Below are 57243 nucleotides of genomic sequence, written 5' to 3'. Positions count from 1 at the left end.
ACCATGCCGGCATGCCGCGCGGCCACCACGAGACCATCCATATTGGATAGGCCTGGAACGTCGGCGGTCGCATCCTGGCCGTCGACTGGCGCCGCGTCGTCGACGGCGCGTAGCACGGTCAGCAGTCGACGCAGCTCCGCCATCGCCTGTCGGCCTTGCTCGTCGATGGCTGACAGCGCCCCGGCAGCCCGCTCGGGGTCACTGGCCAAAATGCTCTTCGCGCCGGCCGCATGCAGAATCATCACGGTCACCGCGTGCGCGACGATGTCGTGCAACTCCCGGGCGATCCGGGTGCGCTCGGCGTTCACCGCCTCGCGCGCCTCAACCTGCCGCCGGTACTCCAGGTACTCCATCTGCTGCCGGCTGGCGTAGACCCAGCGGCCCGCGGTCCAGACGCCGAGGTTGACGACCAGAAAGAACAAACCCACCGCCACCGCGGTCGCCTCGCGCAGCGGCTCCGCCGCGTTGGCCACGTCGTTGGCAACCGGGCCGAAACTGGCGATCAGTCCGCCGGCCAGTGCTGCGGGCACCACTCGGCCGTTTCGCTGGGCCGCGACCGTGTAGAGCGCAACCAGGAGTCCCACGGTCGGCCGGTAATCCGGCAGCACCACCGCAGCCAGGCTGTGCAGCAGCATGATCGTGAAGACCGCCACCGGGGCGCGCCGGCGCCAGCACAGAACGGCATAACCCGCCATGGCGTAGGCCACCACCAGCGACAGGGCGAGCGGACTGAGTGCTTCGTCCGGCTGATTCGGATTCTTGAGCACGTGCGAGAAGAGCACCAGATCCAGCAGACAGGCACCCGCCGCGAGCAGCGCATCGCGCCGTACCCGCCGCCAGGAGCCCAGCACGTGCGCCATCGTCAGCCCTTGCCTGAATCACACACGCAGAAGACGGCGCACAGCCACGAGGCGACCTCGCCGGGAGCGCGCAGGTGATGCTCGCGGATCCGATACTGGCGCTGGAGGCGCTCGATATCCGGCAGCGCGCGCAGCAACTCCTCACGCGGTCCCTCGCGCACTTCCGGCGGGATGATTGCCAGTGACTCAAGGGCCGACCACAGGTCACCGCCGTTCTCTTCGACGGTGCGGCCCAACTCGTCGGCGCGGAAGCCGGCCAGCATCGTGCCATACCTCGACGGCAGGGCCAGGGTGAGCAGCGCGGCGATCGCGCCGCCGCCCGAGCCGATGCGGACCGCCTTCAGGCACCACCCATTGTGCCGCTCGATAATGTCCTCGGCGTGCAGCGGCGTGGGGATCACCACCGCCTGAAATTCCCGTCTTGGGTCGAAGAGTTCCTCGGGCGGATGCGGAATAAGCACCGTGTGCGGATCGCCGAGCAACCCGATGGCGCGGTGCCCGGCAACCGGATCGTTCTCGAACCCCCTCTCCTGGATGGAAACCAGCAGCGAGGTTTCGGCAGGTATGCACACTTTTCACATCTCCAGGGGGTGCGTGCCAGGAACTACAGACTGGTCACTGTAGCTACCTAAGATCACGTTGGAGGCAACCGTAGTTGATCGTGGTTGCTACCCAGAAGAGCAGGGCCGTTGCGTGATCAACGTGCCGGGCGCTAGATCCTTCTAGAGGCTGCCGGGAAGCCCGGGGGCGAGCGCGGCGGAGTCCAGCCAGCGCGGTCCGGCGAGGCGGAGATTCCTTCGTGTGCCCGGGGCGGGGGTCGAACCCGCACGCCTTGCGGCAGCCGCTTTTAAGGCGGCCGTGTCTGCCGTTCCACCACCCGGGCGCGTACCCCGACGCGCCGAGACGCGCGGGTGCAGTGCCACGGTAGCGGTTTCGCGGCCGCCGCGGCGTCCCGCGTCGCCAGCCGCCCCTACGTCGCCGGCGGCCGGCAGATCGACGGGTGCGTTAATAGGGGGCCCCTCCTCTACCGCAGGCGTTAAGAAGGGGCCCTTCCTTACTTCCGGGAGGCTTCGGCGAAGTCTTCGCGGGGGTCGTGCAGCTGGCCGAGGGCGACGACCTCGCGCTTGAGGAAGAACGCCAGCGTCCAGTCGACCACCACCCGGACCTTGCGGTTGAACGAGGGGATCCGGCTCATGTGGTACGTCCGGTGCATGAACCACGCCGGCCAGCCGGTCATCTTGATGCCGTAGACCTGGGCCACGCCCTTGTGCAGGCCGAGGCTGGCCACGCTGCCCGCGTGCTTGTGCTTGTAGTCGATCGGCTCCCGGCCCCGGATCACGGCGACGATGTTGTCGGCCATCCGCTGGGCCTGGCGCACCGCGTGCTGGGCGCTCGGCGAGCAGTAGTTGCCCGGCGGCTTGGTCAGGTCCGGCACGGCTGCGCAGTCACCGGCGCTCCACGCGCCCTCGATCACCCGGTCGCCGTCGACCACCTGAAGGGTGGGCAGGCAGGTGACCCGACGCCGGTCGTCGCGGGGGAAGTCCGTCGCGTCCAGCATCGGCGAGGGCTTCACGCCCGCAGTCCAGACGATGGTGTCGGAGCTGAAGGTGCCCCCGTCGGAGAGCTTGACCACCCCGTCGACGCAGGACTCGAGCCGGGTGTCCAGCCGGACGTCCATGTCCCGCTTCAGCAACTGCTGCACCGTGTAGGCGCCCATGTCCCGGTCGACCTCGGGCAGCACCCGCTGGGTGGCCTCGACCAGCACCCACCGCATGTCCGACGCTTTCAGCTCCGGGTAGTACTTCAGGGCGTGCCGGGCCATGTCCTCCATCTCGGCGAGCGCCTCGATGCCGGCGTACCCGCCACCGACGAAGACGAAGGTCAGCGCTCGGCGACGCACCTCGGGGTCGGTCGTCGCCGCCGCCACGTCGAGCAGTTCCAGCACATGGTTGCGCAGGTAGATGGCCTCACCGATGGTCTTGAACCCGATGCCCTGCTCGTGCAGGCCCGGAATCGGCAGGGTCCGGGAGACCGAACCGGGGGCGACCACGACGTGGTCGTACGCGATCTCCCGGGTCGGACCGACGATCGGCTGGATGGTGGCGGTCCTGCGCTCGTGGTCGATCCGCGTCACCGCGCCGGCCACCACCGTGCACCGGCGCAACTCCCGGCGCAGCGGCACCACGGCGTGCCGCGGGGAGATGTTTCCCCCGGAGGCCTCGGGCAGGAACGGCTGGTACGTCATGTGCGGCTGGGGATCGACGACGATGACCTCGGCCTCACGGGAACTCAGCTTCTTCGACAGGCGCAGCGCCGCGTAGAGACCAACGTGCCCGGCACCCACCACAAGGATCCGCTTCGGATTCACGCCTACCATCTTTCCCCCACCGGCTGCGCTAATCCCGATCCCGGTTCCCCTTCTGTGACCGAGCACAACCACGCTGTGACCCGGACAACTCTCGATGCTCAGGGGCACAGCCGGCAGTGGGGCACGGGCCCGGCACCCGCCCCCGGTGCCCCACCCGTCACCGACGATGCAGCAGCCAGGCCAGCAGCGCGGTCACCGCGACCGCGACCAGCAGGCCGGCGACGGTGACGGCCTGCCAGCCGTCCGCGTTTGCTCCCGCGCGGGCCAGTTCGAGCAGCAGCACCCCGAGCACCGAGGTGGCGAACAACACGCCCGCGGCCTGGGTGAGCCAACGCACGATCAGGTCCGGGTCCACGACCGCGTCGTACGGCAACAGCGCGACCAGCGCGCAGAGCGTGTGCGTCAGGTAGAGCGCCACCGCCACGGCCATCAGCCGCCACAGCGCGATCGGCCGGTCGTACATGTCGGTGGCGAGCAGCCACCCGGCGACGGTGACCAGCGCCGCGAAGGTCGGCCAGAACCGGCGCGGTGCCAGCGCGGGAAGCACCGCGACCACGACCAGGGCGCCGAGCGCCTGCCCCGCGAGCACCTCGGCGGGGTACGCCAGCAGCAACCCGACCAGTGCCGTGAGGAAGATCCCGAGACGGACCAGTACCGGCGCCAGGGTGATCCGGCCGGCCGCCGTGCGCAGCGCCCGGACCCGGCCGGTCAGCGAGGCGATCATCGACGTCGCCCTTCGTCCGTGCTCACGGTGGCTCGCCGCGCCACGTCGCCCGCGATCATCGGTTGCCCACCCGAGGCGCGGTGGCCAGCCGGGCCACGTCCCGCAACACCTGGTCGAGGCTGCCCGCGCCGACCCACGGCACCACCGGCACGCCGTGTTCCCGCAGCTGCATGATCATTGTGTCCCGGTCCAGCCGCCACAGTCGGTACGCCACCTCGCCCCACCCCTGGTCCTTCGGCGGCGGCAGATCGCCCGGCAGGGTGTCCACGGCCACCACGAACCGCCCCGAGCGGGCCAACCGGGCCAGCATCTGCGCCGATCGCTCCTCCAGCAGCGGGGTGAGCACCACCACCAGCGCGTCGGCGGAGAGCAGTTGCGGGCCGAAGGCGTGCTCGTCCAGCGCGTGCGGGGAGGGCTGGGCCTTGACGTCCAACAGCCACTCCAGGACGGTCAGATACTGTCGCCGTCCGGTGGCCGGCCGCAGCCGGCGGGCGCTCAGGCCGTATTCCAGCAACGCCACCCGGTCACCCCGGTGCAGGTAGTGCTCGGCGATGGCGGCGGCGGCCCGGACCGTGGTGTCCAGCACCGACGCCGGGCCGCCGATCCCACCGGAGCGGCCCGCCTCGGCGAGCACGTCGAGCAGCACGACCACCTCGGCGTCCCGATCGGAGAGAGTGGCCGCCACGTGCAGCTGCCGGGTCCGCAGCGACACCCGCCAGTCGATCCGGCGCAGCCGGTCGCCGGGTGCGAAGATCCGGACCCCGGCCAGTTCGCCGCCCTCGCCGGGGCGGCGTGAGCGGTGGGCGCCGACCAGCCCGGCAGCCCGGGGCATCGCCTCGACCGCCTCGAACGGCTCGGTCTTCGGGTACACCTTCGACCGGACCGGCTCGGCGATCACCGCCCGCGAGATCAACAGCCCCTGTGCCGCGGCCACCCGGGCGCCGGCCGGGCCGAGGGGATGCCGCCCCCAGCGCAGCGCGGTGCCGCCCAACTCCAGGTCGATCGCGGTCTCCGGCGCGATCGAGGTGACGAACGGCCGGTCGACCAGCCCGGTGCGGTCGCCGGCCCGACCCCGCCCGGCGACCGCACCGCCGGCGAGCGTCGCGCGTTCGACCCGCAGCCAGGGCGAGACCCGGGTACGCAGCACCGCCACGTCGTACGGCACCGGGCCGGGGTTGCCGACGCTGACCGTGCCGGCCACCGGGCCGCTTTCCACCAGGTGCCCCTCGTCGGCTTCCACCTGCACCTCGGGCAGTTCGGTGGGCCGGCGGCGCAACGCGTACGCGGTGCCCAGCGCGAACGGGGCGGCCAGCAGGACCAGGTCCACCCGGCCCAGCAGCACCGCGGCGATCAGGAGCAGGCCGGTGAGCAGCACGGCCCGGCCGAGCGCCCAGGTGGGCGTCCAGTGCTGCGGTGCGGTTCGGTCCTGACGGGTCACGACGGGTTCAGTGCCCCTGCCGGGCGGCGGCGTAGCTGGGCAGCGCTCCGCTAGCCGGCGCCGGTGTCCCGTCGAGGACCTCGCCGACCACGAACGCCGGGTCGACCCGGCGCAGCCACATCTCCGGCCGCAGCGTGATCCGGTGTGCCAGCGCCGGCGCCGCCACCTCCTTCACGTCCTCCGGCACCACGTAGTCGCGGCCGGAGAACACGGCCCGCACCCGAGCCAGCAGCAGCAGCGCCAGCGAGCCGCGCGGCGAGGCACCGACCAGCACCGACGGATGTTCCCGGGTGGCGGCGGTCAGCGCCACGATGTAGCGGCCGACCGAGTCCTCCACCGTCACGTCCTCCAGCGCCGCCTGCATGGCGCGCAGCGTGCCGGCGTCGACGACCGGCTTGATCTCGGCCTCCTCGCGTCGGCGGGCCATCCGCCGGCGCAGCACCTCCCACTCCTCCTCCTGCTCCGGGTACCCGAACGACACCCGCAGCAGGAACCGGTCCAGCTGCGCCTCCGGCAGCGGGTAGGTGCCCTCGTACTCGACGGGGTTGGCGGTGGCCAGCACGTGGAACGGCTCGTCCAGCCGGTAGGTCACGCCCTCCACCGAGACCTGCTTCTCCTGCATCGCCTCCAGCAGGGCCGACTGGGTCTTCGGCGGGGTTCGGTTGATCTCGTCGGCCAGCAGCAGGTTGGTGAAGACCGGCCCGGCCCGGAAGGCGAATTCGCCGCTGCGCTGGTCGTAGAGGAAGGAGCCGGTGACATCGGCGGGCAGCAGGTCGGGGGTGAACTGAAGGCGGCGGAAGTCCAGCCCGAGGGCCTGGGCGAAGGACCGGGCGGTGAGCGTCTTGCCCAGCCCGGGCAGGTCCTCCAGCAGCACGTGTCCGCCGGCGAGGATGCCGGCGAGGACGAGTTCGAGGGCATCCCGCTTGCCGACCACGACCTGGCCCACCGCGTCCAGCACCGTCCGGGCGAGGTGACCGACCTCGGTGGGGGGCATTTTCCGGCCGGCGTCGTTCATCAGATCTTCTCCAGTTCGGCGACGATCGCCGCGAGGTCGCGCGGCGAGGGGGTGCGGCGGGGCGGGGTCTGCAGGAACGTCGACAGCCGGTCGCCCAGCAGGACCTGCGCCCGGCCCGGGTCCGACTCGCGGGTCACGCCGTGCTTCAGGCGTAACCGCTCGTCAGCCAGCTCGGCGAGGCGGGGCAGGATGATCTTGGTGAACCGCTCGGGTCGGTTCCTGGACCAGTCCAGCGGAGTTTCCCAACCGTTGACCGCGGTGCGCAGCGCGTCCCGGGCCGTCCAGTTGTACATGCCGTCCTCCTCGCCGCCCCGGGACGCGTCCGCGAGGCGGCGGGACTTCGGCGGCGGGGCCAGCACAGCCACGATCCGGCGTACCAGCAGCAGCGTGAGCACCGCGGCGACCAGCACCAGCAGCGACACCTGCAACCCGACCGCCCGCAGCCCGGCGACCAGCACGACGGTCGCGGCCACGGTCACACCGAGGAGGCTGAGCACGGTCCGTAGCCGCCCGCCCTCGCGCCGTCCGGGTCGAGCTGGCCGCTCCTCCTCGAAGCTGAGCAGGTCGTCGATGCTGGTCCGGCTCATGCCGTCTCCTGCTCGACCGTGGCGGCGAGTTCACCGCGCAGCCGGCGCAGCGCCGCCCGGGCCTGGTCGCGGGTGCGTTCGTCGACCGGGCGGGTGGCGTACCGGGCCTCCCGGTAGACGTGCGCGAACTCGGCCAGCACGTCGGCGCTGACGATCGCCGGCACGCCGGTGGACGGATCGCCGCGCAACAGCCGGGTGACCAGGTCGGTGGCGGTGTCGCCGGTCAGCCGGGGCACGCCGGCGCCCGCGGCGGCCTCTTCGAGCCGGACCCAGCAGGCGATCACCGCGGTCCGCGGGTCGGTGGACCGGTCGTCCAGTTCGACCAGACCGGCATCGACGGCGGCGACCACCTCACGCGCCGTACCCTCGGCGTTGCGCCGGGCCGGCCGCGCGGGCAGCCTGCGGGTCACCCGGCGGGCCGCCGCCCGCAGCAGCGTCCAGACCAGATAGCCGAGGGCGGCGGCCAGCGCCGCGCCGAACACCGCCAGCGCCGCCGTGCCGAGCCAGGACGGGATCTGCGTACGGGTCTGCTCGGCGGCCTCCCGCGGCTCGACCGGGATCGACGGGCGAGGATCCTCGCTCGGGTACTCCAGGACGAACGGGGCGTCCTTGGCGACGGGCGGGACCCGGCTGGCGCCGATCGACGAGTTCGCGGCCGCCAGGGTGACCGCAGCGAGCAGGCCGGCCACCACCGCGAGCGGCCACCACCTGCGCAGAGCCTCCATCCGGCTACCTCCGGGCCACCGGGGCGGACGGCGGACCACCGCGCTCACTGTCCGTCATCGCCACCGCCCCGCAGCCTCAGTCCACTCCGGCCAACCGTTTCGCCCGGGCGAACACATCGTCCAGCATCCCTGGTGTCAGCCGTCCCGTGAAAGTGTTCTGCTGGCTGACGTGGTAACAACCGAGCAGTTCCGGTACGGCTGTGCCGAACCAGTGTGCCCCATGGCCGAACGCCGGTCGCGGGCTGGGCGGAGGCATGCCGTACACCTGCCGCAACGTCGGCCACCACGCGGCCCAGGCGAACGCCCCCAGCGCGACCACGACCCGTAGGGTGGGCCTGACCAGCGCGACCTCCCGGTGCAGCCAGGGCGCGCAGGTGTCCCGCTCGGTCGGCGTGGGCTTGTTGTCCGGCGGCGCGCAGCGCACGGCGGAGAAGATTCTCGTCTGCCGCAGCGCCAGCCCGTCGTCGATTGCGACGCTGGTCGGCTGGTTGGCCAACCCGGCGCGGTGCAGCGCGGCGAAGAGCACGTCACCGGAGCGGTCACCGGTGAAGATCCGCCCCGTGCGGTTGCCGCCGTGCGCGGCCGGGGCCAGGCCGAGGATGGCGATCCGGGCCGCCGGATCACCGAACCCGGGCACCGGTCGGCCCCAGTACTCCTGGTCGCGGAAGGCGGCCCGTCGGGTGCGCGCGACCTCCGTACGCCAGTCGACCAGGCGCGGACAGGCGAAACAGTTGCCGATCGCCGCGTCGAGGTCGGCCAGGTCGGTCGCCCGCGTTGCGCGGACGACCACCTCTGCGGGGGTACGCGGCTCAGCCAAGCTTGGCCCGGAAGAGTTCGAGGGTACGGGCCCAGGCGCTGGTGGCGGCGCGCTGGTCGAATTTCTCCGGCCGGTCCTCGTTGAAGAAGGCGTGTTCGGTGCCCGGGTAGTCGTGCAGCTGGCAACTACCGCCGGCGTGCTCGATGGCCCGGCGTACGGCCTGCACGCCCGGCTCGCTGGAGGTGCCGTCCGCCTCCGAACAGTGGATCAGCGCCGCCTTGCCCGCGTAGTCCGGCCACTCGGTGTGCATCCCCGCCCAGGGCAGCCGAGGATAGAACGCGGCGGTGGCGACGATCCGCTCGGTGAAACTCGCCGCCCACAACGCCAGGCTGGCTCCCGCGCAGAAACCCGCACAGCCGGCCTTTCCGGTGGTCTCGGCACGCCCGGCGAGGTAATCGGTGGCGGCGGCGATGTCGGCGGCCGCCTCGTCCATCTGCGTGCTGTTCAGCATCTGCCGCGGTTCACTCGGCTTGCTCGCCGGCCCACCGTGCCGGAAGTCGGGTGCCAGGGCGACGAAGCCCGCCTCGGCGAAGCGGTCCACGACGGCCCGCACGTGGGGCGCCAGACCCCACCAATCCTGGATGACAATGACCGCTGGGCTGGCCGCACCGGTCGAGGGTATCGCGAGGTACCCCGCTCCGTTCCCCCCGTTGACGCGGTAGGTCACCATTTCGCCCATCGGCCCGTCCTCCTAGCGGTCAGTCATCGTTGGCTGGTCGCCCAGTGGGTGCTGTGTGCCGGTAGCCTGCCACGCCGTGACCGCCACCGGGAAGACGAGGGAAGAGTGGCGTTCACCTCCCGTTCTTCTCTGGTGACATGGACAACACATCGACGGCGGCGCCGCGTGCGCCGCCGTCGACCATGGTGGGGATGACGCTGGGGTCCGCTCAGGACCGCTTGGTCAGGCAGAGCAGGTAGCCGGTGCTCCCCGGCTTGATGGAGGAGAAGACGTAGCCGTCGTCGCCCTCCTTGAAGTACTGGTCGCATGCCTCGCCGGAGCTGGCCTGCGCCTCGGTCTGCCCGTCGACCCGACCGACGACGTTGTACACCGCCTTGCTGTCGGTGCAGGCGACCACCTCCGCCCCGTCGACCTTGGTCTCCTTCTCGCCGAGGTTGGTCGCCGACAGCTCGGCGATGCAGTCGCCGACCTTCGCCTCGGCCGCCTCGTCGGAGTTGCGCAGGCTGCCGAGACCGAACTTCAGACCTGCGACGACCGCGAAGGCGGCGATCGCGCCGACGACGCTGAGGAGCTTCTTCTTACCCCCACCGGAGCGCTGCTCCGACTCGGCCGGCGGGGGCGGCTGCACGCCCGCCGCGGGCGGTGCCGGCGCGCCCGGCGGGGTCGGCGGGGCGTCTGAAGACGGCGGGACTGCCTGCTCTGACACGAATTTTCCTTCCGAGGGACGAATGAGCAGACGACACCGTAGCGATCATCGACGTCGCCTGGTGTCCCGCAGACCTCATCCGTTCAGCTATTTCCCAGGCTTCCCGGACCGTCAGGCTCTCGGCGCGAGGCTCCAGGCGATGCCGTCGAGGATGTCGTGCTCCGAGGCGACCACCGAGTCCGCGCCCACCCGTTCCATGCTCACCTGGAGCACGAGCGCCCCCGCCCCGATCACGTCGGCCCGGCCGGGGTGCATCACCGGTATCGCCAGGCGCTGCTCGCGGCTCTTCGCCAGCAGCTCCGTGGTCACCTCCGCCACCCGGTCGTACGACACCCGGGCGTGGTGGATCCGGCTCGGGTCGTACCCGGTGAGTCGCTCGGCGATCGCGACCACGGTGGTGACCGACCCGGCGAGCCCGACCAGGGTGGCCGCCTCGCGGCCCGGTACGACCTCCAGCGCCCGGTCCACCGCCACCGCGATGTCGGCCCGCGCGGCGGCGATCTCGTCCGGGCCGGGCGGGTCGCCGCGCAGGTGCCGCTCGGTCATCCGGACGCAGCCGATGTCCATCGAGACGGCCGCCCGCACGCCCGCGTCGCGGTCACCAACGACGAACTCGGTCGAGCCACCGCCGATGTCCACCACGAGGTACGGCGACCGGGCATCGGCGGGCAGCCCGCGCACCGCACCGGTGAACGAGAGCCGGGCCTCCTCGTCGCCGCTGACCACCTCGGGCGCGACGCCCAGCGTCCGCTCCACCATGGCCCGGAAGTCGGCCGCGTTCCGCGCGTCACGGCTGGCCGAGGTGGCGCACATCCGCACCCGCTCGACGCCCAGCTTCGCGATGTCGGCGGCGTAGTCGGCCAGCGCCACCCGGGTCCGCTCGATGGCCTCCGGTGCCAACCGTCCGGTCTGGTCGACCCCCTGCCCCAGCCGGACGATCTCCATCCGCCGGCACACGTCGACCAGCGGCGCGACCGGTCCGGCGGACGGGTCGGGCAGATCGGCGACCAGCAACCGGATCGAGTTGGTGCCACAGTCGATGGCCGCCACGCGCGTCGTCACGCGGGCCACCCTACAGCGACCGCACGGCCCGTCAGAGCCGCAGCAACATCCGGGTGTTGCCCAGGGTGTTCGGCTTGACCCGCTCCAGGTCGAGGAACTCGGCGACACCCTCGTCGTACGAGCGCAGCAGTTGCTCGTAGACCGATTGCGGCACCGGCGCGCCGTCGATCTCGGTGAAGCCGAACGAGGCGAAGAAACGGGTCTCGAAGGTCAGCACGAAGATCCGCGACACACCCAACTCCCGCGCCGCCTCGATCAGCTCGGCGACGATCCGGTGCCCGAGCCGCCGTCCCTGGCAGGCCGGGTCGACGGCGACGGTGCGGATCTCGGCCAGGTCCTCCCACATCACGTGCAGCGCGCCGCAGCCCACCACCGTGCCGTCGGCGACCCGGCTGGCCACCCGGAACTCCTGCACGTCCTCGTAGAGCGTCACGGTCGCCTTGCTGAGCAACCGGCGGTCGTCGGTGTAGGTGTCGACCAGTCGTCGGATCGCCCGCACGTCAGCCGTCCGGGCCCGCCGGATCACGAAGTCGTCGGGCAGGGCTCCGGTCGGTGCCGCGTCGACGCTCACTCGGCTTCCGGCACGTCGACGCAGCGGCCGGCCGCCCACCAGGGCTCCACCAGTGCCAGGGCCTCGTCGCCGAACGGGTTCGTCCCCGGCCCGGCGGCGAGCGCGTGGCCGATCTGGACGTGCAGGCACTTGACCCGTCCGGGCATGCCGCCCGCCGAGATGCCGGCGATCTCGGGCACCTCGGCGATCGCCTCCCGGCGGGTCAGGTAGTCCTCGTGCGCGGCGCGGTACCGGGCGGCCAGTTCCGGGTCGGTGGCCAGCCGGTCCGCCATCTCGCGCATCAACCCGGCCGACTCCAGCCGGCTGCACGCCGCGGTCGCCCGGGGACAGGTCAGGTAGAACAGCGTCGGGAACGGGGTGCCGTCGGCCAGCCGAGGGGTCGTCTCCACCACGTCGGGCAGGCCACACGGGCATCGGTGGGCCACCGCACGGGTCCCCCGTGGCGGGCGTCCGAGCTGCGCGGCCACCGCGGCCAGGTCGGCGTCGGTGGCCGGCTCCCGCTTCGGTGGGGGTACGGAAGCCGCCGCCGGCTCCTGCGGTGGTACGACGGTCACGCTGTGATGTCCCCGTTCACTCGTCGGCCTGGTTGGCGTCGGCGGCCCGCACGCTCGACCAGAGGGTGTCGTACCACGCGTCTGGCGGGGCCTGCGCCGCCGGGTCACCGGTTTCGCCCGCGTCCCGGGCGGCACCCGCCGGGTCCTGGAGCAGGATGACCATTTTCTCGCCAGGGCGGCGCATGAAGAACCGTTCCCGGGCCTTGGTCTCGATGTACGCCTTGTCGTCCCACTTCGCTGCCTGCTCGGTCAGCTCGGCGATCAGCTTGCGCTGGGCCGCCTGCGCGGCCTCCATCCGCTCGATGTCGGCCTGCTGGTCGAGGTAGACCCGGACCGGATAGGTGTAGGCGAGGGCGAGCGCGATCAGCACCGCGAAGAGCACGGTGGCCCGCCCGGTGAGACCTCGGGATGAGGATGCGGTGCGTCGGATGGCCCCACCGCCGGCCGTGGCACGCCGGGCAGCGGCGGGCCGCTTGGCGGAGCGTACGCCTTCGGCACCGCGAGCGGCCGAGGGCGTACGGCCGGCGGCGGCGCGCGGCGTGGCGCGGACCCCACCGTCCCGGACGGCACCCCGGCCAGCGCCGGACCGGCCGGTGACACCCGGCCGGCGGGCCGGGCGCGGACCGCCCGGCGTGCGGCGCTGCTGCATCACATCCCTCCCCCGAGGTCTCGCACTCGTCAGGCGGAACGGTAGCGCGGGAAGGCGCCCGCGCCGGCGTACCGCGCCGCGTCGGCCAGTTCCTCCTCGATGCGCAGGAGCTGGTTGTACTTCGCGACCCGGTCCGACCGGGCCGGGGCACCGGTCTTGATCTGGCCGCAGCCGGTGGCCACCGCCAGGTCGGCGATGGTGGTGTCCTCGGTTTCGCCGGAGCGGTGGCTCATCATGCACTTGAAACCGGCCCGGTGGGCCAGGTCGACCGCGTCCAGGGTCTCGGTCAGCGAACCGATCTGGTTGACCTTGACCAGCACCGCGTTCGCCGTCTTCTCGGCGATGCCCCGGGCGATACGCTGCGGGTTGGTGACGAACAGGTCGTCACCGACGATCTGAATCCGGTCGCCGATCGCGGCGGTCAACGTCTGCCAGCCGGTCCAGTCGTCCTCGGCCAGCGGGTCCTCGATCGACACGATCGGGTACGCGTCGGCGAGCTTGGTGTAGTACTCGCTCATCTCCTCGGCGGTCTTGGCGACCCCCTCGAAGGTGTAGGTGCCGTCGGCGAAGAACTCGGTGGCCGCCACGTCCAGCGCGAAGACGATGTCGGTGCCGAGCCGGTAGCCGGCCTTCTCCACCGCCTCGGCGATCAGATCCAGGGCGGCGGCGTTGGTGGGCAGGTTCGGCGCGAAGCCACCCTCGTCACCGAGCCCGGTCGACAGGTCCTTCTTCTTCAGCACCGACTTCAGCGCGTGGTACACCTCGGCGCCGGAGCGCAGCGCCTCCCGGAAGCTCGGCGCGCCGATCGGCGCGATCATGAACTCCTGGATGTCGACGTTGCTGTCGGCGTGCGCCCCGCCGTTGAGGATGTTCATCATCGGCACCGGCAGCAGGTGCGCGTTCGGCCCGCCCAGGTAGCGGAAGAGGCTCAGGTCGGCGCTGCCGGCGGCGGCCTTGGCCACCGCCAACGAGACCCCGAGGATGGCGTTGGCGCCCAGCTCGGCCTTGTTGTCGGTGCCGTCGATGTCGAGCATCTTCTGATCGATGACCCGCTGCTCGCTGGCCTCGTAGCCAATGAGCTGGTCGACGATCCGGTCCTCGATGTTGGCGACCGCCTTCTCCACTCCCTTGCCCAGGTAGCGGCCCTTGTCACCGTCGCGCAGCTCGACGGCCTCGAAGGCGCCGGTGGAGGCGCCCGAGGGCACCGCCGCCCGGGAGATCGTGCCGTCGTCGAGCCCGACCTCGACCTCGACCGTCGGGTTGCCCCGCGAGTCCAGGATTTCTCGAGCCTCGATTACCTCGATGGTTGCCACTGAGTCGCTCCTCGTTCGTGTGCTCTCGTCCGATCCGGGCCGCGACGGTGCGGCTGAGGCGGGTGTTCAACGCAGCGTATCGGTCCCCGCCCGCCGGCACCGCGACCGGGCGGACCGTGGCCCCCGGTCCGGCCGCCGCCAGGTCGGACATTCCCGCATTTTCGTGCGTCAACCGGCAACGAGTTTGCACGAGTGGGATCCGATCGATCAGGCTGGTCGCCATGCCCGCCGCCTCGACCACCTTCCGTACGCTCGCTGTGTCGGCCATCACGTTGCTCACCGTCACCGGCTGTCAGGCCCTGAACGACGCCGGACGGGCGATGGGACGGGCCGACATCGTCAACGACCTGGCCGCCCGGATGGACCGGGCATTGGAGTCGACCTACTCGGCGGAGTACCAACTCCCCGGCGGGAAGACCGCGACAATTAGCCAGGCACAGGACCCGGCCCGGTCCGCGTACGCGTGGCCGGGCGGCAAGTTCACGGCCACCGAGGAGGCGACCACCCGCTGCGGCGTCAAGGGCGAGCGGACGACCTGCGTCCTCGATACGCCTCCCGCCCCGAACGCCAAGCCCTCCGTCGCGGTCTTCGCCGCGGCCGAGCGGGAAGGGCTGGTCACCCCGCCGATGGTGATGGGGTTGCTGACCACCGCGGCGCTGGACCCGAGCGCGGTGATCACCCAGAGCGACACCACGGTCGCCGGGCTCCACGCCACCTGCGTCGACATCCGCCAGAACGCCGACGCCTTCGCCGCCTGCGTGACCGGGGAGGGCACGCTGGGCAGCTTCACCGGTCGGATCGACGGCGAGCCGGTGGAACTGGCGCTGAGCCGCTACCACGAGCAGGTCGACGGGGCGGCCTTCGATTTGCCGCCGGGCGCCGACGTGGTGGACCGCCGCCCCGCCACCTCCTGACCGGCCGGCGCCGCTCACCGGTCGAGCAGGGTGCGTAGGTGGCGCGGGGGTGGGCAGTCGTGGGCCAGCATCTCGTCGTGCCAGTCCCGCAGCGGCACGTCGGACGGGCGGGCCGCGGCGATCTCGGCGACCTCCTGATAGCCGACGAAATACGTCGACAGCTGGGTGGAGGTGAGCAGGGCCCGCCGCCACTTGCCGGCGGCCTCGCCCTCCTCCTGGAAACCCCGGCCGGTCAGCAGCGCCATCGCCTCCGCCTCCGGCAGCTGCTCGGCGTGCACCAGCTGGTCGAGCAACGCGTTGAGGGTCATCCGCAGCTGCATCTTCAGCTGCTGCAACCGCACCGGCAGGCCGCCGAAGCCGTACCGGGCCATCAGCTCCTCGGCGTAGACCGCCCATCCCTCGATGAACGGGCCGGATCGGGTCAGTGCCCGGACCCGGGTGGAGCCCAGGTAGCGCCGGGCGTGGGCGAGTTGGAGGAAGTGGCCGGGCATCGCCTCGTGCACGGTCAGGTTCCGGACCATGTGGTCGTTGTACTCGCGGTAGAACGAGTCCACCCGATGCGCCGGCCAGTCGGCCGGGGTGGGCGCGATGCAGTAGAACGTGGGCAGGTCGGCGGTCTCCAACGCGCCGGGCGCGTCGCAGTAGGCCACCGCCACACCGCGGGCGAACTCCGGCATCACCTGGATCACGCACGGGTCGTCCGGCACAGTGACCAGGTCATGGGCCCGGACGAAGTCACTCGCCTCGTCGAGGGTGACCGAGGCGAGATCGACGATCGTGTGGTCGTCCGGGTGCTCGGCGGCGAGCAGGTCCAGCGCCCGGCGTACCGTCTCGTCGTCGGCCGGGCCGCCGACCAGCTCGACCGCCGCCGCACGGATCTCCTCGGTGACCCGCTCGAGGTTCGCCCAGGCCCGGCGTTGGATCTCGGCGGCGCCCAGCTCGGTGTCGAGCGCGTACCACAGCCGGGCCTCCCAGCGTCGCCGGCCCAGCCGCGGGTCGCGATCCCCGGGGCCGGCGGCCAGGCCGGCGCGCAGCCAGGCGACGAACTCCTCCAGCGCCGCGATCGCCCGGGTGGCCGCCGGTTCGACCCGGTCGAGCAACGCGGGTGCCTGGGCGAGCAGCGCCGGCACCTCGTCGCGGATCAGCGCCGCCGTCCCGGTGAACTGCCCGACCGCGGTCTCGGCGTGGACCCGGGGTATGTCGCGCAACGCCGTGCGCGCGGTGGCCAGCGCGTCCGGTACGGCGTCGAGCCGGCCGGCGAGGGCGGTCAACCGTTCCTCGACCGGCGCGTACGGACGGGCGACGAGAGCGTGCAGCAGCGGCCCGGGATTGTGCACCAGCGGGTCCCACTCGTGCGCCCGGATCTCGGTCAGCTCGAACAGGTGTCGGTCGACCAGGGTGGCGAGCAGCGCGTGGTCCACCCGCTCCTCGATCTCCAGCGAATCCGGGTCGATCTCGCACAGCGCGCTCGCGGCGTCCACCAGCATCGCCCGGTCACTGCCCAGCGCATCGGCCGAGAAATCCGGCAACCGGTCGTCGAACCGGTGGTCCCCCACCGACGTGGCCGCCCCCGGCCGGCTGGCCAGCAGCGCCTCGACAATCCGCTCCCCTACCACCCCGAACCGTTCCACCCCCCGACCCTAACCACCCCCCGGCGCCTCCGCGCGCCCTGGTGATCAAGAAATTTGCGTCGCCGCCGGGGCGGTTTCCGACGGAAACTTCTTGATCAACTAGGGTTCGGCGGCGCGGACGGTCTCCGCGTAGCGCAGGGCCGTGCGGCGGAGGGCGGACTCGGGGTCCAGACCGGACGCGCCGGCCTGGGCGACTGCCGCCAGCAGGTTGGCGCCGAGGGTGCTTTCGGGGTCGGGCTGGGCCTCCGGCGGCGGGAGCGGCACGGTGAGACCGGCCCGTGCGGAGCGCTCCAGGATCTTGGCTGCCAGGGCGAGCGCGGGCTGGCTCAGCGCGATGCCGTCGAGCACCGAACCGCGGGGCTTCTCGGCCTGCTTGATCCGCTCCCAGTTGGCGGTGATCTCCTCCAGGCTGCCCGCCTCGGCACCGGCGAAGACGTGCGGGTTGCGCCGGATCATCTTGTCGACCAGCCCACCGGCCACGTCGTCCACGTTCCACCGCTCGCCCTCGGGCAGCTCCTCGGCGAGCCGGGCATGCAGCACCACCTGGAGCAGCACGTCACCCAGTTCCTCGCGCAGCGCGTCGGTGTCCCCGGCGCTGATCGCGTCGTACGCCTCGTAACACTCCTCCAGCAGGAACCCGGCCAGGCTGCGGTGGGTCTGCGCCCGCTTCCACGGGTCACCGTCGGGCGAGAGCAGCCGGTCCAGCACGGCGACCGCGTCGAGCAACCGGGCACCCGGCGGATCCCACGAGCCGTACATCAGCTCCAGCTCCGCCAGGCCCGGCTCGCGGGCCAGCCGCAGGCCCAGTTCGCGGGCCAGCGTCTCGTCCCCGGCCGGGCCGGCCAGCCAGACCACCGTCCCGTGCGTCGCCGCCGCGTCCAGCAACGCCGGCACCGCCGGGCCGTCGAGCATCCGCACCTCGCCGCCCGCCACCCGGATCGCCGTGGTCAGCTCGCTCTCCGTCGCGGCCAGCACCGGAGCGGCGCGTACGACGTCCCAGGCGGCCGCTGTCAGCAGACCGGCCGGCAACCGGGGCGAGGTGACCAGCAGGACGATCCGGGGCATGTTCAGCCGTCGGTCGGGCCGGCCGACGGCTGCGGCTTCGGGGTGGAGACGTCGGTGACCGCGCCGGAGGCCGGCTCACCCAGCGGCACGCCGACCGCGACGATCGGCGCCTCCCCGCTGAAGCTCAACACGGGAAAGACCAACGGCCGGTAGCGGGGGTTGACCGTCACGTCGTACGCCTCGACCGCCTGGGCCAGGGAGTTGCGGTTGGCCAGCGCGAAGCGGAGCTGCTCGCCGTCGAGCTGGGTGGCGGCCTGCTCGACGGTCACCTCGGCCGGCACCGCGCCGGCCCGCTTGCCCGCGGCCACCAGGTCGGCCAGTTCCTGCTCGCTGGGGGCCACCGGAGCCCCGACCGGAATGCCGGACAGGCACGCGTACAGCTCGGCGGTGCGGCGCACGTACCCGGTCTCGGGGTTCAGCCCGGCCCCCTGGGCGATCTGGGCCGGATCGACCTCCCGCTGCGGCCGGTAGCCCTCGGCGGCGGAGACCCGGTCGCAAACCTCGCCGAGCACCAGGACGCTCACCACCTCGCTGCGCCCGGGCAGCCGAGGCTCCGGCCCGGCCGGCATCTCGGTCGGGCCGGCCGTCTCGGTCGGCGCCGGGTTCTTCGCCCGCGCGTCGTCGATGATCTCGGTGACGGCGTCCTCGGTGATTCGATGGTCACCGACGTACGCGGCGACGCCGGGCTCGGAACGGCAACCGGAGAGGGCAACGAGGCCGACCGCCACGCTGGCGACGGCGATCAGACGGCGAGCACGCATGCCGGTCACTCTCTCATGCCCTCTGCCCACCCTGCGTAGGAGGGTTACGCCGGTCACGCCGCGGCGGCGACCGGGGCGCCGAGGACGTCGGTGAGGAGTTGGGCGCACCACTCCAGCAGGGCCTGGTCGCGCAGCGGCTCGCCGCCCACCCGGCGGGTGCTCGGCCGGGGCACGCTGATCTGCTCGAGTGCCGACTTGTAGACCGAGTCGGGGTGGTAGCGCTTGAGCCGCAACTGCTTGGAGTCCGGCAGCGGCAGCGGGCCGAAGCGGAGGTGCTTGCCCTGCATGCTGACGTCGGTCAGTCCGTAGCGGCGGGCCAGCAGCCGGAACTTCGCCACCGCGATCAGGTTCTGCACCGGGGCCGGCGGATCGCCGTACCGGTCGGTCATCTCGGCGGCCACCTCGCGCAGCCGTTCCTCGTCGCGGGCCTCGGCCAGCTTGCGGTACATCTCCAGGCGCAGCCGTTCCACGCCGACGTAGTCGTGCGGCAGGTGCGCGTCCACCGGCAGGTCGACCTTGACGTCCACCTCATCCTCGGGGCGTTCGCCCTTGAACGCCTGCACGGCCTCGCCGACCATCCGCACGTAGAGGTCGAACCCGACGCCCTCGATGTGCCCGGACTGCTCGCCGCCGAGCAGGTTGCCGGCACCGCGGATCTCCAGGTCCTTCATCGCCACGTACATGCCGGCGCCCAGCTCGGTGTGCTGGGCGATGGTGGCCAGCCGCTCGTGGGCGTGCTCGGTGAGCGGCTTGTCCGGCGGGTAGAGGAAGTACGCGTACGCCCGCTCCCGCCCCCGGCCCACCCGGCCCCGGATCTGGTGCAGCTGGGCCAGGCCGAGCAGGTCGGCCCGCTCCACGATCAGGGTGTTGGCGTTCGGGATGTCGATGCCGGACTCCACGATCGTGGTGCAGACCAGGACGTCGTACTCCTTCTCCCAGAAGCCGACCATGACCCGTTCCAGGGCGTCCTCGCCCAGCTGGCCGTGCGCCACCGCGACCCGCGCCTCGGGCATCAGCTCACGCAGCCGCCGCGCCGCCCGCTCGATCGACTCGACCCGGTTGTGCAGGTAGAAGACCTGGCCGTCGCGGAGCAGCTCGCGGTGGATCGCGGCGGCCACCTGCCGCTCGTCGTACGCCCCGACGGCGGTGAGCACCGGGTGCCGCTCCTCCGGCGGGGTGGCGATGGTGGACATCTCCCGGATGCCGGTGATCGCCATCTCCAGCGTGCGCGGGATCGGGGTGGCCGACATGCTCAGCACGTCGACCGCGGCCCGCATCGACTTGAGGTGCTCCTTGTGCTCGACGCCGAAGCGCTGCTCCTCGTCGACGATGACCAGCCCCAGCGACTTGAACCGGGTGGCCGCCGCCAGCAGTCGGTGGGTGCCGATGACGATGTCGGCGGTGCCGTCCGCGGCCATCTCCAGGGTCCGCTCGGCCTCCTTCGGCGTCTGGAACCGGGACAGCTGCCGGATCGTCACCGGGAACTGGCTCATCCGTTCGGCGAAGGTGTTGTAGTGCTGCTGGGCCAGCAGGGTGGTGGGCACCAGCACGGCCACCTGCTTGCCGTCCTGCACCGCCTTGAACGCCGCCCGCACCCCGATCTCGGTCTTGCCGTAGCCGACGTCGCCGCAGATCAGCCGGTCCATCGGGACGCTCTGCTCCATGTCCCGCTTGACCTCTTCGATGGCGGCGAGCTGATCGGGCGTCTCCTGCCAGGGGAAGGCGTCCTCCAACTCGCGCTGCCACGGGCTGTCCGGAGCGAAGTTGTGCCCCTTGGACGCCTTGCGGGCGGCGTAGAGCTGGATCAGCTGGGCGGCGATCTCGCGGACCGCCTTACGGGCTCGCGCCTTGGACTTCTGCCAGTCCGAGCCACCCATCTTGTGCAGGGTGGGCTGCTCCCCGCCGACGTAGCGGCTCAGCTGGTCGAGCTGGTCGGTGGGGACGAAGAGCCGGTCGCCGGGCTGGCCGCGCTTGCTCGGGGCGTACTCGATGACCAGGTACTCCCGGGACGCGCCGTTGACCGTACGCTGCACCAGCTCCACGTACCGGCCGATGCCGTGCTGCTCGTGCACCACGTGGTCGCCGGCGCGCAGCTCCAGCGGGTCGATGGTGTTGCGCCGCCGGCTCGGCATCTTGCGCATGTCCCGGGTCGAGGCGCCCCGGCCACCGGTGACGTCGCTGCCGGTGAGCAGCACGAACCGGGCCGCCTCGTCGACGAAACCACTGGTCAGGCTGCCGCAGGTGACCAACGGCTCACCCGGGGCGGGTGCCGCCGGCACCGCCTCGACCATCCGGGCCCCGAGGCCGCCGTCGCGGAGCACCTCCACCGCCCGCTGGGCGGGACCGTGCCCCTCGAAGACCAGCGCGATCGACCAGCCCTCGCCGGCCCACCGCTTCAGGTCGTCGACCACCCGGGCGGTCTCGCCGTGGTAGAGCGGCGCGGGCTGGGCGGTCAGCGCCACCGTGATCGCGTCGTCGGGGGTGACGTCGACCGCCTCCGGCTCGTCCTCCCAGGGTTGTCGCGCCACGGTGCCCGGCTCCGCCAGCCCGAACGGGGACAGCGTCCACCAGGGCTGGCGCAGCGCCGCGGCCGCCACGCGTACGTCGGCCAGGGTGCGGAAGGCGGCGGCGCCGAGGTCGACCGGGGCCTGGCCACCGACGGCGGCCGCCGCCCAGCTCGCCGCCAGAAACTCCGCCGAGGTACGCACCAGGTCGTGCGCCCGGGTGCGGATCCGCTCCGGATCGCAGAGCAGTACGTGAGTGCCCTCGGGCATGCAGTCCAGCAGCAGCTCCATCGAGTCTCCGCCGATCAGCGCCGGCGCGAGGGACTCCATCCCCTCGACCGGTACGCCGCCGGCCAGCTTGTCCAGGATCTCGGCCAGCTCCGGGTGCTGCCCGGCCAGCGTGGCGGCCCGCTCGCGGACCGCCGGGGTGAGCAGCAGTTCCCGGCAGGGTGGCGCCCACATCTGCGCGACCTGCTCGATGGTGCGCTGGTCGGCGACGGCGAAGGTGCGGATCTCCTCCACCTCGTCGCCCCAGAACTCGACCCGGGACGGGTGCTCGTCGGTGGGCGGGAAGACGTCGAGGATGCCGCCGCGCACGGCGAACTCCCCCCGCTTGGTGACCAGGTCGACCCGCGCGTACGCCATGTCGGTCAACCGGCGGGCCACCTGCTCCAGGTCGGCCTCGTCCCCGGCGGCCAACCGCACCGGCTCCAGGTCACCGAGCCCCTTGAGCTGCGGTTGCAGCACCGAGCGGACCGGCGCAACGACCACCCGCAGCGGCCCGGTACGCCCGTGCGCGTCGGCCGAGTCCGGGTGCGCGAGCCGACGCAGCACCGCCAGCCGCCGGCCGACCGTGTCGGAGCGGGGCGAGAGCCGCTCGTGTGGCAACGTCTCCCAGCTCGGGAAGATCGCCACCTGCTCCGGCGGCAGCAGGCTGCCCAGCGCGGCGACGAGATCCTCCGCCTCGCGGCTGGTGGCCGTCACCGCAAGCACCGGCCGCCCCGCGCCCCCGGCGAACGCGCCGTCCCCGCCCTGCCCATCGGCCGGGCCGGCGGGATCGGCCGCGACGGCGGCGACCGCGAACGGGCGCAGCGCCGGCGGGGCGGTCAGGTCGAGGCCGTCGACCTGGGCCGCACCGGAGCGCGCCAGATCGCGGACGCGGGCCAGGCCCGGGTCGGCCAGGGCAGCGGCGAACAGTCCGGTGAGCGCAGTCATGATCACTTCCGAGACGGAGACACGACGATCACCCCGCGTCCGTCCGGACGGGGGGTCATACCGGTCGACACTATCTCTCCGGCGGGAAATTCTGGGACGCCGGCCAGAGAGAGCTGGTGGGGTGTGGTTCCTGTCGAGCTGACCACACAAACGGATCAGCGCGGCAACGATCCGCGTGACCGGACCTTGACGCCGGTTTGCGGCTGTGGTCGGCTGCCGAACCATGAGCGGGGATTTTCGGGCGCAGTTCGACGCAGAGGTCGCTTTCGCCAACGGCGGCGGCCTCAGTACCGAGGGGTTCCGGCTGGACATACCCGGCGACGCGATCCATGACGCCGACCTGGCAGCGCTCTTCGTTCGGCACCTCGGCCTGCTGATGGTGGCCGAGGTACGGATCACGAACAAGACGATCATCGAGGAAGCGCACAAGGGTGGGCGTGCCGTCGCCGCTTCCGCTGGTACGGCGAGCGGTACCGCCGGTCGGCGACTGATCGAGTTGAGCCATGTGATCAGTGACGGGATGACCACGCTGCCCGGCTGGCCGGCACCCCGGGTCACCGATTGGCTGACCCGCGAGGCGTCCCGGCAGCGCTACGCCCCGGGCACGGAGTTCCATGTGGCCCGAATCGACATGATCGCCAACACCGGCACGTACCTGGACACTCCCGCGCACCGGTACGCCGATGGCGCCGACCTGGCCGACACCGCGCTGGACCGCCTCGCCGACCTGCCCGGCATCGTGGTGCGGCTGCCCGCCGGGACCCGCGCCGTGGACCGTCTGCTGCTGGCCCCGTACGACGTCGCCGGGCGGGCGGTGTTGCTGCACACCGGCTGGGACATCCACTTCGGCACCGAGCGGTACGGCGCGCCGGAGGCGCCCTACCTGACCGGTGACGGCGCAGAGGCTCTCGTGGACGCGGGTGCCGCCCTGGTCGGCATCGACTCGATCAACATCGACGACATGAGCCCAGCGGCCGGGGGCGAGCGACCCGCGCACAGCGCCCTGCTGGCCGCCGGCATCCCGATCGTGGAACACCTCACCGGGCTGGCCGCGTTGCCGCCCGACGGTTTCCGCTTCACCGCCGCCCCGCCCCGGGTGGCCGGCATGGCCACCTTCCCCGTCCGCGCGTACGCCACCGTCGACTGAGAGCGAGACAGGTGACCACTCCGCCACCCGGATTCCCGCCGCACTCTCCCTACGGCGACCAACCGCCGGGAAACCCCCGCGGGTCGGCCGGCCCCTACCCACCGGGAAGCTTCCCCCCGCCGGGAGGTCACCCGCCGTCGGGGGGCCACCCGCCGTCGGCGCCCCTCGTCCGGCGCATCCCCGAGGACCAACCCTTCGTCGTACGCCCCAACATCACCAAGCGTGGCCTGACCTTCTTGGGCGTCGCGCTGCTGCTCATCGTGCCGATCGCCTGCTGCATCGGGGCCGGCGTCATGGGTTCGGCCGATAGCGGGAGCGGAGCGCTCCTCGGCTTCCTGGGCTTGCTCGGTTGCCTGCTGGCCGTGATCTGCCTGCCGCTGGGCATCCAGCTGTGGCTGATCGGCTCCGGCGGTCCGGTGCTGGCGCTGGGCCCGGCCGGGCTCTGGATCCGTACCCGGCCGACCCGGGGCCAGGCGATCTGGCTGCCCTGGGAGGGCATCGCACAGATTTCGCGCCGCCGGTGGAGCCTGGAGAAGATGCTGGTCGTCAAGCCGCGCGACACGCGCGCCCTGCAGAACCTCGGCGCGTACACGGCGCTGGACAGCGCGGGTTTGAGCGCCTTCTACGGTTCCGGGCTCGTCGCCACACTCAACTTCGCCGACAAGTCCGAGGCAGAGATCCTGGCGGCCGTCGCCCACTTCAGCGCCGGCCGTTGCCCCCTCGTCTGACCGTCGCGCGGGCCCCGTCCGGGCCACGTTCAAGGTCAACTCCAGATACGCGATGTTGCGGTATCCACCGGCAGCGGACACCGCAACATCGCGCAAGTGGAGTCGATCTTGGTCTCGGTGGGCCGTCAAGCGGCTCGGGTCGAGCCTGGACCGAGCCGGCGTACCAGCCGCTGGGACAGGTGGGCCAGCGAACGAGACTGGGCCAGGTCGATCGGCCAGCGTTCGGCGTCCGCGCCGGCGGACAGCTCGAGCAACAGGCCGGACGGCGGAGTCGGGCCGACGTCCATCCGCCACAGGCCGATCCTGACCTGGATCACCTCATCGCCTCGCACGGCCGTACCGATGAGACGGGACAAATGCAGGTCGTTGCGCCCGGCACAGTCCGAGCCGCGCAGGCACCACGGCGGGTGGGCAGCGTTCGATAGGTTGCGCATGGGCCGGGGCTCCTTCCCGGTCAAGGCCCGGGAGAACGGAGCGCCACCTCCGCCCCGGGCCGTCCTACGTCACAGGGTCATGCCCTCGACGCGTCCAAACACGCACCGAGGGCGGCGGTCACCTTTGCGACCATCGTGACCACATCAGTTTTACTTGCCACTTCGGCACCGTCAAGTAGGCAAGTGGCTAAGTGGCAACCCGTGGTCTGCCTACGGTCGCGGCGTGAGACTTGCCGCGCTGGCCGACGTAGCCGAGATGCTCGGCGGCGTGTCACGCACGCGCGCCACGGAGATCGTTCGCAGGCCGGGCTTTCCCGAGCCGATCGACGTGGTCGGCAACGGCCGGATGCGGATCTGGGACCGAGACGCGGTCGAGGCATGGATCAAGCAGAACCGCCCGCACCAGCACGCCGACTAGCGCCACCTGGTCAAGGCGATAGCGTGCGCCAGAGCAAACCGACACGCGGCAAGCATGTGGCGGAGGTCGAGCATCCGGCGGCAGTTGATGATCAACGTCAGTAGCGCACCGAGATGCGGCGTTCGGCCGCGTCGATGCGGACCTCGCCGCCGTACGGGATAATCAGTTGCGGGTCGGTGTGGCCCAGGTCGACGTCGAAGACCAGCACCGTGTCGGGTGCGTACTCGGCGAAGGCTCGGGTGACGGCGGCGCGCTGCTCCCGGGCGTACGCCCGCTTCTCGTCCGGGGTGAGTCGGCGGCCGAACTCCCAGGCCTTGGCGCGACCGACCAGCGCGGCGGGGAAGGTGGCGAGCAGGCCGCGCTCGCCGAGGTTACGCAGCATCCGGTAGACCTCGACGGCCGGCGGCAACTCCTCCGAGGTCTCCATCAGGAAGACCGAGCCGGCCAACGACGCCACCGGGGCGACCCGGTCGGCGGCGAGCAGCCAGTGCAGGACTTCCAGGTTGCCGCCCCAGGCAGGGCCCTCGACCACCGTTGCCGGGCCCTGCCACTGCCAGCCCGCACCGGGAAACATCGCCGGTTCTTCCGCCAGGCACCCGGGGTCGTTCCAGTCGTTCGGCTCGTCGCCCCACTCCGGCGCGGAAGTCAGGTCGTACCAGTCGGCGGTGAACAGGGCGGCGCGCAGCGAGTCTGCGGTCAGCGGGTGCAACGCGCCGGGCCGGCCGAGGTGCACCAGCACCGACCCGCCGTGGTAGCTCACGATGCCCAGCCGGTGCAGGTGATTGAGCACGTTGGTGTTGTCCGAGTAGCCGAAGTAGGGCTTCGGATTGGCCCGTAGCACCTCGTCGTCCAGGTGGGGTGTGACCGTGATCAGGTCGTCCCCGCCGACGGTGGCCAGGACGGCGGTGATTGTCGGATCGGCGAAGGCGTCGTTGAGGTCCCGGGCCCGGTCGCGTGGGTCGGCACCCATGATCCGAGTGGTCGGATACTCCACCGGCTCCAGGCCGTACTCTTCGCGCAGCCGGCGCAGCCCCAGCTCGTACACGTGCGGGAAGAGACCCGGCAGGCCGGCGGAGGGTGAGACGACCGCGACCCGGTCGCCGGGTCGCGGCTTCGGGGGATAGATCAACGATGTCATGCCGCAACGCTATCGACCGCCACCAGCGCTTTTGGGCGGCAGAAGGGCCGAAAGGCCACGCGGGCCGGCGACCGCGGTCAGCGACGCCGGCCAGCACGGTCGGCACCCGATTGGTGATCGGCATGGTGCCGGCATCGTGGGATTGATCACCGCGACGCGGGTACGCGGTCGGCGCGCCACCGCCCACCCGGCGCGCCACCGCCCGTCCCACCAGCGCTGACACCTCATCGACGGCGGGCACCCGGTGGCCGGGATGTTAAGAGGGGACCCCTCCTATACAAAAGGCGATAACAAGGGGCCCCTCCTTACATCCGGTCGGGCGTGGATACGATCAGGGCAGTCGGACAGCGCTGTCCTTCGTACTCACGTGAGGAGCGCATGGTGACCGACCAGCACGATCACGACGGCCCGGACGCCGCCCTTCGCGCCGACATCCGCCGCCTCGGCACCCTGCTCGGCCAGACGCTGGCCCGCCAGGAAGGGCGCCCTCTGCTCGACCTCGTCGAGGAGATCCGCGCCCAGGTCCGTACCGACGCGCCGGCCGCCGCCCGCCGGCTGGGTGGGCTGGACGTGACCACCGGCACCAAGCTGGCCCGCGCCTTCTCCACCTACTTCCACCTGGCCAACATCACCGAGCAGGTGCACCGGGCCCGCGACCTGCGCCGCCGCCGCGCGGTGCACGGTGGCTGGCTGGACCAGGCGGCCAAGATGATCTCCGAGCGCGGGGTGCCGGCGGAGGAGATCGCCGCGGTGGCCCGCCGGTTGGCGGTACGCCCGGTCTTCACCGCCCACCCGACCGAGGCGGCCCGCCGCTCGATCCTGTCCAAGCTGCGCGCGATCGCCGACGAGTTGGACGCCGAGACGGCCAACGCGATCCTCTACGGCGCCAGCGACGAGGGCCCGGCGAACCGACGGCTGGCCGAACTGCTCGACCTGATGTGGCAGACCGACGAGCTGCGGCTGGACCGGCCGGACCCGACCGACGAGGCCCGCAACGCCATCTACTATTTGCGCGATCTCTACGCCGAGGCCGCCCCGCAGGTGCTCGACGACCTGGCCGAGACGCTGCGCACCCTCGGCGTGGAGACCTCGCCGACGGCCCGGCCGCTGACCTTCGGCACCTGGATCGGCGGCGACCGGGACGGCAACCCGTTCGTCACCCCGACGGTCACCCGCGAGGTGCTGGTCATCCAGCACGAGCACGGGCTGTCCGCCACCGAGGCGGCGATGGAGGAGCTGATCAACGAGGTGTCGGTCTCCCGCCGGTTGCGCGGGGTGTCGCTGGACCTCTCCGCCAGCCTCGCCACCGACCTGGACGCGCTGCCCGAGGTGGCGCCCCGGTTCCGCCGGGTCAACGCCGAGGAGCCGTACCGCCTGAAGGCCCGCTGCGTACGCGCCAAGCTGGCCAACACCCGCGCCCGGCTGCGCCAGGGCACCCCGCACGTGCCGGGGCGCGACTACCGGGGCTCGGCCGAGCTGATCGCCGACCTGGAACTGCTGCGCGCCTCGCTGGCCCGCAACTCCGGTCAGCTCACCGCGGTCGGCCGGCTCGCCTCGACCATCCGTACCGTCTCCGCGTTCGGCCTGCACCTGGCGACAATGGACGTCCGCGAGCACGCCGAGAAGCACCACGAGGTGCTGGGCCAGCTGTACGCGGCGGTCGGTGAGGTCTCCGACTACCCGGCGCTGACCCGGCTGGAGCGCACCAAGCTGCTCGCCGACGAGCTGACCGGCCGTCGACCGCTGTCCACGGTGGACACCCCGTTGACCGAGAACGCCCGCAAGACGTTCGACGTGTTCGGCACCATCCGCGAGGCGCAGGACCGGTTCGGTGCCGAGGTCATCGAGTCGTACATCATCTCGATGACGCTCGGGGTGGACGACGTGCTGGCCGCAGTGGTGCTGGCCCGGGAGGCCGGGCTGGTCGACGCGCACAGCGGTCGAGCCCGGATCGGTTTCGTGCCGCTGCTGGAGACGCCGGCCGAGCTGAACTCCGGCGGTGAACTGCTCGACGAGTTGCTCTCCCTGCCCGCGTACCGCGCGCTGGTGGCCGCCCGGGGCGACGTGCAGGAGGTGATGCTCGGCTACTCCGACTCCAACAAGGAGGCCGGCATCACCACCAGCCAGTGGTCCATCCACCGGGCCCAGCGGGCGCTGCGGGACGTGGCCGCCCGACACGGGGTGCACCTGCGGCTGTTCCACGGCCGGGGCGGCACGGTGGGGCGCGGCGGCGGGCCGACGCACGACGCGATCCTGGCCCAGCCCTACGGCACGCTGGACGGCGCGATCAAGGTGACCGAGCAGGGTGAGGTCATCTCCGACAAGTACACGCTGCCCGCGCTGGCCCGGGAGAACCTGGAGCTGACCGTGGCCGCCGTGCTCCAGGCGACGCTGCTGCACACCGCGCCCCGGCAGCCGGCCGAGATGCTGGAACGCTGGGACGCGACGATGGACGTGGTGTCCGAGTCCGCGTTCCGGTCGTACCGGTCGCTGGTGGAGGATCCGGACCTGCCGGCGTACTTCTGGGCGTCCACGCCGACCGAGCTGCTCGGTGCGCTGAACATCGGCTCCCGGCCGGCGAAGCGGCCGAACACGGGTGCCGGGCTGGCCGGCCTGCGCGCCATCCCGTGGGTGTTCGGCTGGACCCAGACCCGGCAGATCGTGCCCGGCTGGTTCGGGGTCGGCTCCGGCCTAGCCGCCGCCCGCGAGGCGGGCCTGGCCGACGTGCTGGCCGAGATGAACCGCAACTGGCACTTCTTCCGCACGTTCCTGTCGAACGTCGAGATGATGCTGACCAAGACCGACCTCGGCATCGCCCGCCGCTACGTGGAGACCCTGGTCCCGAAGAAGCTGCACCCGATCTTCGCCAAGATCGAGGAGGAGTACGAACTGACCAAGCGGGAGGTGCTGGCGGTCACCGACTCGCCGGCGCTGCTGGAGAACTCCCCCGTGCTGCAACGCACCCTCGCCGTTCGCGACACCTACCTGGAGCCGCTGCACCACCTCCAGGTGGCGCTGCTGGGGCAGTACCGCGACTCCGGCGCCGCTGGCCGGGCAGTGTCCACCGCGCCCGGCGGCCGCCGCGCCCCCGGCGACGGCACCGCCCTGGAGCGCGCGCTGCTCACCACCGTCAACGGCATCGCCGCCGGCATGCGCAACACCGGCTGACGTGTAAGGAGGGGCCCCTTATTAACGCCTCGTGCATAGGAGGGGCCCCTTCTTAACACCTGCCGCTCGGACTGGGCGTCAGATGTCGAAGCCGCCGCCGAAATCGCCGCCGCCGAAATCACCACCGCCGAAATCACCACCGCCGAAGTCGCCGGCACCGGGGTCGCCGAAGTCACCGCCGCCGAAGTCGGCGCCGGTGGCGTCCATGCCGGCGGCCTCGGCACCATAGCCGGGGTCGCCGAACGACGGCGAGAAGAGCGCGTCGGCGATCAGCATGCCGCCGATGACGCCGGCACCGGCACCCAGTGCGGTCTTCCACCAAGGTGTCGAGTACCAGCCCGCCGGCACCGGCCGGCCCTGCATCCGCCCGCCGGGGTAGTAGTACGGCGTGTCCCGGCCCGGCTGCGGACCCGCCTTGAGCGTCTGGCCCTGCACATCGACCTGGCGCGGCACGGTCAGCTGCCCAGCACCGCTCGCTGCGGCCAGCGGCGGCAGGTCGGGCCCCGGATCGATGCCGAGCGCCACCCGGGCGGCCCGGATGTAGGTGAGGCCCTCGATCGCGGTCTCCCGGGCCAGCCGGTATTGCGTGACGCTGCGCGCCTGCTCCAGCTGCGAACCGGCGGCGTGGTAGCGCTCCGCGGCGTCGGCCAGCGCCTGGCGTACCGCCGGTTCCTCGCCGCTGAGGTTCATCACCTGTCCGCCGAGGCGCTCGTACCAGCGTCGCGCGTCGGCCTGCACGTCGGCGAGCTCACGCGCCGCACGCTGCCGCTGCCACCAGACCAGCCCGGCGACGAGCATCACCATCAGGAGTACGACCAGCAAAAGTTCCACATTTCAAACGTACCGACCCGATGCCACGGACCCACCTGCTCAGCCCATCGACAGTGTCACAAGATCGAAGGCAACGCGCCGTAGCCGAGCAGGAGCGCGATGACGGCGAGGCTCAGCCAGCTCAATCACCGCAGGTCCAGCTCAACCGAGTCCACCCGTCCGGCTTCCAGATCTGGACCACTCAACGCGTACGGCCTGTCGCGGCGTCACTCGGTGGTGTTTGGCAAGCTCGTGGCGTGGAGTTCACGACACTGGCAGTTGTCGTCGTCTGCCTCGGTGCCGGTGGCGCGGTGGGCTGGTTCGCCGGCCGAGCCCGCGCGGCGACCGAGATCGCCCGGCTGGACGCCACCCTGCGCGCCACCCGTGACGGCGAGGGCCGGCTGGAGCAGTCGATGCGGGCGCTCACCTACGAGGCGACGGCCCAGTCGCAGGAGGCGGTCGCCCGGGCGGTGGCCCCGCTGCACGACACGCTGCGCCGCTACGAGCAGCGGGTGGCCGAACTGGAGCGCGACCGGGTCGACGCGTACGCCGAGCTGCGTGAGCAGGTGCGCTCGATGAGCGCCGTCTCCGGCGAGCTGCGTACCGAGACCAAGCAGTTGGTGGCGGCGCTGCGCGCACCGCAGGTACGCGGCCGGTGGGGTGAGCACCAGCTGCGCCGGATCGTCGAGGCCGCCGGCATGCTGGAGCACTGCGACTTCTCCGAGCAGGTCACCGCCGCCACCGACCACCAGACCGTACGCCCCGACCTGGTGGTCCGCCTGCACGGCGGGCGGACAGTGGTGGTGGACGCGAAGGCGCCGTTCGACGCGTACCTCACCGCGATGGAGGCGCGCGACGAGCGCGGCCGAAACACCCACCTCGACGCGCACGCGAAGCACCTGCGGGCCCATGTGGACGCGCTGGCCGCCAAGTCGTACTGGGCGGCGTTCGAGTCCACCCCGGAGTTCGTGGTGCTCTTCGTGCCGGCCGATCCGTTCCTGGACGTGGCGTTGCAGCGCGACCCGACGTTGCTGGAGCACGCCTTCGCCCGCAACGTGGTGCTGGCCACCCCGGCCACCCTGGTCGCGATGCTGCGTACGGTGGCCTGGTCCTGGCGGCAGGAACAGCTGGCCCGTAACGCGGTCGCCGTGCACACGCTGGCCCGGGAGTTGTACGCCCGACTGTCGACGCTCGGCGAGCACGTCGGCAAGCTCGGCTCCTCGCTCGGCGCGGCGGTGACCGCGTACAACCGGGCGGTCGGGTCGCTGGAGGCGCGGGTGCTGGTCAGCGCGCGCAAGCTGGCCGAGCTGGGAGTGTCCGACCGGGAGCTGCCCACGCCGGGGCAGGTGGAGCTGGCCCCCCGACAGCCGCAGGCTCCCGAACTGGTCGATGATTCCACACCGGACGATCGAATGCGGTCAACCGAAACGGCGCTCTGACCGGCGGATATGTGACAGTACGCATCACGCATATCACGAGATGGTCACAACGTACCGGTCGGTAGTGACATCGGCGGTCGGCACCCGAAGGATTTCGCTGACGCGTGCCCTGCATCTGGAGGGTGCCTGAGTTCTCTGGAGGAAAGAGAACGTGAGTAAACCCCGAAACCTGAGCCGGCGTACCTCCGCCGCGCTCTTCGCCTCGGTCATGGCGGCCAGCGCCGTGACCGTGGCGGGCGGTGCCGCCACCGCAAGCGCCGCTCCCGCCGGCTCCGACCCCGCGCAGGTCACCCCCGCCGAGGCGCTCGGTCAGCACGACGCCAAGCTGCTCGCCGAGGCGGAGGCGAAGAACGCTCCCACCGTCACGATGATCGTCGCCACCGAGAAGGGCAAGGCGAAGGAGGTCGAGGGCGACCTCAAGGACCTCGGCGCCGCGGTCAGCGAACGCTACGACACCATCGGCTACGTGCTGGCCAAGGTGCCGACCAGCAAGGCGCTGAAGGCCGCCACCCTGCCCGGCGTCGCCGCGGTCGACCTGGACGAGAAGATCCAGCTACCCGACCCGAAGCCGGAGGTCGTCGCCGGCGGCAAGAAGGCCGAGAAGCAGGCCAGCACCCTCAGCGGCCCGGGCGCCAAGACGCCCGCCGACAACCCGTACATGCCGACCGGCGAGATCGCTGCGGTCAAGTTCGTCAAGCAGAACCCCAAGTGGGACGGCCGCGGCGTCACCATCGGCATCATGGACTCCGGTGTGGACCTGGAGCACCCCGCGCTGCAGAAGACCACCACCGGCGAGCGGAAGATCGTCGACTGGGTCACCGCCACCGATCCGTTCGAGGACGCCACCTGGCGCCCGATGATCACCCAGGTGACGGGCCCTTCCTTCACCGAGGCGGGTCGCACCTGGACCGCCCCGGCGGGCACCTACCGGTTCAACCTGTTCAGCGAGTCGATCACCGAGCGGAGCGAGCCGGCCGGTGACGTCAACCGCGACGGTGACAAGACCGACCGGTGGGGCATCCTCTTCGACCCGGCGACCAACAACATCTGGGTCGACACCGACCAGGACGGTGACTTCACCGACGAGGCCGTGATGCGGCCGTACAAGGAGAAGTTCGACGTCGGCTACCTCGGCACCGACAACCCGGCGACGCCGGTGGCGGAGCGGATGTCGTTCGTGGTCGAGTACCGCAAGAACGTCGACACCACGCCGCTCCGCGGCCCGGGTCTGGTCGACTACGTCAACATCGGCATCATCGAGAGCGCGCACGGCACGCACGTCGCCGGCATCACCGCCGCCAACAGCATGCTGGGCAACAGCGCGTTCAACGGTGTCGCCCCCGGCGCCAAGTTGGTTTCCTCCCGGGCCTGCTCGTGGGGTGGTGGCTGCACGTACGCCGCGCTCACCACCGGCATGGCCGACCTGGTGATCAACCGTGGGGTCGACGTCATCAACATGTCGATCGGTGGCCTGCCGGCGCTCAACGACGGCAACAACGCCCGCGCCACCCTCTACAACAACCTGATCACCACGTACGGGGTGCAGATGTTCATCTCGGCCGGCAACTCCGGCCCGGGCGTGAACACCATCGGCGACCCGTCCGCCTCGAGCAACGTGGTCAGCGTGGCGGCGAGCGTCAGCAAGGACACCTGGCTGGCCAACTACGGCTCGGCGGTCAAGAAGAAGAACGCCTTGTTCAACTTCTCCTCGCGCGGCCCGCGTGAGGACGGCGGCGCCAAGCCGAACATCGCCGCACCGGGTTCGGCGATCTCCACCACCCCGGTCTGGCAGGCCGGCAGCCCGGTCGCCGAGGCCGGCTACCCGCTGCCGCCGGGCTACAGCATGTTCAACGGCACCTCAATGGCCTCCCCGCAGGCCACCGGCGGCGCCGCGCTGCTGCTCTCCGCCGGCCGGGCGACCGACCAGGGAATCACCCCGGCCGCGCTGCGTCGGGCCATCTACAGCTCGGCCAAGCCGATCGCCGACACCCCGACGTACGCCCAGGGCTACGGAATGTTCGACGTGCCGGCCGCCTGGAAGCTGCTGCGCAAGAGCGTGGAGCCCAACGATTACACCTCGGACGCCCCGGTCTGCACGGTGCTCTCCGACCAGCTGGCCACCCCGCACCGTGGCACCGGTGTCTACAACCGCTGCGGTTCCGCCGACGGCGGCCACAAGGTCAACCAGTCGAAGTCGTACCAGGTCACGCTGACCCGGACCAGCGGCCCGGCCGGCAACATCAAGCACAACATCGGCCTGCGCGGCAACAACGGCACCTTCTCGGCGCCGAAGAACGTCACGCTGCCGCTGAACAAGGCCGTCACCGTCACGGTCACCGCCAAGCCGAAGACGGCGGGCGCGCACAGCACCATCGTGACCGTCGACGACCCGGCCACCAACACGATCGACTTCGAGGTCTCCGCCGTGGTGGTGGCCTCGAACGACGTCAGCAAGCCCAGCTTCGCGTACTCCGAGCGCGGCTCGGTGGACCGGAACAGCACCACGTCGTACTTCGTGACGGTCCCGCCGGGCGCCGGTGCGCTCCAGGTGAACCTCTCCGGCATCGCCACCGGGTCGCAGACCCGCTTCATCGCGATCAACCCGTGGGGCGTTCCGGTGGAGAGCACCTCCAGCCTGGCCTGCTTCACCAACTTCGCCAGCACGGTCGTCTGCGACTCGTTCGAGCGCGACTACGCCAACCCGATGCCGGGTGTCTGGGAGATCGAGGTGGAGTCGCGGCGGACCTCGCCGGCGCTGAACAACCCGTTCCAGCTTCAGGCGCGGGTCCAGGGCGTCGCGGTCGACCCGGCCGTGGTCGAGCTGCCGACGGTCACCGCCGGCTCCCCGAGCCCGGTGACCTGGTCGCTGAAGAACACCTTCGGTCCGGTCTCGGTGACCGGGCGCGGCGGCCCGCTGTCCAGCGTGCACGCCGAGCGGCCGACCATCGTCGAGCTGGCCCAGCAGGAGTACGTCGTCGAGGTGCCGGCGGGGGCGAGCAGCTTCACCGCTCGCATCGGCAACCCGTCGAACGCCAGCTCCGACCTGGACCTGTTCATCTACCGGGCCGGGCTGTCCGATCCGATCGCCTGGTCCGCCAGCGGCGGCTCGGAAGAGTCGGTAACCCTCAACAACCCGGTAGCAGGCACGTACCGGATTCTCGTGGACGCGTACTCGGTGGACGGTGCCGGCGGCAGCACCGAGTACGACTACCAGGACTCGTACTCGTCCCCGGCGCTTGGCACGCTCACGGCGTCGAGCGGCACCGCCACCCTGGTGCACGGGGCCACCGGCGCCATCTCGGGTACGGTGACCGCCCAGTCCGCCCCGGTCGCGGGCCGGAAGCTCGCAGGTGAGCTGGCCGTGGTGACCACCGAGGGCGCGGTCGTCGGTCGTGGCACCGTCTCCATCGGCGCGGTGAACTGACACCACCTGCACCGCACACAGGGAGCCCGTCCCCGGATCTCCGGGGGCGGGCTCCCTTTTTGTCCGTCGAGGTAGCCCTGGCCCTCCCGCAGTCCAGCGGGGTCAGCCGGTCAGGCGCGCTTGGCGGATTCCACCTGGAACGGAGTGCCCTGCTGGCAGGTGGTGAGCATGCCCGGCGCGGGTCGGCCGGTCACCGTCACCGTAGCGCCGGCGGTCAGCACCTCGCGGGGGCCGCCGAGCAGCAGGTACCCGTCGAGCAGCAGGCAGCCGGGCTCGACACCGGCCTCGATCCGGCCGGTCAGGGTCAGCTCGCTGGTCGCCGTCGGCATCGGTGGGCCACCCGGACGCTTCCCGGGCCGGCTGAGCGGCGCGGTCGGGTCAACCGGGTCGGTGGGCGACACGACGGGGCCGGTCGGATCCGGGGTGGGCAGCTCGGTCACGGGTGCTCCCGTCGGGGTGGCGAAGTCGTTCCCGGCGTCCTGACCGGCGCAGGCGACGAGCGCTGTGCAGACGAGCAGCGCAGCGGCGGCGATCCGAAGGGTCCTCATGCCTGCTCTGACGTGTTGGGCCGGTCAATCGTTCCCATTCGGCGAGGCTGATCAGGCGCGGGCCGCCTCGGCGGCCTTCATGTCGCGCCTGAGCTCCTGCGGCAGCGAGAAGGTGAGCCGCTCGTTGGCGGTCACCACTTCCTCCACGTCGGTGAAACCGCGCTGGGCGAGATGCGTCAGCACCTCCTGGACCAGATCCTCCGGCACGCTCGCACCCGAGGTGAGCCCCACCGTCCGCGCCTCGGCCAGCCAGGCATCGTCGATCTCGTCGGCGAAGTCGACCAGGTGCCCGGCGCGGGCCCCGGCGTCCAGGGCCACCTCCACCAGCCGTACGGAGTTGGACGAGTTGCGCGAGCCGACGACGATCACCACGTCGCACTCCGCCGCGATCTCCTTGACCACGTACTGCCGGTTGCTGGTGGCGTAGCAGATGTCGTCACTCGGCGGCGACTCGAGCATCGGCAGCCGCTTCTTGAGCCGGGCCACCGTCTCCATCGTCTCGTCCACCGACAGCGTGGTCTGCGACAACCAGACGACCTTGTTCGGGTCCCGCACGGTGATCCGGTCGACGTCTTCCGGGCCGTCCACCAGCTGAATGTGCTCCGGTGCCTCGCCCGAGGTGCCGATGACCTCCTCGTGACCCTCGTGACCGATGAGCAGAATGTCGTAGTCCTCGGCGGCGAACCGCTTCGCCTCCTGGTGCACCTTCGTCACCAGGGGGCAGGTCGCGTCGATCGCCTTCAGCGACCGCTGCTTCGCCTGCTCGTGGACCTCGGGTGCCACACCGTGCGCGGAGAAGATCACCGTGGCGCCCTCGGGCACCTCCTCGTTCTCCTCCACGAAGATCGCACCCTTGGCCTCCAGCGTCTGCACCACGTGCTTGTTGTGCACGATCTGCTTGCGGACGTAGATGGGTACGCCGTAGAGCTTGAGGGCCTCCTCGACGGTCTGCACCGCCCGGTCGACGCCCGCGCAGTAACCGCGGGGCTTGGCCAGGAGCACGCGCTTGCCGGTACCGGAAGTCGTCACCCCCTCATCCTACGCGGGCCCACCGCGAACCCCCAGGTCTCCCCGTTGATCATGAGGTTGACGGCAGTGGTTGATCTCCACAGTGCCGTCAACCTCATGATCAACGGAAGGAGCTGTGGGCAGGACGAGGGCGGGGTGGGGCTTAGGGTGGAGGGATGAATGCGGGTGGGTCAGGGGCGGGGACGGCGCCGAGCACCTCGGAGGAGCCCTGGCCGGTGCGCGTGGTCAGCCAGAAGATCGGCGCCTGGGTGGCACGGCTGGGCTGGGTCTGGGTCGACGGGCAGGTGGCGCAGATCAGCCGCCGGCCCGGAGCGAGCACCGTCTTCCTGACCCTGCGCGACCCGTCGGCCGAGCTGAGCCTCACCGTCACCACCAACCGGGACGTGCTCGATGCCGGCGCCCCCGAACTGCGCGAGGGCGCCCGCGTCGTGCTGCACGCCAAGCCCGAGTTCTACGCGGCCCGGGGCACGCTCAGCCTGCGCGCCGACGAGATCCGCCAGGTCGGCCTCGGGGAACTGCTGGCCCGGCTGGAAAAACTCAAGAAGCTGCTCGCCGCCGAGGGACTCTTCGACCGGGCCCGCAAGCGCCGGCCACCGTTCCTGCCACAGCGGATCGGGCTGATCACCGGCCGGGCCAGCGCCGCCGAACGGGACGTGTTGACCAACGCTCGCCGCCGCTGGCCGGCGGTGGAGTTCCGGACCGTGAACGTGGCCGTCCAGGGCCCGGGTGCCGTGCCACAGATCGTGGACGCGCTCAAGGTGCTCGACGCCGACCCGAGCATCGACGTGATCATCCTGGCCCGGGGCGGGGGCGGCATCGAGGACCTGCTTCCCTTCTCCGACGAGGCACTGTGCCGGGCCGTGTACGCCTGCCGCACGCCGGTGGTCAGCGCGATCGGCCACGAGACGGACGCACCGCTGGTCGACTACGTGGCCGACGTACGCGCGTCGACGCCCACCGACGCCGCCAAGCGGGTGGTACCCGACCTGGCCGAGGAACTGCGCCTCATCAACCAGGCCCGGCACCGGCTGCACCGGGCCGTGCACAACCTGGTCGACCGCGAGACACACCGGATCGACGCGCTGCGCTCGCGGCCGGTGCTGGCCCGTCCGCAGCTGATGATCGAGCAGCGAGCCGGCGACCTGGCCGCCCTGCGCCAGCGCGCCGAGCGCTGCCTGACTCACCGGCTCGGCGCCGCCGACGACGAGCTGCGACACACCCTCGCCCGGCTCCGCGCGCTGTCACCGGCCGCCACCCTCGACCGCGGCTACGCCATCGTGCAACGCCCTGACGGCCACGTCGTCCGCGCTGCAACCGAGGTCACCCCCGGCGACCCGCTACGGCTGCGCCTGGCCCAAGGCGAACTCTCCGCCACCGTCAACACCTGACCCCCACCCGCCTGTCGCCACGGCACGCCCCAGCGGGGTTGGGGCATGCGGGGCTGGCCCCGACACCGATTGGCCAACCCGGATGCGGGCCGACCGGCATGATCGTGCTCGTTCAACGATCGGGTGGTATCCAACGCCATTCGAGGCCACTCGATCCTGGAACGAGCGTGATCATAAGTGCGCGGGCGCGGGCGTTGCGCGCCGCTGCCGGTCTTCACGCACACGAGGCGCTCGAAGAGACCGCGATCTTGCACTTTTTGTCGGGACGAATGTGGACAGAGAGCGCGAATCGGCGACCAGAAGTGCAAGATCGCGGGTGTGGGGCGGGCAGGGTGGGGCGGCGGGTGTGTTGAGATGGGGGTGATGAGTGATGGAGAGAGCGGCGGGCCGGACGAGCGGCTCAGCTATGAACAAGCCCGGGCCGAGCTCGCGTCGGTGGTGGAGCGGCTGGAGACCGGCGGCACGTCGCTGGAGGAGTCGCTGACGCTCTGGGAGCGCGGGGAGACGCTGGCGGCGATCTGCCAACGCTGGCTCGACGGTGCCCGGGCCCGCCTCGACGCCGCCCGCCAGGAAGCAACGGACTGAGCCCAGACACGAGCACGACGGGCTGAGCCCGACACGAGCGCGACGGGTTGGGCCTGGGACACGAGCGCAACGGGCTGAGCCCGGCACGAGCCACGGCCCGTGCCGGGTCGCGTGCCCGGGGCCGACCGCTCAGTCGAACAGGTTGTACAGCTCCGGCGGCGCCTCGACGACCTGGTCGGCTGAGGGCTTCTGCGCGGCCGTAGCGTTGCCGTAGTCGTGGTACGTGACCCGGATCTCCTGGGCCGCCGTCTCACCGGCGGCAGGCAGCTGAAGCACCAACTCGGTGAGCCGCCCCTGCGCGTCGGTCGTCGCGGTGAACGGCACCGAGTTCGCCTGTGCGCCGAGCACGGTGATCAGATCCTGGTCGAGCGATCCGGCCTCGGCGGCCTTCGACACGTCGATGGTGCCGGCGTACGCGCCGTCGCCGGTAACCCGTACCTCGGTGACAGCCTGGGTGAGCAGCTCGCTGCCGGCCGGGTCGACCCGGTCGAAGTCGAAGCCGATGTTGCGGTTGCCGCGGATGCGGTTCTGGTCGAGATGCTGGTACTTGCCGAGGTTGAGCTTGTCGCGCCCGGGCACCCCGTCCGCCGCCGCACCGCTGAGGTCCAGCTTGACCCAGCTGTCCGGCCGGGCGTGGACGAGGTCGAGGGTCATCGCCAGGTCGTCACCCGGTTCGCCGATGCGTACCCGCAGCTCAGCGCTCTGGCTCGGCTGGTGCACCTGCCCCTCGGCGGTGGATCCGGCGCCGGACATCCGGAACCGGAAGTTGCCGTTGCTGATCTCCCGCGTGGAATCCAGCAACGCTTGCTTGAGGTCGGTGGCCGGAGCGGCGTCGGCGTCCGGAGCGGTGGCGGTGGCGGACGGTGTGGCAGTGGCCCCGGCTGTACCGTCGCCGGTGGCGGCGCAGGCGGCGGCTCCGGGCGTGAGCAGCGCGGCGGCCATTAGGCCCGCGCTCATTCGTCGTACGCTCATCGATATCTCCCAGCAGGGTCAACCCGACGCGGCACGCGCCGGAGGCTCACCTCCCCCTGTTCCCTGCCAGCGGCTCGCGCAATCACCGCCAGGCTCGCCGCCCTGACGCGGAGCCACGGACACGAAACGGGGGCGAGCCGAGCCCGCCCCCGTTCGAGTACCACCGATCGTTTACTTGAACATGTCGTAGATCTGGTCGTTGGCGTCGATGACCTGGTCCGCCGACGGCTTCTCGGCGGCGGTCGCGGTGCCGTAGTCGCCGTAGGTGACCTTGATTTCCTGCGCCTTGATCTCGCCCGCCGCAGGCATGGAGAGGACCAGTTCGGTCAGCCGGCCCTCGGCGTCCAGCTTCGCGGTGAACGGGATCTCCTTGGCCTGGTCGCCCAGACCCTTGAGCATGTCCTCGTCGGCGGCGACCGAGTCCTTCACCGCGGTGAGGTCGACCTTGCCGCTGTACGCGCCCTCGCCGGTCTTCTGCACGTCGGTGACGCCCTTGAACATTGCTGCCGCGTCGGCCGGATCGGTGCCGTCCTTCAGCAGGTCGAGGTTCTTGTTCCCGGCGGCCTTGGTGGCGTCGAGGTGCTGGTACTTGTCCTTGATCGCATCCATGCCCGGGATCCCGGCGAACAGGTCACCCAGGTCGACCTTCACCCAGGTGTCCGGCTGGATCTGGATGAGCTCGAATTCCATGGCGAAGCCCTCGGCGCTCACCTTCATCGCCATCTGGGCGCTGTTGCTGGGCTTGTGGAACACGCCCGTGCCGGTCATCGAGTCGGCCGCGAGGGTGAACGTGAAGTTACCCTCGGCCAGGCCCTTGGTGGAGGCGATCAACGCCTCCTTCGGGTCGGCGGGAGCGGCCGACTCGGAGGAGGACGCGTTGGGCGAGTCGGCGGTGCCGGAGTTGCAGGCGGCCACGCCAGGAACGAGCAGCGTGGCGGCGATGAGGCCCACGCTCCAGCGTCGAATGTTCACAGATTGTCTCTCTTCAACCAGAAAAACCGCCCGGTCGATGTGCCGGCCGGGCATCGAACTCGGGGAGCGTAGCGGATCGGCCCGACATCCGGGGACGCTCAGTCCACGGCCCTGGCCATCTCCCGCAACTCGTTGTCCCGGGCGTCACCGATCACGATCACGGTGCGGCCCGGCTGGAGGAGCACCAGCGCCTGCTCGTTGCCCCGGGCGGTGTACCGCTGCCAGGTGCTGGCACCGAGGTCGGTCTGCCCCTGCGGCTGCCCCTCGTCGGTCAGCTCGGTGGGCAGCAATCGCTCCGGCGGTACGTTGCTCTGCACCATCTGGAGCCCCCGCCCCTCCGGTGTGACGTATCCCACGCGCAGGATCGCGCCGTCCTCGGCCGGTCGGTAGCTGGCCCGTACGGTCCGCCACCCCTCGCCCAGCCCGGTCGGTTCGCTCACCGGAAACGCCCCGGCCGACCGCGCCTGCTCGAAGGCCGACGCCGGGTCGACCGTGTTCGGCTGGTCTCCGCCGAGGAATCCCCGGTAGAAGGCGAGCAGCAGGACGATCGGCACCATCAGCACCAGCAACGAGATGGCCATGTCCCGCGGCGACCGCTCGGATCGGGCGGCGGGCGGGGCCGGCGGTGGCACGGCCGAGTGCGATCGTTCCTCGGGTACGTCCGGTCCGCCCGCCCGGTCGACGGCCGGCTGGTCGCTGGTCGACGGCGGGTCTACGGGTGCCCGGTCGGCGGGCTGTGCGGGTTCCACCCCACCATTCTCGCAGCCGCCCGACCGGCGGTATCCAGCCCATCACCGCCCCGCTCCGCCCCTGCATCCGCCATCGTGTGAGGATCAGGAGCACAGCCGGCAGTGGCCGTACCCTGGCCCGCCGGCCCGGTCGACCCCGCAACGCCGCGAGGAGGAGCCGTTTCGATGACGACCACCAGGACCCCCCAGAATCTCGACCGTAACCTCGCCCTCGACCTGGTCCGGGTCACCGAGGCGGCGGCCATGGCCGCCGGCCGGTGGGTCGGCCGGGGCGACAAGGAGGGCGGCGACGGCGCCGCCGTCGACGCCATGCGCAAGCTGATCAACTCGATTCCCATGCGGGGCGTGGTGGTGATCGGCGAGGGCGAGAAGGACAACGCGCCGATGCTCTTCAACGGCGAGGAGGTCGGTGACGGCAGCGGTCCGGAGGTGGACGTCGCGGTCGACCCGATCGACGGCACCACGCTGATGAGCAAGGGGATGCCGAACGCCCTGGCGGTGCTGGCCGTCGCCGAGCGGGGTGCGATGTTCGACCCGAGCGCCGTGTTCTACATGGAGAAGCTCGCCGTCGGCCCGATCTACGCGGACGTCGTGGACATCAACGCCGGAGTCGCCGAGAATCTGCGCCGGATCGCCCGGGTCAAGGGCACCGACGTGTCCGAGGTGACGGTCTGCGTCCTCGACCGGGCCCGGCACAACGAGCTGGTCGACCAGATCCGCCGAGCCGGCGCGGGCATCCGCTTCATCTCCGACGGCGACATCGCCGGTGCCATCGCCGCCGCTCGCGGCGAGAGCGGCGTCGACGTGTTGATGGGCATCGGCGGTACGCCGGAGGGCATCACCGCCGCCTGCGCCCTGAAGTGCATGGGCGGGATGATGCAGGCCAAGCTCTGGCCGCGCGACGACGCCGAGCGGGAGAAGGCGATCGCCGCCGGGCACGATCTGGACCGGGTGCTCACCACCGACGACCTGGTCGCCGGCGACAACTGTTTCTTCGTGGCCACCGGCATCACCTCCGGCGATCTGCTGCGCGGGGTGCGTTACCGGTCCGGTGGCGCGTACACCCAGTCGATCGTGATGCGCTCCAAGAGCGGCACGATTCGGGTGATCGACTCGTACCACCGGTTGGAGAAGCTGGCGCTCTACTCGGCGGTGGACTTCGACGGGCGACCACTGGCCGAGCAGACGTGATGGTGTGAGTGCGGCTGTGACGGTGGCCGCGCCGATGTTCTCGGCGCGCCGCCGGGCCGGCGCGGTGGGACTGGCGACGGTCGGCGGGTTCGCCGTGGCCGTCCAGTCGCGGATCAACGGGGAGTTGGGCGCGCGGCTGGGCGATGGCCTCGCCGCGGCGGTCGTCTCGTTCGGGCTGGGCCTGCTGGTGTTGTCGGTGCTGGTGCCCGCCACCCGCGGCGGGCGACGCGGGCTGCGCGCCCTGCGCGACGCGCTCACCAGCGGCACGCTGCGCCCCTGGCAGTGTCTCGGCGGCGCGTGCGGGGCGTTCCTGGTGTTCACCCAGGGCGCCACCGTCGGCGCTCTGGGTGTGGCCGTGTTCACCGTGGCGGTGGTCGCCGGACAGTCGGGCAGCAGTCTGGCCGTCGACCACGCCGGCATCGGCGTCGGCGGCCGGCAACCGGTGACCGCCGCCCGGCTGGGCGGAGCGGTGCTGACCGTGGCCGCGGTGCTGCTGGCCGTCGGCGACCGGCTGGGCCAGCCGGCAACTGTCGGCCTGGCCGTGCTACCCCTGTTGGCCGGTGTCGGGGTGGCCTGGCAGCAGGCGGTGAACGGACGGGTCCGGATGGTCTCGGGCAGCACCCTGACCGCCACTCTGGTCAACTTCACCGTCGGCACGGTCGTGCTGCTGGTCGCGTTCGGCGTCAGCCTCGCCCTGCGCGGTGGACCGCCCGGGAGCCTGCCCAGCGAACCCTGGCTCTACCTCGGCGGGTTGATCGGTGTGGCGTTCATCGCGGTGGCCGCGGCGGTGGTCCACTTCACCGGCGTACTCCTGCTCGGCCTGGCCACCATCGCCGGCCAGGTGGTCGGCGCGGTGCTGCTGGACGTGCTGCTTCCCACGGCGGCCTCTCGCCCGGACGGGACCACCCTTCTCGGGGCCCTGCTCACCCTCGTCGCCGTGGCGATCGCCGCGCTCGGCGGCCGGGTCGCGGGACGGGGCGATCGGTAGGGCCCGTGACCCGGGCAGGATCGGTCCGACGCGGGGGTTCAGGGCATGGTCATCGGCGACTCGGAGCGGTAGGGCCCGCCGAGGTCGGGCCGCCGGCGGCGGAAAATGATCGCCGCCACGATGCCGCCCAGCAACCCGAACAGGTGCCCCTGCCAGGAGATCCGCTCGTCAGTCGGCAGGACGCCGACCAGTTGACCGCCGTAGAGGAGACCGACCAGCAGGAAGACGGCGAAGTTCCACCAACTGCGCTCGAAGATGCCCCGGGTCAGCAGGATGCCGAGGTAGCCGAAGATCACGCCGCTGGCGCCCACGACGATCGTGCTGGGCGACCCGGTGAACCACACACCCAGGCCGCTGACCAGCACGATCACCAGGGTGGACCAGAGGAACCGCCGGGCACCCGCAGCCAGCACGAAGGTGCCGAGCAGGATCAGCGGGATGCTGTTGCTGTAGAGGTGGTCGAAGCCGTGGTGCAGGAACGGCGAGAAGAAGACGCCGTCCAGGCCGTCGATGCGCTGCGGGATGATGCCGGCGGCGGCGTCGAACCCGGCACCGAGCCACTGGTCGAGGCCCTCGATCAGGAACAGCACCGGCACCACCGCGCACATGGCGACGAAGGCCCGGCCGATGGACGCGTAGAAGGCCTCGGTGCCGAACTGATGCGGGTCGCCGCTTCCCGGGTGCAGGGTCACCCGTCAAGAGCTATCAGCAAACGACGACAGCCGCCACTTTTCGCCCCGCCGAGCCGACCCACCGCCCGTCCGGGACATTGCCGAACCGACCCGGCCCGCCGCGGTTGCGGGTGACAGCCGACGGGCGGGGGCCGCCGGTCACCCGGTTGGCCCCCGCCCGTCGGCGTGGTCAGGTCAGTACCATCCCTTGTTCTGCGAGTGCGTCCAGGCGTTGCAGGGGGTGCTGTAGCGGCCCTCGATGTAGCCGAGCCCCCACTTGATCTGGGTCACCGGGTTGGTCTCCCAGTCGGCGCCGACCGAGGCCATCTTGCTGCCCGGCACCGCCTGTGGAATGCCGTACGCACCGGAGGACCGGTTGTGGGCCTTCGGGTTCCAGCCGCTCTCCTTGTTCCACAGCCGGTCCAGGCAGGGGAACTGGTCGATCTTGAAACCCGCGTCGATCATCAGCGCGCAGCCGGTCTTCCGGTTGCCGCCGTACTCCTTGCAGGAGGCCGGAACCGGGCCGTCGTACGGCTTGAGGGCCCGCTCTGCGGCCTCCTTGGCCGCCTTCTCCTCGGCGGCCTTCTTGCGCGCCGCCTCCTCGGCCTTGCGGGCCCTCTCGGCGGCGGCCCGGGCCCGCTTCCTGACCTCGGCGGCCTGCTGCCGCGCGGCCCGCACCTGGCGGGAGACCTGCTGTTCCTGCCGGTAGTCGACGTCGATCTGGGTGACGCTACCGGCCACCTGCGCCCCGGCATCGGTGCGCAGCGACTCACGATCCTCGCTGAGATAGAAACCGCCGGCCACGCCCACGGAGAGCAGCGCTACAGCAGCGCCGCGGGCAACGAACCGGCTCCACGGCCGACTCACGAGGTGATCCCTTCGTCGGGGTCAGGGACGCGGCGTGACCACAGCCCGTCCTGGACGGAAGCGCGCCGCGGGCACCCGTGACCGGGGGTAGCCGGTCACCGTCGACGCACCGGTCCGCCTGCCGGCGAGCCGTCCGTCCCCTTCCGGGGTGAACGATCACCAGCGATACGCAAGGTGCGTGGGGAGCCCGTGGGACACAATCGCGCACAGTGAGGCTGATGGGAAACGCTCGGGATCAATTGTGATGTGGGTCACTCAGGCAATCGCCCCGAAAAGGGTTGAAGCGGGCATCGTTACGGGATGTCCTCCAGCAGATCCGTCACCATCGCGGCGATCGGCGACCGCTCCGAACGGCTCAGCGTGACGTGCGCGAAGAGCTGATGGCCCTTCAGCGCTTCGATCACCGCGGTCACGCCGTCGTGCCGACCGACCCGGAGATTGTCCCGCTGGGCGACGTCGTGGGTCAGCACCACCCGGGAGCCCTGACCGATCCGGGAGAGCACGGTCAGCAGGACCCCACGCTCGAGCGACTGGGCCTCGTCGACGATGACGAAGGCGTCGTGCAGGCTCCGGCCGCGGATGTGGGTCAGCGGCAGCACCTCGAGCAGCCCGCGCGAGACGACCTCCTCCATCACGTTCTCGTGCACCACGGCACCGAGCGTGTCGAAGACCGCCTGCGCCCAGGGCGACATCTTCTCCGACTCCGAGCCGGGCAGGTAGCCCAGTTCCTGGCCGCCGACGGCGTACAGCGGGCGGAAAACGATCACCTTCTTGTGCCGGCGGCGCTCCATCACCGCCTCCAGGCCGGCACAGAGGGCGAGGGCCGACTTTCCGGTGCCGGCCCGGCCGCCGAGCGAGACGATGCCGATCGACTCGTCGAGCAGCAGATCGAGGGCGATCCGCTGCTCGGCGGAGCGCCCGTGCACGCCGAACGCCTCACGGTCGCCGCGCACCAGCCGGACGGTCTTGTCCGGGAGCACCCGGCCGAGCGCCGAACCCCGGGTCGAGTGCAACACCAGGCCGGTGTGGCAGGGCAGCCCGGCCGCCGCGTCCGCGTCGATGGTCTCGCCGCCGTAGAGCTGGGCGATCGCGTCCTCGCCCAGTTCCAGCTCGGCCATCCCGGTCCAGGTCGGATCGCTCGCCTGGCCGTGCCGGTACTCGTCGGCGCGCAGCCCGACCGAGGCGGCCTTCACCCGCAACGGCATGTCCTTGCTGACCAGCGTCACCTCCCGCCCCTCGGCGGCGAGGTTCAGCGCGACGGAGAGGATCCGAGCATCGTTGGACTCGTTGCGGAACCCCGGTGGCAGCACCCCGTCGTCGGTGTGGTTGAGCTCCACCCGCAGCGTGCCGCCGTCCTCGTTGGCGGGTACGGGCTGATCCAGCCGGCCATGGCGCACCCGCAACTCGTCCAACATGCGCAGCGACTGCCGGGCGAACCAGCCCAGCTCGGGGTGATGTCGCTTGCCCTCCAGTTCGGAGATCACCACCAGGGGGAGCACCACCTCGTGCTCGGCGAAGCGGTGGAACGCCGCCGGATCACTGAGCAGGACGGAGGTGTCCAGAACGAAGGATTGGCCCGCTGGTCGGGGCTCCCTGGTGTCGGCCCGCCCGGTGGCCGCGGCACGGCGGCTCCGGGTGGTGCGGCGGGTCGTGGCAGTCGCGGCCGGCCCCTGGTCGGCACCGGCGGTCGTACGGCGAGTCGTCACAGGCCTGCTCCGGCGGATGGGCACCCGGCCACCCGCGGTCCGCCTCCTCCGGTGCCCGGCGGACACGGGGTCGGATGCGGGCCCCGTGCGCGAGGTCGCAGGCCGGGTGGGCCGGCTGGCCCGGGCCAACCCCGCGCCATGCCTAGACGCTAGCTGCCCGCATCCCGTCCCGGCTAGTGCCCTGGATGAACCGGCCGGGATGCATGCCCCCTGCGCGCATCCCGGCCGGTGGAGCCACCGTCACCGGTCTGACCGTGGCCCCGGCGGCGCCGGCCCGTCGGAGACGGCGCGCCGCGGCGAGACGGGCCGAGGCCCGTCGACCGGTCTCAGCCGTTCCGTCGAACGAGGGTGCCGGTCGGGTGCCGCCCGGTGACCGAGGCGGCCGGCTCCGCGAACGACGATCCGGTGTACGTGGTGCCCGAGCGAACCACCGTGGCGGAGACCCGGGTGGCGGGGGGCGTCGTGACGGCGAGGGCGGAGGCGATCGCGGCCTGGGCCTCCCGGCGGCGTCGGTTCCACGCCCCGCGGTCACCGTCGAAGTAGCCCTGCCGATAGCCGAAGCGGTAGCCGATCCGGTAGCTGAGCTGCCCGTGCAGCCGCCCGGCGGCGTAACTCGTGGCGGCGAGCACGAGGACCAGGAAGATCGCGAGGAAGGGGCTCATCCGGCCGCTCCGATCCCTCGCGCGCGCCTCATCGCTCCTCCGGCTCGATCGTGGTGGGGTCGGCGACCAGCAACCGGTCGAGATCGTCGGTGCCGATCTCCTCCACCAGCTCGACACTGATCCGGCAGCCGTCCAGGACCACTTCGGCCACCGACGACCGGCGTATCTCCCCACCGGCGTCGTAGACCCGGACGCTGAGTTCCGGGCAGCCGAGGTGGGTCCGCCAGGAGTTCCATTCGGCCCGGTCGCCGACGCTCAACGAGAGGTAGCGACAGCCCCGAGCAAGGTAGAGGCGCCAGGGCGCGCTCAACCCGGCCGCGACGCCCGCTGCGACCAGACCAAAGGCCTGGGCGCGGGTGGCGAGTTCGGTCACCAGGCCCCCCTCGGACCGGGCGCGTGACGCTGGCGACGACCACTCGTCTCATGCGCGTGACACACCGTAGGTTGTCCCATGCACGTGACAGTAGCAGCTTTCCCCTTGTTTGCCTCTACACCTACGCACATCTATCCTGCCCAGGTGACACCCCTCGACAACAGTGCTACATCGGTAACCCGACAGCCGGCCCCGGCGTCACGCAAGCGTGACAAAGGCACGCCGGGGGCCTCCGATCAGGCCGGCCAGCCGTACGGTCACGAGGTGACCGAGACGGCCAACGCGCGGAAGATCGCCTTCGCCACCTTCGTCCGGCGGGCCCTCGCCGAGGCCCGCGCGACCCGGGCCTGGAGCGGCACCGAGGTGGCCCGGCGCACCGGCGTCTCGCGCCAGACGATCAACCGCTGGGTCCGTGGCGACTGGGCGAGCGACCCGGCCGCCGAACGGGTGGCTTCGTTCTGCGAGGGCCTCGGCCTCGACCCCGCCGCGGCGTTCGCGGCACTGGGCTGGGACCGCAAGACCTCCCCCCGGGACGCCCCGACCCCGCCGCCGATGGATCCCGACGTCGAGGCGTTGCTGCGCCGACTGGTCGACCCGGAGGTCTCGGACGCGGAGAAATTCCACATCCGAGAAACCATCCGTTACCTCGCATACCGTCCGACCCTTCCGACGAATGTCCGAAAACGAGGGGACGCGGCCGGCTAGTTCCTCAGATGGCGAAAGAACGGCAGGTCAGGATCATTCGTTTCGCTACGGGGCCGGAACGGGCGCGCTAGCGTCCGTATTCGTACTGCTTGGGCTCGTCGTCGGCGGGGGGACGGGACAAGGCCGAACCCAGCCCTGCGGGACAGAAGGAGGGTCTCTCATGACCCTGAAGTGGTTGACAGTCGTGGTCGCAACGGTCTCGTTGACGCTGTGCGCCACCGGAAACGCGGTGACCCTGGCCCTGAACGGCGGGGAGTTACCCCTGCTCGTGAACCTCCTCGCGCTCGTCACCGCAGGCACCTCGGTCATCCTGGCCGTGGTCGCCGAGTTGCACGACCGGCTCAACGACCGGCTCACCGCGCTCACCGAGTTCCTGGTGGAGCGGCTCCGCGAAATCGAGGCGCACACCGGCGATCGGAACACCGGTTTCGTGGAGGGTTACCTGCTCAGCCACGGTCAGGAGGCAGCCGTGGTGCCGTTCGGACGCCGAGGGCGGGGGGCCGCGGAACGCTGATCCCACCGCCGCCGCGCGCAACTTCCACGCCGGGATTGACCCGCGGAACCCGGGGTACGCTGTCGCGCGTGCCACCGTTGAACCTGAACAGCTCCCAGCCGAAGATCCCGCTGAACGCCGACCTGGCCTGGCGAACCACCGCCGACCGGGCGACCGAGACAATCCTCTTCTTCGACTTCGACGGCACACTCGCGCCGGTCGCCGACGATCCGACGAAGGTACAGCCCGCACCGAAGGTGTTGGCCGCCATCGAGGCACTCGCCCGGGTGGTACGGCGGGTCGCGATCGTCTCCGCCCGGCCGGTGGAGTTCCTCCGGGACCACTTCGACGGGCTGCCCGGCGTCGACCTCTACGGGCTCTACGGCCTGGAGCACAGCCACTCCGGCGGTCCCACCGTGACCGAGCCGGCCGCCCTGCCGTGGGTGCCCACCATGGCCCAACTCGCCGACCTGGCCCGCGCCGAGCTGCCGCCGGGCACCCTCGTCGAGTACAAGCGGCTCTCCGTGGCCCTGCACTGGCGCACCGCACCGCACCTCGCCGCCACCGTCGAGGAGTGGGGGCACGCGCAGGCCGAACGCCTCGGCCTACGGGTACAGGTCGGGCGGATGGTGCTGGAGGTCAAGCCGCCGGTCGACCGGGACAAGGGCATGGTGATCGACGAACTGGTGCAGGGGACGGGCGGAGCCTGGTACTTCGGCGACGACGTCTCCGACATCAAGGCGTTCGCCGCGCTGCGGGCCCGGGCCGCCGCCGATCCGGACTTCCTGGGCGTCTGCGTCGCCGTCGCCAACCCCGAGACCGGGCACGAGGTGGCCGAGGCCGCCGATCTCACCATCGACTCGCCGGCCGCGCTGGGTGATTTCCTGACCACAGCCGTCCACCACCTCACCTGAGGGGTGGCCGGTCAGACCCCGTAGCGGCGCTGGCGGTTCGCGTACGAGCGCAGTGCGCGGAGAAAGTCGACCCGGCGGAAGTCCGGCCAGTTCAGTTCGCAGAAGTAGAACTCCGAATGCGCCGACTGCCAGAGCATGAAGCCCGAGAGGCGCTGCTCCCCACTGGTCCGGATGATCAGATCCGGATCCGGCAGGCCCCGGGTGTACAGGTGCTCCGAGATGTCGTCGGCGTCCAGCGACCCGGCCAGTTCCTCCAGCGTGCCGCCGTTCGCCGCCTGTTCCAGCAGGAGCGAGCGCACCGCGTCGATGATCTCCCGCCGGCCGCCGTACCCGACCGCGATGTTCACCTGGGCGGCGCCGGAGCGTTCCCGGGTCCGCTCCTCGGCGGCCTTGAGGGCCGCCGCGAGGCCCGCCGGCAGGACGTCGAGCGCGCCCACCATGCGCAGCCGCCAGGGATTGGTCTCCTCGGCCAACTCGGTGGTCAGATCCTCGATGATCTTGAGCAGCGGATCCAGCTCCGCCGCCGGCCGGGACAGGTTGTCGGTGGAGAGCAACCAGAGCGTCACGTGCCCCACGCCGGCCGCATCACACCAGCGCAGGAGCTCCTTTATCCGCTCGGCGCCCATGCGGTGCCCGTCGTTCGGGTCGACAAAGCCCATCTCCCGGGCCCACCTGCGGTTGCCGTCACACATCACGCCGACGTGACGGGGCACCGGGCAACCCGCGAGCTTGGCCGTCAGCCGCCGCTCGTACACGGAGTAGAGAAGTTTCCGCAGAGTCATCACTTGCAGAGTAGCGAGCCGGCACGCGGATCAGTGTGTCGGTGGCCGATGCCGCGCCGAGAGGCCGAGAGCGATCAGTCCCAACGTCCTCCCGTTCAGCAGACCATCGCCCAGCCCCAGTTCGACCACCGTGTCGAAGACCCGCTCGTCCCGACCGGCCGCCCGCACCGCCGCGTCGACGATCCGGACATGCCGGGCCAGCCAGGCCGCCATCGAGCTGTGCCACAGGTGGGTACCGAGCCGGCGGCGCAGCGTCAGCGCGTACCGCCGGGCGGCCTGCTCGGGTGCGCTGGCCGCGGCCACGCCGGCGAGGGCGCCGGAGCGCAGCGCGTAGAAGATCCCCTCACCGGTGAACGGGTTGATCAGCGACAGCGCGTCGCCGGCGAGGAGTACCCGACCGCGTCCGGGCACCGGCCGGAAGGTGGACAGCGGCAGGTGGTGGGCCCGCAGCCCGGTCACCCTTCCCGGTTCGGTGCCGGGTAGCAGGGCGGCGAGCCGGTCGAGCAGATGGGCCCGGCTCAGCGCCTCACCCCGCAGCACCTCCCCGTAACCGACGTTCGCGCGGCCGTCACCGATCGGAAAGGACCAGGCGTACGCCGGCCAACGGGCGGCCGAGGTGACGATGAGCTGCACCGGCGGACCGGGCGGTGCGGGTGCGTATCCCCGGATCGCCAGCGCCAGGTGACGATCGGGATTGGCGCGCTGACCCAACGCCCGGCGGACCACGGACCCGGCGCCGTCCGCGCCGACGAGCACCCGCGCGGAGATCTCACCGTCGAGTACCACCCGATCGGGCCGCGCCTCGACCCGGCGCACCGCACGACGGCGCAGCAGCGCACCGGCGTCGACCGCCGCCGCCACCAGCCGGGCGTCGAAGACCTGCCGCGGCACCGTGTACGCGGGCCTCGGCAGCGCCCGGGCCACCGCACCGCCACCCGGGGCGACCAGCCGCAGCGCCGGCACCGGCGGATGGCCGGCCACGGCGTCGGCCACCCCCAGTTCGGCGAGTACGTCCAGGGCGTGCGCGGCGATGCCGTCACCGCACGCCTTGTCCCGCGGGAAGTCGGCGCGGTCCAGCAGGAGCACACCGGCCCCTGCCCGCCGGGCCGCCAACGCGGCAGCCGCCCCGGCCGGCCCCGCCCCGACCACCACCACGTCGAACTCGTCGCGCATCTCCCCCTCCTCCGGTATCCCCGATAGCCCCCGGCGGACGGCCGCCGGACCTCGGTCTCGGCGGCCGTCCTCATGGCATTCGATGCTGCCCGGACCGGGCGTGAATCACACCCCCCGCTGCGGCTGCTCCGCGTCGAGTCGGGCCCGCAGGGCGTCCAACTCGGCCCACAGCACGCCGGGCAGCTTGTCGCCGAACTTCTCGAACCACTCGGTGACGAGCGGCAGTTCGTTCCGCCACTCGCCCGGGTCGACCTTCAGGGCGATCCGGACGTCCTCCGGGGTCATGTCCAGGCCCTCGACGTCGAGGGCGTCCGGCGCGGGGACCATCCCGATCGGGGTCTCCACGGCGTCCGCCCGGCCCTCGATCCGCTCGATGATCCACTTGAGCACCCGGGCGTTCTCGCCGAAGCCGGGCCAGAGGAAGTTGCCCTCCGGGTCCTTGCGGAACCAGTTGACGTAGTAGATCCGCGGCAGCTTCGACTCGTCGCCGTCGGCACCCTTGCTCATCTCGATCCAGTGCCGGAAGTAGTCGCCGGCGTGGTAGCCGATGAACGGCAACATCGCCATCGGGTCGCGGCGGACCACGCCCACCGCGCCGGAGGCGGCGGCGGTGGTCTCCGAGGAGAGCGTGGCGCCCAGGTAGACGCCGTGCGCCCAGTCCCGGGCCTCGGTCACCAGCGGAACGGTGTCGCGGCGCCGGCCGCCGAACAGGATCGCGTCGATCGGCACCCCGTTGGGGTTGTAGTAGTCCTCGGCGAGGATCGGGCACTGCGTGATCGGGGTGCAGAACCGGCTGTTGGCGTGCGAGGAGAGCTCATCGCTCTCCGGCGTCCAGTCCCGGCCCTTCCAGTCGATCAGGTGGGCGGGCGGGTCACCCATGCCCTCCCACCAGACGTCCCCGTCGTCGGTGAGGCCGACATTGGTGAAGATGGAATTGCCCCGGTCCAGCGTCCGCATCGCGTTGGCGTTGCTCTTCCACCCGGTGCCCGGCGCGACGCCGAAGAGGCCGTACTCGGGGTTGACCGCGTACAGCCGGCCGTCCGGGCCGAACCGCATCCAGGCGATGTCGTCGCCGATCGTCTCGACCTTCCAGCCCGGGATGGTCGGCTCGAGCATGGCCAGGTTGGTCTTGCCACAGGCCGAGGGGAACGCCCCGGCGACGTGGTAGACCCGCCCCTCCGGGGAGGTGATCTTGAGAATCAGCATGTGCTCGGCGAGCCAGCCCTCGTCGCGTCCCATCACACTGGCGATCCGCAGCGAGTAGCACTTCTTGCCGAGCAGTGAGTTGCCTCCGTAGCCGGAGCCGAAGGACCAGATCTCCCGGGTCTCCGGGAAGTGCGAGATGTACTTCGTGTCGTTGCACGGCCAGACGATGTCCTGCTGCCCCGGGGCCAGCGGCGCGCCGATCGAGTGCAGCGCGTGTACGAAGTCCGCGTCGTCGCCCATCGCCTCAAGGATCTTGGCACCCATCCGCGTCATGATCCGCATGGAGGCGACCACGTACGGGCTGTCCGTGATCTCCACGCCGAACATCGGGTTCTCGGCCTCGACCGGGCCCATGACGAACGGGATGACGTACATCGTCCGCCCACGCATCGAACCGCGGTACAGATCCGTCATGACGCGCTTCATCTCGGCGGGCGCCATCCAGTTGTTGGTGGGTCCGGCGTCCGCCTCGTCGACGGAGCAGATGAACGTACGCTCCTCGACCCGCGCGACGTCCGTCGGATCCGTCCGCGCGTAGAACGAGTTGGGCTTCTTTTCGGGATTCAGGCGGACGAGAGTTCCCGCCTCGACCAGCCCGTCGGTGAGCCGACGCCATTCCTGATCGGACCCGTCCACCCAGACAACCTGGTCAGGGGTGGTCAGTTCAGCGACCTCACGGACCCAGGCGAGCAGTTTGGGGTGGGAAGTCGGGGCCTGATCGATACCCCGAACGGTGGCCGGAGCAACCATGACACATCTCCTTGTGGTCGACGCTGACCGGTCTATGGAGTGCACGAGTATCGGCGGCGCACTGCGTCGCCTCGTGGAAACCCGGGATTGGGCTCAGCGTAAACCGGTGGACCTCGTCAGTCAGTGGGACCGGTTGTGAACAACTGCACAAGGTACGGCCACGCTGCGGCTTCACGAGCCTTTACCCGCTTTCGCGCGCAGCTTCACGCAAATCCTGCGGCGGACCTTCGCTGGGGCGCGCCAGGCTCGGGCCGGTGCCGAGGCTCCGCGACCAGACGACCGCGAGGACAAGCAACTCCGGAGTCCACAGCCGGCGGTTACGCTCCGTTCGTGCTCGTTCGTCTCGCCGTCCCGGTGGCCCCCGCTGGCCGTTGCTACCCGTCCACGTGGCCGCCAACCGGTACGCTCGCACGGTGGCCGCCACGATGACCGGGGAGTCCGACTCCCCGCCGACCCGCCCGGGCCTGGTGCATTCGCTGCTGGACCGGTTCGGTCATCTCGTACGGGAGTTGAGCAAGTTCGCCACCGTGGGCGGGGTCGCCTTCCTCCTCGACTTCGTCCTGTTCAACTACCTGATCGGCCCGCAGGGCGTCGAGCAGCTCACCGCGAAGACCATCTCCACGGTGGTCGCGGCGACCTTCGCCTTCCTGGGCAACCGGTTCTGGACCTGGCGGCACCGCAAGCGCTCCAACCCGGCCCGTGAGTACGCCCTGTTCTTCGTCTTCAACGCGGTCGGCCTGGGCATCGCGGTCGCCTGCCTGGCCATCAGCCGGTACGGGCTCGGCAGCATCTGGCCGGAGATCTTCCAGAACCGACTCGCCGACAACATCGCCAGCTACGTCGTGGGCACCGGGCTCGGGACGATGTTCCGCTTCTGGTCGTACCGGCGGTTCGTCTTCGTGGAACCGGGAACTCCAACCGTCGCGGAAGTGAACCGGGATCCCCGGGCGTGAGCTGTCGCCCACCGACCCGGACGAAACCAGCCGACCTCAGCCCACTGCCCTAAGGTGTTTTCCATGCCTCTCGCCCGACTGCTGCCTGAGCGCTGGCAGAAGTTTCTCCACGAGGCGTTCAAATTCGGCCTGGTCGGCGGCATCAACACGGTCATCAATTACGCCGTGTTCAACGCGCTTGCACTCACCGTTTTCGTCGACGGCCAACTGAAGGCGACGGCGGTTGCCACCGTGGTGGCGACCATCACGTCGTATCTGATGAATCGGCACTGGACGTACCGGGATCGTCCTAAATCTGCCCTACGTCGCGAATACGTTCTTTTCTTCTTTTTCAACGGTGTGGGCCTGCTGATCGAACTCGGCGTACTCGCCGCCGCCAAGTACGGACTGGGCGTGACCGGCCTGTTGGCGTTGAACATCGCCAAGACCGGCGGTGTGGTGCTGGCGACCCTGTTCCGCTTCTGGTCGTACCGCACCTTCGTCTTCCAGCCCGCGGCGCCCCCGGAGGCCGCTCAGACGTGGCAGGGCCTGCCGCGCGACGAGTGGGACACGATGGCCGGGATGGACCCCGTCGCCGACCTCGCCGAGTCCGTCACGGAGTTGGAGGAAGAGGAGCCACCGGCCGGGCAGCCGGGCCTCACCCCCCGGCCGCTCCAGCCCAGGGCCAGGTCGCTGAGTACCGAGGCCGAACTGACCGCAGCGCTGGACAGGGACTTCGAAGCCGAACTGGCCCAATTCCAGGCCGCCCCGACGTCACGCCGCTTCCGCCGCCGCTGACCCGACCGCCCTCGTTTGACCGGCGGGCGTGCGGGTCAGCCGGGCAAGAGGTCGACGGGTTGGTCAGGCACCGGCACTCCGGTCGCGCTCGGCGAGGATCTCGCGCAACTCACCGTCGCCCAGCGAGTGCTTGTCGTGGAACGCCTCGACGAGTTCGTAGAGCTTCGTCTGGACCCGGTCCACCTTCGGCACGTCGACCAGCACGGACTGGCCCCGCTCACCGGCCGACTCGATGGTCAGGGTGCCGTAGCCCAGCAGGCGCCCGGCGAAACGCTGGTTCATCGAGTGGTCGTTGACCCGACTGAGCGGGATGTCCCGCCGTTCCCGGGAGAAGACCCCGTGCTGGAGCACCACCCGCTCGTTGGTGAACAGGTAGTGCGTGGTGCGCCAGGAGATGTAGGGCCAGAGGGTCAGGCACAACACCGCCAGCACGGACAGGCCACCGATCACGGCGAGCGTTATCGAGCCACCCCCGCCGGAGGGGAGAAACAGGACACCGGCCGCCACCGCGGCGATGGCGAGCACCAGCACCGCCACCGGCCGGATCAGGGCCTTCCAGTGTGGGTGCAGGTGCAGCACGACGTGCTCGTCCTCGGTGAGCACGTCCTCGGGAAACGCCACGGAAACCTCCTCGCAGAACCGGACGCGCAGACGCTAACCCCCCACCGCCACTCGCCACATCCACCACCCGGCCACGCGCCACCCTCCGGACTCCGCGATCTTGCACTTTCGGTCGCCGTTTTGCAGCGTACGGCCCGATTTGCCCCGACAAAAAGTGCAAGATCGGCGAGGAGGTGGGGGTCAGCGGAGGTGGAGGAGGTCGGCGGCGGGGATGGAGTGGGTAGTGGGGGTGGGAGGGGGGGTGGTCAGGAGTAGGTGGCCGTCCTGGTCGATGGTGGTGGCGGTGCCGATGCGGGTGGTGCCGTCGGGAAGCAGGGCGCGGACCTCGCGGCCGACGGTGTCACACACCGCCAGGTACGCGTCGCGCAGGCCGCTGGCCGTCGCGTCGCCGCCAGCGGACCGCCAGCGGGCGTACCAGTCGGCGAGGGAGCGGAGCAGCGCGCGCAGCAGCGGATCCCGGTCGGTGGCGGTGGCGCCGGCCAGGTGCAGCGAGGTGGCCGGCAGACCGGTCGGGTGTTCCGGCAACTCGTCGGCGCGCAGCGTGACGTTCAGCCCGACACCGAGCACGACCGCGGGCGGGTCGCCGGGCATGGGGCCGGGCACCGCCTCGGCGAGGATCCCGGCGCACTTGGCCCCGCCGATGAGCAGGTCGTTCGGCCACTTCAGGACGGCGTCCAGCTCGGCCAACCGGTTCACCGCCTCGACCAGCGCCACGCCGGCCAGCAACGGCAGCCAGCCGTACCTCGCGGGTGGTGCGGGCAGCCAGCCGCGGTCCGGAGCGGCCTGTCCGGGCCGCAGCAGCACGCTGGTCGCGATGCCGGCGCGCGGCGGTGACTGCCAGGCCCGCCCGCGCCGCCCCCGCCCCGCGGTCTGCTGCTCGGCGACCACGACCAGGCCCTCCGGCTCCCCGGCCTGGGCTGCCGCGGTGACATCGGCGTTGGTGGAGCCGGTCTCGGTACGCAGCTCCAAACGTGCCCACGGGCCGTACGGCGCGACCAGCGCCCGGCGCAGCCGCGCCGCCGACAGCGGCGGGCGATCCAGATCGGTGTACGGCGAACGCGGCATCCCGCCAGCCTACGACTGCGCCACTGAGGCGCACCGCACACCGTCGACTGACCTGAACCATCGTTATATTCCCTGAGTGGCTACCGAGGCGGGGATCAGCATCCACAGCACCGCGGGTAAGTTGGCGGACCTGACGCGTCGGGTCGAGGAAGCGGCACACGCCGGGTCGGCCCGCGCGGTGCAGAAGCAGCATGCCAGGGGTAAGAAGACCGCCCGGGAACGGATCGGGATGCTGCTGG

The 57243-nt window shown here is 71.3% G+C and carries 54 protein-coding genes, 1 tRNA gene and 1 pseudogene (1 of these 56 only partly in view); 17 read left to right on the top strand and 39 right to left on the bottom strand.

Going from position 1 to position 57243, the window contains the following annotated elements:
• From IEY61_RS00280 to eno, 17 genes are all read right to left on the bottom strand, one after another.
• Window positions 1-860, bottom strand: the 5' portion of a protein-coding gene (locus IEY61_RS00280) for a sensor histidine kinase (RefSeq protein WP_189040169.1). The gene continues 400 nt to the left of window position 1, outside the view; 860 of the gene's 1260 nt are visible here — the first part of the coding sequence; its start codon is at window positions 858-860; its stop codon lies beyond the left edge, outside the window.
• Between the two features lie 2 nt (window positions 861-862).
• Window positions 863-1432: a hypothetical protein gene (locus IEY61_RS00275; protein ID WP_189040168.1), complete on the bottom strand. Its 570-nt coding sequence runs from the start codon at window positions 1430-1432 to the stop codon at window positions 863-865.
• A gap of 230 nt (window positions 1433-1662) precedes the next feature.
• A tRNA-Leu gene (locus IEY61_RS00270) sits at window positions 1663-1743 on the bottom strand.
• Between the two features lie 171 nt (window positions 1744-1914).
• Window positions 1915-3228: an NAD(P)/FAD-dependent oxidoreductase gene (locus IEY61_RS00265; RefSeq protein WP_189040167.1), complete on the bottom strand. Its 1314-nt coding sequence runs from the start codon at window positions 3226-3228 to the stop codon at window positions 1915-1917.
• Window positions 3229-3385: 157 nt separating this feature from the next.
• Window positions 3386-3949 (bottom strand): hypothetical protein, encoded by a 564-nt coding sequence (locus IEY61_RS00260; RefSeq protein WP_373293077.1) that lies wholly within the window; start codon window positions 3947-3949, stop codon window positions 3386-3388.
• A 58-nt stretch (window positions 3950-4007) separates the two neighbouring features.
• Entirely contained in the window at window positions 4008-5390 is a 1383-nt protein-coding gene (locus IEY61_RS00255; protein ID WP_189040165.1) for a DUF58 domain-containing protein, read from the bottom strand.
• 7 nt (window positions 5391-5397) lie between these two features.
• On the bottom strand, window positions 5398-6405 hold the full coding sequence (locus IEY61_RS00250; protein WP_189040164.1) for an AAA family ATPase: 1008 nt from the start codon (window positions 6403-6405) through the stop codon (window positions 5398-5400).
• Window positions 6405-6992 carry a hypothetical protein gene (locus IEY61_RS00245; protein WP_189040163.1) on the bottom strand — a complete coding sequence of 196 codons (588 nt, stop codon included), beginning with the start codon at window positions 6990-6992 and terminating at the stop codon, window positions 6405-6407. Before IEY61_RS00245 ends, IEY61_RS00250 begins: the two co-directional genes overlap by 1 nt.
• Window positions 6989-7717 carry a DUF4129 domain-containing protein gene (locus IEY61_RS00240; RefSeq protein ID WP_189040162.1) on the bottom strand — a complete coding sequence of 243 codons (729 nt, stop codon included), beginning with the start codon at window positions 7715-7717 and terminating at the stop codon, window positions 6989-6991. The genes IEY61_RS00245 and IEY61_RS00240 overlap by 4 nt, the downstream gene beginning before the upstream one ends.
• Window positions 7718-7793: 76 nt before the next feature.
• Window positions 7794-8507, bottom strand: coding sequence for a uracil-DNA glycosylase (locus tag IEY61_RS00235; protein ID WP_189040161.1), 714 nt, complete (start codon window positions 8505-8507; stop codon window positions 7794-7796).
• A 19-nt stretch (window positions 8508-8526) separates the two neighbouring features.
• The gene (locus tag IEY61_RS00230) at window positions 8527-9213 is read right to left on the bottom strand and encodes a dienelactone hydrolase family protein (RefSeq protein WP_189040160.1); all 687 of its coding nucleotides are present in this window, start codon (window positions 9211-9213) and stop codon (window positions 8527-8529) included.
• A 208-nt stretch (window positions 9214-9421) separates the two neighbouring features.
• Window positions 9422-9919: an LppU/SCO3897 family protein gene (locus IEY61_RS00225; protein ID WP_189040159.1), complete on the bottom strand. Its 498-nt coding sequence runs from the start codon at window positions 9917-9919 to the stop codon at window positions 9422-9424.
• A gap of 111 nt (window positions 9920-10030) precedes the next feature.
• A complete protein-coding gene (locus IEY61_RS00220; protein WP_189040499.1) occupies window positions 10031-10969 on the bottom strand; it encodes a Ppx/GppA phosphatase family protein in 939 nt (312 codons plus the stop codon).
• A gap of 43 nt (window positions 10970-11012) precedes the next feature.
• A complete protein-coding gene (locus tag IEY61_RS00215) occupies window positions 11013-11522 on the bottom strand; it encodes an amino-acid N-acetyltransferase (RefSeq protein WP_373293076.1) in 510 nt (169 codons plus the stop codon).
• 26 nt (window positions 11523-11548) lie between these two features.
• Window positions 11549-12106: a DUF501 domain-containing protein gene (locus IEY61_RS00210; RefSeq protein WP_189040158.1), complete on the bottom strand. Its 558-nt coding sequence runs from the start codon at window positions 12104-12106 to the stop codon at window positions 11549-11551.
• 16 nt (window positions 12107-12122) lie between these two features.
• On the bottom strand, window positions 12123-12755 hold the full coding sequence (locus IEY61_RS00205) for an FtsB family cell division protein (protein ID WP_189040157.1): 633 nt from the start codon (window positions 12753-12755) through the stop codon (window positions 12123-12125).
• A 29-nt stretch (window positions 12756-12784) separates the two neighbouring features.
• Window positions 12785-14068 carry a phosphopyruvate hydratase gene (gene eno, locus IEY61_RS00200; RefSeq protein WP_189040156.1) on the bottom strand — a complete coding sequence of 428 codons (1284 nt, stop codon included), beginning with the start codon at window positions 14066-14068 and terminating at the stop codon, window positions 12785-12787.
• 221 nt (window positions 14069-14289) lie between these two features.
• Between eno and IEY61_RS00195 the strand changes: the two genes are divergently transcribed.
• Window positions 14290-14982 (top strand): hypothetical protein, encoded by a 693-nt coding sequence (locus IEY61_RS00195; RefSeq protein WP_189040155.1) that lies wholly within the window; start codon window positions 14290-14292, stop codon window positions 14980-14982.
• Window positions 14983-14996: 14 nt separating this feature from the next.
• On the opposite strand, the gene IEY61_RS00190 is transcribed toward IEY61_RS00195, so the two are convergent.
• The 4 genes from IEY61_RS00190 to mfd form a co-directional block, all read right to left on the bottom strand.
• Window positions 14997-16613 (bottom strand): DUF885 domain-containing protein, encoded by a 1617-nt coding sequence (locus IEY61_RS00190; RefSeq protein WP_189040154.1) that lies wholly within the window; start codon window positions 16611-16613, stop codon window positions 14997-14999.
• A gap of 99 nt (window positions 16614-16712) precedes the next feature.
• Entirely contained in the window at window positions 16713-17678 is a 966-nt protein-coding gene (locus IEY61_RS00185; RefSeq protein WP_189040153.1) for a nucleoside triphosphate pyrophosphohydrolase, read from the bottom strand.
• A 2-nt stretch (window positions 17679-17680) separates the two neighbouring features.
• Window positions 17681-18439, bottom strand: coding sequence for a hypothetical protein (locus IEY61_RS00180; RefSeq protein WP_189040152.1), 759 nt, complete (start codon window positions 18437-18439; stop codon window positions 17681-17683).
• Window positions 18440-18492: 53 nt separating this feature from the next.
• Entirely contained in the window at window positions 18493-22158 is a 3666-nt protein-coding gene (mfd, locus tag IEY61_RS00175; RefSeq protein WP_189040151.1) for a transcription-repair coupling factor, read from the bottom strand.
• A gap of 223 nt (window positions 22159-22381) precedes the next feature.
• On the opposite strand from mfd, the gene IEY61_RS00170 reads away from it, so the two are divergent.
• Window positions 22382-23305, top strand: coding sequence for a cyclase family protein (locus IEY61_RS00170; RefSeq protein WP_189040150.1), 924 nt, complete (start codon window positions 22382-22384; stop codon window positions 23303-23305).
• A gap of 236 nt (window positions 23306-23541) precedes the next feature.
• Window positions 23542-24033, top strand: coding sequence for a hypothetical protein (locus IEY61_RS00165; RefSeq protein ID WP_189040149.1), 492 nt, complete (start codon window positions 23542-23544; stop codon window positions 24031-24033).
• A 125-nt stretch (window positions 24034-24158) separates the two neighbouring features.
• Here the strand turns inward: IEY61_RS00165 and IEY61_RS00160 are convergent, their stop codons facing one another.
• Window positions 24159-24467, bottom strand: a complete 309-nt coding sequence (locus tag IEY61_RS00160) for a hypothetical protein (RefSeq protein WP_189040148.1) — start codon at window positions 24465-24467, stop codon at window positions 24159-24161.
• A 223-nt stretch (window positions 24468-24690) separates the two neighbouring features.
• On the opposite strand from IEY61_RS00160, the gene IEY61_RS00155 reads away from it, so the two are divergent.
• Entirely contained in the window at window positions 24691-24885 is a 195-nt protein-coding gene (locus IEY61_RS00155; protein WP_189040147.1) for a helix-turn-helix transcriptional regulator, read from the top strand.
• Window positions 24886-24982: 97 nt separating this feature from the next.
• Here the strand turns inward: IEY61_RS00155 and IEY61_RS00150 are convergent, their stop codons facing one another.
• Entirely contained in the window at window positions 24983-26023 is a 1041-nt protein-coding gene (locus IEY61_RS00150) for a S66 family peptidase (protein ID WP_189040146.1), read from the bottom strand.
• A 381-nt stretch (window positions 26024-26404) separates the two neighbouring features.
• On the opposite strand from IEY61_RS00150, the gene ppc reads away from it, so the two are divergent.
• Window positions 26405-29191 (top strand): phosphoenolpyruvate carboxylase, encoded by a 2787-nt coding sequence (ppc, locus tag IEY61_RS00145; protein ID WP_189040145.1) that lies wholly within the window; start codon window positions 26405-26407, stop codon window positions 29189-29191.
• A 78-nt stretch (window positions 29192-29269) separates the two neighbouring features.
• Here the strand turns inward: ppc and IEY61_RS00140 are convergent, their stop codons facing one another.
• A complete protein-coding gene (locus IEY61_RS00140) occupies window positions 29270-30022 on the bottom strand; it encodes a DUF2076 domain-containing protein (protein WP_189040144.1) in 753 nt (250 codons plus the stop codon).
• A 236-nt stretch (window positions 30023-30258) separates the two neighbouring features.
• On the opposite strand from IEY61_RS00140, the gene IEY61_RS00135 reads away from it, so the two are divergent.
• A complete protein-coding gene (locus IEY61_RS00135; RefSeq protein ID WP_189040143.1) occupies window positions 30259-31440 on the top strand; it encodes a DNA recombination protein RmuC in 1182 nt (393 codons plus the stop codon).
• A gap of 151 nt (window positions 31441-31591) precedes the next feature.
• Window positions 31592-34864: a S8 family serine peptidase gene (locus IEY61_RS00130; protein ID WP_189040142.1), complete on the top strand. Its 3273-nt coding sequence runs from the start codon at window positions 31592-31594 to the stop codon at window positions 34862-34864.
• Window positions 34865-34974: 110 nt separating this feature from the next.
• Here the strand turns inward: IEY61_RS00130 and IEY61_RS00125 are convergent, their stop codons facing one another.
• Both IEY61_RS00125 and IEY61_RS00120 read right to left on the bottom strand, forming a co-directional pair.
• The gene (locus IEY61_RS00125) at window positions 34975-35412 is read right to left on the bottom strand and encodes a hypothetical protein (protein ID WP_189040141.1); all 438 of its coding nucleotides are present in this window, start codon (window positions 35410-35412) and stop codon (window positions 34975-34977) included.
• A 51-nt stretch (window positions 35413-35463) separates the two neighbouring features.
• Window positions 35464-36441, bottom strand: coding sequence for a 4-hydroxy-3-methylbut-2-enyl diphosphate reductase (locus tag IEY61_RS00120; protein WP_189040140.1), 978 nt, complete (start codon window positions 36439-36441; stop codon window positions 35464-35466).
• 155 nt (window positions 36442-36596) lie between these two features.
• Between IEY61_RS00120 and xseA the strand changes: the two genes are divergently transcribed.
• Both xseA and IEY61_RS00110 read left to right on the top strand, forming a co-directional pair.
• On the top strand, window positions 36597-37829 hold the full coding sequence (gene xseA, locus IEY61_RS00115) for an exodeoxyribonuclease VII large subunit (protein ID WP_189040139.1): 1233 nt from the start codon (window positions 36597-36599) through the stop codon (window positions 37827-37829).
• 363 nt (window positions 37830-38192) lie between these two features.
• Window positions 38193-38414 (top strand): exodeoxyribonuclease VII small subunit, encoded by a 222-nt coding sequence (locus IEY61_RS00110; RefSeq protein ID WP_189040138.1) that lies wholly within the window; start codon window positions 38193-38195, stop codon window positions 38412-38414.
• A gap of 129 nt (window positions 38415-38543) precedes the next feature.
• Here the strand turns inward: IEY61_RS00110 and IEY61_RS00105 are convergent, their stop codons facing one another.
• From IEY61_RS00105 to IEY61_RS00095, 3 genes are all read right to left on the bottom strand, one after another.
• The gene (locus tag IEY61_RS00105; RefSeq protein ID WP_189040137.1) at window positions 38544-39386 is read right to left on the bottom strand and encodes a hypothetical protein; all 843 of its coding nucleotides are present in this window, start codon (window positions 39384-39386) and stop codon (window positions 38544-38546) included.
• A 171-nt stretch (window positions 39387-39557) separates the two neighbouring features.
• Window positions 39558-40358 (bottom strand): hypothetical protein, encoded by an 801-nt coding sequence (locus tag IEY61_RS00100; protein ID WP_229705582.1) that lies wholly within the window; start codon window positions 40356-40358, stop codon window positions 39558-39560.
• Window positions 40359-40456: 98 nt separating this feature from the next.
• The gene (locus tag IEY61_RS00095; protein WP_189040136.1) at window positions 40457-41107 is read right to left on the bottom strand and encodes a DUF4245 domain-containing protein; all 651 of its coding nucleotides are present in this window, start codon (window positions 41105-41107) and stop codon (window positions 40457-40459) included.
• 165 nt (window positions 41108-41272) lie between these two features.
• Between IEY61_RS00095 and glpX the strand changes: the two genes are divergently transcribed.
• Window positions 41273-42298: a class II fructose-bisphosphatase gene (glpX, locus tag IEY61_RS00090; RefSeq protein WP_189040135.1), complete on the top strand. Its 1026-nt coding sequence runs from the start codon at window positions 41273-41275 to the stop codon at window positions 42296-42298.
• Window positions 42299-42332: 34 nt separating this feature from the next.
• On the top strand, window positions 42333-43286 hold the full coding sequence (locus IEY61_RS00085) for a DMT family transporter (RefSeq protein WP_189040496.1): 954 nt from the start codon (window positions 42333-42335) through the stop codon (window positions 43284-43286).
• Between the two features lie 38 nt (window positions 43287-43324).
• On the opposite strand, the gene IEY61_RS00080 is transcribed toward IEY61_RS00085, so the two are convergent.
• The 5 genes from IEY61_RS00080 to IEY61_RS00060 form a co-directional block, all read right to left on the bottom strand.
• The gene (locus IEY61_RS00080) at window positions 43325-43978 is read right to left on the bottom strand and encodes a rhomboid family intramembrane serine protease (protein WP_189040134.1); all 654 of its coding nucleotides are present in this window, start codon (window positions 43976-43978) and stop codon (window positions 43325-43327) included.
• A 174-nt stretch (window positions 43979-44152) separates the two neighbouring features.
• A complete protein-coding gene (locus tag IEY61_RS00075; RefSeq protein ID WP_189040133.1) occupies window positions 44153-44824 on the bottom strand; it encodes an aggregation-promoting factor C-terminal-like domain-containing protein in 672 nt (223 codons plus the stop codon).
• A gap of 293 nt (window positions 44825-45117) precedes the next feature.
• Entirely contained in the window at window positions 45118-46530 is a 1413-nt protein-coding gene (gene phoH2 / locus IEY61_RS00070; RefSeq protein WP_189040132.1) for an RNA 5'-3' helicase PhoH2, read from the bottom strand.
• 326 nt (window positions 46531-46856) lie between these two features.
• On the bottom strand, window positions 46857-47192 hold the full coding sequence (locus tag IEY61_RS00065; protein ID WP_189040131.1) for a hypothetical protein: 336 nt from the start codon (window positions 47190-47192) through the stop codon (window positions 46857-46859).
• A gap of 28 nt (window positions 47193-47220) precedes the next feature.
• Window positions 47221-47565 (bottom strand): hypothetical protein, encoded by a 345-nt coding sequence (locus IEY61_RS00060; protein WP_189040130.1) that lies wholly within the window; start codon window positions 47563-47565, stop codon window positions 47221-47223.
• A gap of 264 nt (window positions 47566-47829) precedes the next feature.
• Between IEY61_RS00060 and IEY61_RS00055 the strand changes: the two genes are divergently transcribed.
• From IEY61_RS00055 to otsB, 3 genes are all read left to right on the top strand, one after another.
• Window positions 47830-48270, top strand: coding sequence for an XRE family transcriptional regulator (locus IEY61_RS00055; RefSeq protein ID WP_189040129.1), 441 nt, complete (start codon window positions 47830-47832; stop codon window positions 48268-48270).
• Between the two features lie 160 nt (window positions 48271-48430).
• Window positions 48431-48784, top strand: a complete 354-nt coding sequence (locus IEY61_RS00050; RefSeq protein WP_189040128.1) for a hypothetical protein — start codon at window positions 48431-48433, stop codon at window positions 48782-48784.
• A gap of 68 nt (window positions 48785-48852) precedes the next feature.
• Window positions 48853-49677: a trehalose-phosphatase gene (gene otsB / locus IEY61_RS00045; protein ID WP_189040127.1), complete on the top strand. Its 825-nt coding sequence runs from the start codon at window positions 48853-48855 to the stop codon at window positions 49675-49677.
• 11 nt (window positions 49678-49688) lie between these two features.
• Here the strand turns inward: otsB and IEY61_RS00040 are convergent, their stop codons facing one another.
• The 3 genes from IEY61_RS00040 to IEY61_RS00030 form a co-directional block, all read right to left on the bottom strand.
• The gene (locus tag IEY61_RS00040; RefSeq protein ID WP_189040126.1) at window positions 49689-50459 is read right to left on the bottom strand and encodes an isoprenyl transferase; all 771 of its coding nucleotides are present in this window, start codon (window positions 50457-50459) and stop codon (window positions 49689-49691) included.
• 30 nt (window positions 50460-50489) lie between these two features.
• A complete protein-coding gene (locus IEY61_RS00035) occupies window positions 50490-51632 on the bottom strand; it encodes a geranylgeranyl reductase family protein (protein WP_189040125.1) in 1143 nt (380 codons plus the stop codon).
• A gap of 105 nt (window positions 51633-51737) precedes the next feature.
• On the bottom strand, window positions 51738-53588 hold the full coding sequence (locus IEY61_RS00030) for a phosphoenolpyruvate carboxykinase (GTP) (protein WP_189040124.1): 1851 nt from the start codon (window positions 53586-53588) through the stop codon (window positions 51738-51740).
• Between the two features lie 425 nt (window positions 53589-54013).
• On the opposite strand from IEY61_RS00030, the gene IEY61_RS00025 reads away from it, so the two are divergent.
• A complete protein-coding gene (locus IEY61_RS00025; protein WP_189040495.1) occupies window positions 54014-54541 on the top strand; it encodes a GtrA family protein in 528 nt (175 codons plus the stop codon).
• Window positions 54542-54604: 63 nt separating this feature from the next.
• Window positions 54605-55318, top strand: coding sequence for a GtrA family protein (locus IEY61_RS00020; RefSeq protein WP_189040123.1), 714 nt, complete (start codon window positions 54605-54607; stop codon window positions 55316-55318).
• Window positions 55319-55381: 63 nt separating this feature from the next.
• Here IEY61_RS00020 and IEY61_RS00015 read toward each other — a convergent pair whose 3' ends face one another.
• Complete coding sequence (locus IEY61_RS00015) at window positions 55382-55939, bottom strand: PH domain-containing protein (RefSeq protein WP_189040122.1); 558 nt, start codon at window positions 55937-55939, stop codon at window positions 55382-55384.
• A 180-nt stretch (window positions 55940-56119) separates the two neighbouring features.
• A complete protein-coding gene (locus tag IEY61_RS00010; protein WP_189040121.1) occupies window positions 56120-57004 on the bottom strand; it encodes a biotin--[acetyl-CoA-carboxylase] ligase in 885 nt (294 codons plus the stop codon).
• A 76-nt stretch (window positions 57005-57080) separates the two neighbouring features.
• On the opposite strand from IEY61_RS00010, the pseudogene IEY61_RS00005 reads away from it, so the two are divergent.
• A pseudogene (locus IEY61_RS00005) lies at window positions 57081-57243 on the top strand (methylmalonyl-CoA carboxyltransferase); the annotation flags it as partial.

Origin of the sequence: Micromonospora sonchi (assembly GCF_014646235.1) — a bacterium.
Classification (GTDB): Bacteria; Actinomycetota; Actinomycetes; order Mycobacteriales; family Micromonosporaceae; genus Micromonospora; species Micromonospora sonchi.
Note: the sequence above shows the minus strand (reverse complement) of the source record. Positions and strands in the feature narration are given on the sequence as shown.

What these genes read in the sequence shown, in the direction of transcription:
- IEY61_RS00250 (WP_189040164.1), bottom strand. Translation starts at nt 6,405, where the DNA reads ATGAACGACGCCGGCCGGAAAATGCCCCCCACCGAGGTCGGTCACCTC.
- IEY61_RS00245 (WP_189040163.1), bottom strand. Translation starts at nt 6,992, where the DNA reads ATGAGCCGGACCAGCATCGACGACCTGCTCAGCTTCGAGGAGGAGCGG.
- IEY61_RS00240 (WP_189040162.1), bottom strand. Translation starts at nt 7,717, where the DNA reads ATGGAGGCTCTGCGCAGGTGGTGGCCGCTCGCGGTGGTGGCCGGCCTG.
- IEY61_RS00230 (WP_189040160.1), bottom strand. Translation starts at nt 9,213, where the DNA reads ATGGGCGAAATGGTGACCTACCGCGTCAACGGGGGGAACGGAGCGGGG.
- IEY61_RS00205 (WP_189040157.1), bottom strand. Translation starts at nt 12,755, where the DNA reads ATGCAGCAGCGCCGCACGCCGGGCGGTCCGCGCCCGGCCCGCCGGCCG.
- IEY61_RS00195 (WP_189040155.1), top strand. Translation starts at nt 14,290, where the DNA reads ATGCCCGCCGCCTCGACCACCTTCCGTACGCTCGCTGTGTCGGCCATC.
- IEY61_RS00185 (WP_189040153.1), bottom strand. Translation starts at nt 17,678, where the DNA reads ATGCCCCGGATCGTCCTGCTGGTCACCTCGCCCCGGTTGCCGGCCGGT.
- IEY61_RS00180 (WP_189040152.1), bottom strand. Translation starts at nt 18,439, where the DNA reads ATGCGTGCTCGCCGTCTGATCGCCGTCGCCAGCGTGGCGGTCGGCCTC.
- mfd (WP_189040151.1), bottom strand. Translation starts at nt 22,158, where the DNA reads ATGACTGCGCTCACCGGACTGTTCGCCGCTGCCCTGGCCGACCCGGGC.
- IEY61_RS00170 (WP_189040150.1), top strand. Translation starts at nt 22,382, where the DNA reads ATGAGCGGGGATTTTCGGGCGCAGTTCGACGCAGAGGTCGCTTTCGCC.
- IEY61_RS00160 (WP_189040148.1), bottom strand. Translation starts at nt 24,467, where the DNA reads ATGCGCAACCTATCGAACGCTGCCCACCCGCCGTGGTGCCTGCGCGGC.
- IEY61_RS00150 (WP_189040146.1), bottom strand. Translation starts at nt 26,023, where the DNA reads ATGACATCGTTGATCTATCCCCCGAAGCCGCGACCCGGCGACCGGGTC.
- IEY61_RS00125 (WP_189040141.1), bottom strand. Translation starts at nt 35,412, where the DNA reads ATGAGGACCCTTCGGATCGCCGCCGCTGCGCTGCTCGTCTGCACAGCG.
- xseA (WP_189040139.1), top strand. Translation starts at nt 36,597, where the DNA reads ATGAATGCGGGTGGGTCAGGGGCGGGGACGGCGCCGAGCACCTCGGAG.
- IEY61_RS00110 (WP_189040138.1), top strand. Translation starts at nt 38,193, where the DNA reads ATGAGTGATGGAGAGAGCGGCGGGCCGGACGAGCGGCTCAGCTATGAA.
- IEY61_RS00105 (WP_189040137.1), bottom strand. Translation starts at nt 39,386, where the DNA reads ATGAGCGTACGACGAATGAGCGCGGGCCTAATGGCCGCCGCGCTGCTC.
- glpX (WP_189040135.1), top strand. Translation starts at nt 41,273, where the DNA reads ATGACGACCACCAGGACCCCCCAGAATCTCGACCGTAACCTCGCCCTC.
- IEY61_RS00085 (WP_189040496.1), top strand. Translation starts at nt 42,333, where the DNA reads ATGTTCTCGGCGCGCCGCCGGGCCGGCGCGGTGGGACTGGCGACGGTC.
- IEY61_RS00065 (WP_189040131.1), bottom strand. Translation starts at nt 47,192, where the DNA reads ATGAGCCCCTTCCTCGCGATCTTCCTGGTCCTCGTGCTCGCCGCCACG.
- IEY61_RS00050 (WP_189040128.1), top strand. Translation starts at nt 48,431, where the DNA reads ATGACCCTGAAGTGGTTGACAGTCGTGGTCGCAACGGTCTCGTTGACG.
- IEY61_RS00040 (WP_189040126.1), bottom strand. Translation starts at nt 50,459, where the DNA reads ATGACTCTGCGGAAACTTCTCTACTCCGTGTACGAGCGGCGGCTGACG.
- IEY61_RS00035 (WP_189040125.1), bottom strand. Translation starts at nt 51,632, where the DNA reads ATGCGCGACGAGTTCGACGTGGTGGTGGTCGGGGCGGGGCCGGCCGGG.
- IEY61_RS00030 (WP_189040124.1), bottom strand. Translation starts at nt 53,588, where the DNA reads ATGGTTGCTCCGGCCACCGTTCGGGGTATCGATCAGGCCCCGACTTCC.
- IEY61_RS00025 (WP_189040495.1), top strand. Translation starts at nt 54,014, where the DNA reads ATGACCGGGGAGTCCGACTCCCCGCCGACCCGCCCGGGCCTGGTGCAT.
- IEY61_RS00020 (WP_189040123.1), top strand. Translation starts at nt 54,605, where the DNA reads ATGCCTCTCGCCCGACTGCTGCCTGAGCGCTGGCAGAAGTTTCTCCAC.
- IEY61_RS00010 (WP_189040121.1), bottom strand. Translation starts at nt 57,004, where the DNA reads ATGCCGCGTTCGCCGTACACCGATCTGGATCGCCCGCCGCTGTCGGCG.